Source organism: Vibrio sp. B183, assembly GCF_000740665.1.
GTDB lineage: Bacteria > Pseudomonadota > Gammaproteobacteria > Enterobacterales > Vibrionaceae > Vibrio > Vibrio coralliilyticus.
The window spans coordinates 1-57,463 of record NZ_JPQB01000002.1 but is presented as its reverse complement, the minus strand read 5'-3'; the positions used below and the strand labels follow the sequence as shown (position 1 = coordinate 57,463).

The 57,463-nt window shown below is 44.9% G+C and carries 56 protein-coding genes, 1 pseudogene, 1 riboswitch and 1 other annotated feature (1 of these 59 cut by a window edge); of the genes and pseudogenes, 37 read left to right on the top strand and 20 right to left on the bottom strand.

Features of this window, described 5'->3' with window-relative positions; all coding sequences use genetic code 11:
- The 4 genes in view from bioB to bioD are tightly spaced (each overlapping or abutting the next) and all read left to right on the top strand, a layout consistent with a single transcriptional unit that may run on beyond the window.
- Window positions 1-337, top strand: the final stretch of a protein-coding gene (gene bioB / locus IX95_RS00415) for a biotin synthase BioB (protein ID WP_021455031.1). It extends 716 nt beyond the left edge of the window; only the last 337 of its 1,053 coding nucleotides appear in the window; the start codon falls outside the window, past its left edge; it ends in the stop codon at window positions 335-337.
- The gene (locus IX95_RS00410; protein WP_038155953.1) at window positions 324-1,469 is read left to right on the top strand and encodes an 8-amino-7-oxononanoate synthase; all 1,146 of its coding nucleotides are present in this window, start codon (window positions 324-326) and stop codon (window positions 1,467-1,469) included. The genes bioB and IX95_RS00410 overlap by 14 nt, the downstream gene beginning before the upstream one ends.
- A complete protein-coding gene (gene bioC, locus IX95_RS00405) occupies window positions 1,469-2,272 on the top strand; it encodes a malonyl-ACP O-methyltransferase BioC (protein ID WP_038155951.1) in 804 nt (267 codons plus the stop codon). Before IX95_RS00410 ends, bioC begins: the two co-directional genes overlap by 1 nt.
- Window positions 2,269-2,952 carry a dethiobiotin synthase gene (bioD, locus tag IX95_RS00400; protein WP_006962803.1) on the top strand — a complete coding sequence of 228 codons (684 nt, stop codon included), beginning with the start codon at window positions 2,269-2,271 and terminating at the stop codon, window positions 2,950-2,952. Before bioC ends, bioD begins: the two co-directional genes overlap by 4 nt.
- 68 nt (window positions 2,953-3,020) lie before the next feature.
- Here the strand turns inward: bioD and IX95_RS26590 are convergent, their stop codons facing one another.
- Complete coding sequence (locus IX95_RS26590; RefSeq protein WP_006962802.1) at window positions 3,021-3,188, bottom strand: hypothetical protein; 168 nt, start codon at window positions 3,186-3,188, stop codon at window positions 3,021-3,023.
- Window positions 3,189-3,496: 308 nt separating this feature from the next.
- On the opposite strand from IX95_RS26590, the gene htpX reads away from it, so the two are divergent.
- From htpX to IX95_RS00355, 9 genes are all read left to right on the top strand, one after another.
- On the top strand, window positions 3,497-4,357 hold the full coding sequence (gene htpX, locus IX95_RS00395) for a protease HtpX (protein ID WP_038155950.1): 861 nt from the start codon (window positions 3,497-3,499) through the stop codon (window positions 4,355-4,357).
- Between the two features lie 185 nt (window positions 4,358-4,542).
- A complete protein-coding gene (locus IX95_RS00390) occupies window positions 4,543-4,962 on the top strand; it encodes a nuclear transport factor 2 family protein (RefSeq protein ID WP_038155948.1) in 420 nt (139 codons plus the stop codon).
- Window positions 4,959-5,684: an SDR family NAD(P)-dependent oxidoreductase gene (locus tag IX95_RS00385; RefSeq protein ID WP_038155945.1), complete on the top strand. Its 726-nt coding sequence runs from the start codon at window positions 4,959-4,961 to the stop codon at window positions 5,682-5,684. The genes IX95_RS00390 and IX95_RS00385 overlap by 4 nt, the downstream gene beginning before the upstream one ends.
- 12 nt (window positions 5,685-5,696) lie before the next feature.
- Window positions 5,697-6,977 (top strand): NAD(P)/FAD-dependent oxidoreductase, encoded by a 1,281-nt coding sequence (locus tag IX95_RS00380; RefSeq protein WP_038155943.1) that lies wholly within the window; start codon window positions 5,697-5,699, stop codon window positions 6,975-6,977.
- Window positions 6,977-7,774: a DUF1365 domain-containing protein gene (locus IX95_RS00375; RefSeq protein ID WP_038155941.1), complete on the top strand. Its 798-nt coding sequence runs from the start codon at window positions 6,977-6,979 to the stop codon at window positions 7,772-7,774. Before IX95_RS00380 ends, IX95_RS00375 begins: the two co-directional genes overlap by 1 nt.
- Entirely contained in the window at window positions 7,771-9,009 is a 1,239-nt protein-coding gene (locus IX95_RS00370; protein WP_038155939.1) for an SAM-dependent methyltransferase, read from the top strand. The genes IX95_RS00375 and IX95_RS00370 overlap by 4 nt, the downstream gene beginning before the upstream one ends.
- Before the next feature lie 2 nt (window positions 9,010-9,011).
- Window positions 9,012-9,536, top strand: coding sequence for a DUF2878 domain-containing protein (locus IX95_RS00365; protein WP_038155937.1), 525 nt, complete (start codon window positions 9,012-9,014; stop codon window positions 9,534-9,536).
- Complete coding sequence (locus IX95_RS00360; protein WP_235202546.1) at window positions 9,493-10,041, top strand: chalcone isomerase family protein; 549 nt, start codon at window positions 9,493-9,495, stop codon at window positions 10,039-10,041. The genes IX95_RS00365 and IX95_RS00360 overlap by 44 nt, the downstream gene beginning before the upstream one ends.
- Window position 10,042: 1 nt before the next feature.
- Window positions 10,043-10,576, top strand: a complete 534-nt coding sequence (locus tag IX95_RS00355; RefSeq protein WP_038155933.1) for a DUF3833 domain-containing protein — start codon at window positions 10,043-10,045, stop codon at window positions 10,574-10,576.
- Window positions 10,577-10,659: 83 nt separating this feature from the next.
- Here IX95_RS00355 and purB read toward each other — a convergent pair whose 3' ends face one another.
- The 3 genes from purB to mnmA all read right to left on the bottom strand — a co-directional run bounded on the left by purB (window position 10,660) and on the right by mnmA (window position 13,947).
- The gene (purB, locus tag IX95_RS00350; protein WP_038155930.1) at window positions 10,660-12,030 is read right to left on the bottom strand and encodes an adenylosuccinate lyase; all 1,371 of its coding nucleotides are present in this window, start codon (window positions 12,028-12,030) and stop codon (window positions 10,660-10,662) included.
- 149 nt (window positions 12,031-12,179) lie between these two features.
- Window positions 12,180-12,797, bottom strand: coding sequence for a high frequency lysogenization protein HflD (hflD, locus tag IX95_RS00345; protein WP_006962785.1), 618 nt, complete (start codon window positions 12,795-12,797; stop codon window positions 12,180-12,182).
- A gap of 28 nt (window positions 12,798-12,825) precedes the next feature.
- Window positions 12,826-13,947, bottom strand: a complete 1,122-nt coding sequence (mnmA, locus tag IX95_RS00340) for a tRNA 2-thiouridine(34) synthase MnmA (RefSeq protein WP_038155929.1) — start codon at window positions 13,945-13,947, stop codon at window positions 12,826-12,828.
- Between the two features lie 194 nt (window positions 13,948-14,141).
- On the opposite strand from mnmA, the gene IX95_RS00335 reads away from it, so the two are divergent.
- Together IX95_RS00335 and IX95_RS00330 are read left to right on the top strand one after the other, a co-directional pair.
- On the top strand, window positions 14,142-14,411 hold the full coding sequence (locus tag IX95_RS00335) for a hypothetical protein (protein ID WP_006962783.1): 270 nt from the start codon (window positions 14,142-14,144) through the stop codon (window positions 14,409-14,411).
- Between the two features lie 243 nt (window positions 14,412-14,654).
- Complete coding sequence (locus IX95_RS00330) at window positions 14,655-15,959, top strand: inosine/guanosine kinase (RefSeq protein ID WP_019275705.1); 1,305 nt, start codon at window positions 14,655-14,657, stop codon at window positions 15,957-15,959.
- Between the two features lie 92 nt (window positions 15,960-16,051).
- On the opposite strand, the gene IX95_RS00325 is transcribed toward IX95_RS00330, so the two are convergent.
- The gene (locus tag IX95_RS00325; protein WP_006962781.1) at window positions 16,052-16,459 is read right to left on the bottom strand and encodes an H-NS family histone-like protein; all 408 of its coding nucleotides are present in this window, start codon (window positions 16,457-16,459) and stop codon (window positions 16,052-16,054) included.
- Between the two features lie 610 nt (window positions 16,460-17,069).
- Window positions 17,070-17,252, top strand: a riboswitch (Lysine riboswitch).
- A 113-nt stretch (window positions 17,253-17,365) separates the two neighbouring features.
- Between IX95_RS00325 and IX95_RS00320 the strand changes: the two genes are divergently transcribed.
- The 10 genes from IX95_RS00320 to IX95_RS00275 all read left to right on the top strand — a co-directional run bounded on the left by IX95_RS00320 (window position 17,366) and on the right by IX95_RS00275 (window position 27,316).
- Window positions 17,366-18,967 carry a Na+/H+ antiporter NhaC family protein gene (locus IX95_RS00320; protein ID WP_038155926.1) on the top strand — a complete coding sequence of 534 codons (1,602 nt, stop codon included), beginning with the start codon at window positions 17,366-17,368 and terminating at the stop codon, window positions 18,965-18,967.
- Between the two features lie 174 nt (window positions 18,968-19,141).
- Window positions 19,142-19,278 (top strand) — a sequence feature (His leader region).
- A 40-nt stretch (window positions 19,279-19,318) separates the two neighbouring features.
- A complete protein-coding gene (gene hisG / locus IX95_RS00315) occupies window positions 19,319-20,215 on the top strand; it encodes an ATP phosphoribosyltransferase (protein WP_038155924.1) in 897 nt (298 codons plus the stop codon).
- 5 nt (window positions 20,216-20,220) lie between these two features.
- Window positions 20,221-21,513, top strand: a complete 1,293-nt coding sequence (hisD, locus tag IX95_RS00310; RefSeq protein ID WP_038155921.1) for a histidinol dehydrogenase — start codon at window positions 20,221-20,223, stop codon at window positions 21,511-21,513.
- Window positions 21,514-21,525: 12 nt separating this feature from the next.
- On the top strand, window positions 21,526-22,566 hold the full coding sequence (gene hisC / locus IX95_RS00305; RefSeq protein WP_038155919.1) for a histidinol-phosphate transaminase: 1,041 nt from the start codon (window positions 21,526-21,528) through the stop codon (window positions 22,564-22,566).
- Between the two features lie 68 nt (window positions 22,567-22,634).
- Window positions 22,635-23,708, top strand: a complete 1,074-nt coding sequence (gene hisB, locus IX95_RS00300) for a bifunctional histidinol-phosphatase/imidazoleglycerol-phosphate dehydratase HisB (RefSeq protein ID WP_038155917.1) — start codon at window positions 22,635-22,637, stop codon at window positions 23,706-23,708.
- Between the two features lie 26 nt (window positions 23,709-23,734).
- On the top strand, window positions 23,735-24,349 hold the full coding sequence (gene hisH, locus IX95_RS00295; RefSeq protein WP_038155915.1) for an imidazole glycerol phosphate synthase subunit HisH: 615 nt from the start codon (window positions 23,735-23,737) through the stop codon (window positions 24,347-24,349).
- A 12-nt stretch (window positions 24,350-24,361) separates the two neighbouring features.
- Window positions 24,362-25,099, top strand: a complete 738-nt coding sequence (hisA, locus tag IX95_RS00290; protein WP_038155910.1) for a 1-(5-phosphoribosyl)-5-[(5-phosphoribosylamino)methylideneamino]imidazole-4-carboxamide isomerase — start codon at window positions 24,362-24,364, stop codon at window positions 25,097-25,099.
- Window positions 25,081-25,854, top strand: coding sequence for an imidazole glycerol phosphate synthase subunit HisF (gene hisF / locus IX95_RS00285; protein WP_038155908.1), 774 nt, complete (start codon window positions 25,081-25,083; stop codon window positions 25,852-25,854). Before hisA ends, hisF begins: the two co-directional genes overlap by 19 nt.
- Window positions 25,851-26,486 (top strand): bifunctional phosphoribosyl-AMP cyclohydrolase/phosphoribosyl-ATP diphosphatase HisIE, encoded by a 636-nt coding sequence (gene hisIE / locus IX95_RS00280; protein ID WP_006962772.1) that lies wholly within the window; start codon window positions 25,851-25,853, stop codon window positions 26,484-26,486. Before hisF ends, hisIE begins: the two co-directional genes overlap by 4 nt.
- An 86-nt stretch (window positions 26,487-26,572) precedes the next feature.
- Window positions 26,573-27,316, top strand: coding sequence for a YebC/PmpR family DNA-binding transcriptional regulator (locus IX95_RS00275; protein ID WP_006962771.1), 744 nt, complete (start codon window positions 26,573-26,575; stop codon window positions 27,314-27,316).
- Window positions 27,317-27,382: 66 nt separating this feature from the next.
- Here IX95_RS00275 and IX95_RS00270 read toward each other — a convergent pair whose 3' ends face one another.
- Window positions 27,383-28,597 (bottom strand): putative manganese transporter, encoded by a 1,215-nt coding sequence (locus tag IX95_RS00270; RefSeq protein WP_038155906.1) that lies wholly within the window; start codon window positions 28,595-28,597, stop codon window positions 27,383-27,385.
- Window positions 28,598-28,781: 184 nt separating this feature from the next.
- Between IX95_RS00270 and IX95_RS00265 the strand changes: the two genes are divergently transcribed.
- Together IX95_RS00265 and IX95_RS00260 are read left to right on the top strand one after the other, a co-directional pair.
- Window positions 28,782-29,687, top strand: a complete 906-nt coding sequence (locus IX95_RS00265; RefSeq protein ID WP_019277079.1) for a manganese-dependent inorganic pyrophosphatase — start codon at window positions 28,782-28,784, stop codon at window positions 29,685-29,687.
- 70 nt (window positions 29,688-29,757) lie between these two features.
- Window positions 29,758-30,147: a DUF2750 domain-containing protein gene (locus IX95_RS00260; protein WP_038155901.1), complete on the top strand. Its 390-nt coding sequence runs from the start codon at window positions 29,758-29,760 to the stop codon at window positions 30,145-30,147.
- A gap of 9 nt (window positions 30,148-30,156) precedes the next feature.
- Here the strand turns inward: IX95_RS00260 and IX95_RS00255 are convergent, their stop codons facing one another.
- The 7 genes from IX95_RS00255 to pspF form a co-directional block, all read right to left on the bottom strand.
- Window positions 30,157-30,942 (bottom strand): DUF2927 domain-containing protein, encoded by a 786-nt coding sequence (locus IX95_RS00255; protein ID WP_038155899.1) that lies wholly within the window; start codon window positions 30,940-30,942, stop codon window positions 30,157-30,159.
- Window positions 30,943-30,970: 28 nt separating this feature from the next.
- The gene (locus IX95_RS00250) at window positions 30,971-31,756 is read right to left on the bottom strand and encodes a peptide ABC transporter ATP-binding protein (protein ID WP_006962766.1); all 786 of its coding nucleotides are present in this window, start codon (window positions 31,754-31,756) and stop codon (window positions 30,971-30,973) included.
- Complete coding sequence (locus IX95_RS00245) at window positions 31,753-32,751, bottom strand: peptide ABC transporter ATP-binding protein (RefSeq protein WP_006962765.1); 999 nt, start codon at window positions 32,749-32,751, stop codon at window positions 31,753-31,755. Before IX95_RS00245 ends, IX95_RS00250 begins: the two co-directional genes overlap by 4 nt.
- Window positions 32,751-33,638: a putrescine export ABC transporter permease SapC gene (gene sapC / locus IX95_RS00240; RefSeq protein WP_038155897.1), complete on the bottom strand. Its 888-nt coding sequence runs from the start codon at window positions 33,636-33,638 to the stop codon at window positions 32,751-32,753. Before sapC ends, IX95_RS00245 begins: the two co-directional genes overlap by 1 nt.
- Window positions 33,625-34,587 (bottom strand): ABC transporter permease, encoded by a 963-nt coding sequence (locus IX95_RS00235; protein WP_038155895.1) that lies wholly within the window; start codon window positions 34,585-34,587, stop codon window positions 33,625-33,627. The genes sapC and IX95_RS00235 overlap by 14 nt, the downstream gene beginning before the upstream one ends.
- Window positions 34,587-36,206 (bottom strand): ABC transporter substrate-binding protein, encoded by a 1,620-nt coding sequence (locus tag IX95_RS00230; protein ID WP_038155892.1) that lies wholly within the window; start codon window positions 36,204-36,206, stop codon window positions 34,587-34,589. Before IX95_RS00230 ends, IX95_RS00235 begins: the two co-directional genes overlap by 1 nt.
- 109 nt (window positions 36,207-36,315) lie before the next feature.
- Complete coding sequence (gene pspF / locus IX95_RS00225; RefSeq protein ID WP_038155890.1) at window positions 36,316-37,314, bottom strand: phage shock protein operon transcriptional activator; 999 nt, start codon at window positions 37,312-37,314, stop codon at window positions 36,316-36,318.
- Window positions 37,315-37,529: 215 nt separating this feature from the next.
- Between pspF and pspA the strand changes: the two genes are divergently transcribed.
- The 7 genes from pspA (at window position 37,530) to IX95_RS00190 (ending at window position 44,966) form a co-directional block, all read left to right on the top strand.
- The gene (pspA, locus tag IX95_RS00220) at window positions 37,530-38,198 is read left to right on the top strand and encodes a phage shock protein PspA (protein ID WP_006962760.1); all 669 of its coding nucleotides are present in this window, start codon (window positions 37,530-37,532) and stop codon (window positions 38,196-38,198) included.
- Between the two features lie 183 nt (window positions 38,199-38,381).
- Window positions 38,382-38,615 (top strand): envelope stress response membrane protein PspB, encoded by a 234-nt coding sequence (gene pspB / locus IX95_RS00215; protein WP_038155888.1) that lies wholly within the window; start codon window positions 38,382-38,384, stop codon window positions 38,613-38,615.
- The gene (gene pspC / locus IX95_RS00210) at window positions 38,608-38,997 is read left to right on the top strand and encodes an envelope stress response membrane protein PspC (RefSeq protein ID WP_038155886.1); all 390 of its coding nucleotides are present in this window, start codon (window positions 38,608-38,610) and stop codon (window positions 38,995-38,997) included. Before pspB ends, pspC begins: the two co-directional genes overlap by 8 nt.
- Window positions 38,998-39,131: 134 nt before the next feature.
- On the top strand, window positions 39,132-40,163 hold the full coding sequence (locus IX95_RS00205; RefSeq protein ID WP_038155884.1) for an efflux RND transporter periplasmic adaptor subunit: 1,032 nt from the start codon (window positions 39,132-39,134) through the stop codon (window positions 40,161-40,163).
- Between the two features lies 1 nt (window position 40,164).
- Window positions 40,165-41,250, top strand: coding sequence for an efflux RND transporter periplasmic adaptor subunit (locus IX95_RS00200; protein WP_038155882.1), 1,086 nt, complete (start codon window positions 40,165-40,167; stop codon window positions 41,248-41,250).
- Entirely contained in the window at window positions 41,243-44,344 is a 3,102-nt protein-coding gene (locus IX95_RS00195; protein ID WP_006962755.1) for an efflux RND transporter permease subunit, read from the top strand. Before IX95_RS00200 ends, IX95_RS00195 begins: the two co-directional genes overlap by 8 nt.
- Window positions 44,345-44,405: 61 nt before the next feature.
- Window positions 44,406-44,966 (top strand): DNA-3-methyladenine glycosylase I, encoded by a 561-nt coding sequence (locus IX95_RS00190; RefSeq protein ID WP_006962754.1) that lies wholly within the window; start codon window positions 44,406-44,408, stop codon window positions 44,964-44,966.
- A gap of 21 nt (window positions 44,967-44,987) precedes the next feature.
- On the opposite strand, the gene IX95_RS00185 is transcribed toward IX95_RS00190, so the two are convergent.
- From IX95_RS00185 to IX95_RS00160, 6 genes are all read right to left on the bottom strand, one after another.
- The gene (locus IX95_RS00185; RefSeq protein ID WP_038155879.1) at window positions 44,988-45,845 is read right to left on the bottom strand and encodes a lipase secretion chaperone; all 858 of its coding nucleotides are present in this window, start codon (window positions 45,843-45,845) and stop codon (window positions 44,988-44,990) included.
- Window positions 45,846-45,983: 138 nt separating this feature from the next.
- Entirely contained in the window at window positions 45,984-46,385 is a 402-nt protein-coding gene (locus IX95_RS00180) for a hypothetical protein (RefSeq protein ID WP_038155877.1), read from the bottom strand.
- Window positions 46,369-46,593, bottom strand: coding sequence for a hypothetical protein (locus tag IX95_RS00175; RefSeq protein ID WP_152561988.1), 225 nt, complete (start codon window positions 46,591-46,593; stop codon window positions 46,369-46,371). Before IX95_RS00175 ends, IX95_RS00180 begins: the two co-directional genes overlap by 17 nt.
- A 39-nt stretch (window positions 46,594-46,632) precedes the next feature.
- Window positions 46,633-48,570 carry a hypothetical protein gene (locus IX95_RS00170; protein WP_038155874.1) on the bottom strand — a complete coding sequence of 646 codons (1,938 nt, stop codon included), beginning with the start codon at window positions 48,568-48,570 and terminating at the stop codon, window positions 46,633-46,635.
- Complete coding sequence (locus IX95_RS00165) at window positions 48,567-50,240, bottom strand: hypothetical protein (RefSeq protein WP_038155872.1); 1,674 nt, start codon at window positions 50,238-50,240, stop codon at window positions 48,567-48,569. Before IX95_RS00165 ends, IX95_RS00170 begins: the two co-directional genes overlap by 4 nt.
- 347 nt (window positions 50,241-50,587) lie before the next feature.
- A complete protein-coding gene (locus tag IX95_RS00160; RefSeq protein ID WP_038155870.1) occupies window positions 50,588-50,860 on the bottom strand; it encodes a helix-turn-helix domain-containing protein in 273 nt (90 codons plus the stop codon).
- 286 nt (window positions 50,861-51,146) lie between these two features.
- Here IX95_RS00160 and IX95_RS00155 point away from each other — a divergent pair, with 286 nt between their 5' ends.
- From IX95_RS00155 to IX95_RS00145, 3 genes and pseudogenes are all read left to right on the top strand, one after another.
- A complete protein-coding gene (locus tag IX95_RS00155) occupies window positions 51,147-54,626 on the top strand; it encodes a T6SS effector BTH_I2691 family protein (protein WP_038155868.1) in 3,480 nt (1,159 codons plus the stop codon).
- 3 nt (window positions 54,627-54,629) lie between these two features.
- Window positions 54,630-55,574, top strand: coding sequence for a hypothetical protein (locus IX95_RS00150; protein ID WP_038155865.1), 945 nt, complete (start codon window positions 54,630-54,632; stop codon window positions 55,572-55,574).
- A gap of 270 nt (window positions 55,575-55,844) precedes the next feature.
- A pseudogene (locus tag IX95_RS00145) lies at window positions 55,845-56,820 on the top strand (IS5 family transposase).
- A gap of 246 nt (window positions 56,821-57,066) precedes the next feature.
- Here the strand turns inward: IX95_RS00145 and IX95_RS26195 are convergent.
- Window positions 57,067-57,318: a hypothetical protein gene (locus tag IX95_RS26195; protein WP_152561987.1), complete on the bottom strand. Its 252-nt coding sequence runs from the start codon at window positions 57,316-57,318 to the stop codon at window positions 57,067-57,069.
- Window positions 57,319-57,463: the final 145 nt, after the last annotated feature.

The following is a 57,463-nucleotide window of genomic DNA, read 5'->3' as shown; positions in this document are numbered from 1 at the left end:
GCCATTCGATTTTATTCGTCTTATAGCGATCGCACGTATTTTGATGCCTAAGTCAGCAGTACGTTTATCTGCTGGCCGTGAAGATATGAACGAGCAGATGCAGGCGCTGTGCTTTATGGCAGGTGCTAACTCAGTGTTCTACGGATGCAAATTGCTGACTACACCTAACCCTTCCGAAGACAAAGATATGCAGTTGTTTAATAAACTGGGTATCAATAGCCAAGAAGTGTCCCAGCGACCAGATGAAATTGAGGAAAATGATCTGCTTGATCGTGTGGTAGAGCGTGTTGCTGCACGTCCAGCCAAGGATGATCTGTTTTACGATGCCAGTGTTTAGTGAACGCATTGATCGAGCCCTGAACGAAAGAAAACGTCAGGGGCTTGAGCGCAGTATGCGCATGGTTGGAGCAGGTAATAGCACGACGCTAACGCATGGAGACAGTCTGTTTACCAATTTCTCCAGCAACGATTACTTAGGTCTCGCAACAGACAAAGAGCTGTCAAATGCTTGGCAAAAGGGCTTGAATCTGTATGGCAACGGAAGTGGTGCATCTCCTCTGGTTACAGGGTACTCAAAAGCGCACTCAGATCTACAAGCCGCGCTATGTGATTGGCTTGGTTTTGAGCAAGCGATATTGTTTAGCTCCGGGTTTTCTGCCAATCAGGCGTTGCTTTTTAGCTTGTTGGAAAAAGATGACCTGCTTATCCAAGACAAATTAAATCATGCCTCTTTAATGGAGGCTGGCATGCTTTCTCCTGCGACGATGAAACGCTTTCACCACAATGATGCTGAACATTTGAAGGTAATCATGAAGCAAAGCGCGTTAGTAGTGACCGAAGGAGTGTTTAGCATGGATGGTGATCTCGCACCGTTAGCCGATATTCATGCTGTCACTGAAAATAAGTCTTGGCTTGCCGTTGATGACGCGCATGGCATTGGCGTTCTGGGCAGCGACGGTCGAGGGAGTTGTGACGTAGCGAACGTTAAACCTGATGTGCTGATAGTGACGTTCGGCAAAGCTCTGGGTTTGTCAGGAGCAGCGATTATGTGTAGTAAGGCATTGGGTGAGTATTTAACGCAGTTTGCTAGACATCACGTTTACTCAACGGCTATGCCGCCTTCACAAGCTTATGCATTAACTCATGCGATCACTATGGTTCAAACTCAGCATTGGCGACGAGAAAAGCTTTCGGAGCTGCAGGGTGAATATGCCCAGCACTTTTCTTCGTTTGACGGTTATGTAGAGACCTCAACACCTATTAAACCCTTGTTGATTGGGAAAAGTGGCGCTGCAGTGGAAGTAGCGAATGACTTAAAGTGTGCGGGTTTTTGGCTAACGGCGATTCGTCCGCCGACGGTTCCTAATAACTCCGCAAGGTTAAGAGTGACGCTCTCGGCGAATCATTCGGTGATGCAAATTAAAAAACTCGCGAAAAGCATAGAAGTTTCAATGGAAAAGGTGCATTGATGGAACACGCTATTTCGATGCAGGAGTCTTGGTCTCAAGATAAAACCGCCATTGCAGAAGCGTTTGGTAAAGCAGCCAATACTTATGATTCTCATGCTGCTTTTCAAAGAATGGTAGGGGAACGGTTACTGATTCAGTTACCTGAAGATTTAAGTAATAAAACGGTCCTCGATCTTGGCTGTGGGACAGGGTATTTTTCAGAAAAACTACGCCAACGTGGTGCGTTGGTCATCTGCTGCGATCTCTCACAGCAGATGTTGAATAAGGCTGAGGAAAGGTGTGGCTCTGCAGGCATGCGCTACCAGCTTGGAGATGCTGAAGCTTTGCCGCTTCCAACTGCTTCTGTTGACTATGTATTCTCAAGTTTAGCATTGCAGTGGTGTCAAGACTTGTCACGCCCCTTGAGAGAAATGCGTAGAGTTGTTAAACCAGCGGGCCAAGTGTATTTTTCTACCTTGCTCGAGGGATCATTGGAAGAGCTGAAATGTGCTTGGCGCCAAATTGACGCATATCAACACGTCAACGACTTTATCAGCACCAATCAGGTAAAAATTGCGTTAGCTCAATCTGGTTGCCAGAGTCATCATCTAGACTTGCCTACCATGAAGGTTTGGTACGACACTGCATTTTCTTTGATGCGCGATCTGAAGGGCATTGGAGCTAATCATGTAAGCGGGCGTTCACATGGGTTAACGAGCCGTCGCACACTAATCGAGGTTGAGCGTGCATACCAAACGTTTAAAAACCATCAAGGTCTTCTACCTGCAACTTATCAGGTTTGTTTAGGGGTTATTCATCTATGATTGATGCATTTTTTATTGCTGGTACGGATACCGATGTTGGTAAAACAGTTGCTTCAAAAGCAATTCTTAACGCGCTTGCGCTAAAGGACTTAAAAACAATTGGCTACAAGCCCGTTGCAGCGGGTAGTGAGAAAACAAGCGAAGGCTACCGAAATTCAGATGCTTTGTATCTGCAAAAAGCCTCCACACTTGACGTTGACTATGATCAGGTCAATCCATACGCTTTGGAGTTGCCAGCTTCACCGCATATAGCCGCTCAGCGTGAAGGTATTGAAATTCAGTACTCCGTGTTGAGTGAAAAATTAGCGGAGCATAAAGATAAAGCGGATGTGGTTCTGGTCGAAGGGGCTGGGGGCTGGCGAGTGCCGGTCACGGAATCTAAATGCCTGTCTAGCTGGGTACAGCAAGAGAAATTGCCTGTGGTGCTAGTTGTTGGTATCAAATTGGGGTGCTTAAGCCATGCAATGTTGACTGTCGATGCGATTAAGGCGGATGGGTTGGAAGTGATTGGTTGGGTTGCAAACAGAGTCAACCCTGGCACAGAACATTACGCAGAAATCATTGAAATGCTGGAACAAAAAATTGGTGCGCCAAAGCTGGGTGAGATTCCTTACGTACCAAGCGTTAAACAAAAAGATCTAGCGAAATATATTGATGTGTCCACGCTAATTGATAGTTGATTTTTCCTCGTGACCTAAAACATAAAGGCTGCCATATGGCAGCCTTTATTGTATTTATAATCTGACACTTACTTATCTTGGTTTAGACCCATGAGCGCTTGCTGGGTATCAGAGATACGTTTTTGTGCTTGTTGCTCTGAAGAAATACCAAGTTGCTGCTTTGCTTCTTCCTCTGAAATACCAAGGTGGCAGCATAGTAGGTCAATAGCCATTTGATAGTTGTTAGTTTCAACCATGATTCTGTCCTTTTCACACATGGATATTTTAATCTGAGTACAATCTAGCACGCTTTAGTCTAGGTACAATAAGACCAAAGTCTAATGCTACTACTGTTGATTAATATATCGGACATTCTGCATTGTTGGTGTGAATTCTTACTGAAAGTTTTCACAATTTTTGCAGTTAAGAAAACAAATGTTTCAATTTGCATCTATCCCTTGTATTTAAAAGGGATAGACTATATCTATGAGTTAGATATAAAGCCTAAGTGCAAAATTCGTATTGCCAAGGCAAATAATTAAGCTTCCTGTTTCGGAGAAAAGTAATGAAGCGAGTAATGTTATTTTTGGCAACGAACTTGGCCGTTGTTCTGGTCCTAAGTGTTGTTCTAAATATTGTTTATGCTGTTACAGGTATGCAGCCTGGCAGTTTGTCTGGTCTGCTTATTATGGCGGCGGTGTTTGGTTTTGGTGGTTCATTCATTTCATTGATGATGTCGAAAGGTATGGCGCTGCGCTCTGTAGGTGGCATGGTGATCGAAAGTCCTCGTAATGAGACTGAGCACTGGTTGTTGGAAACGGTTCGTCGACAGTCAGAGCAAGTGGGTATTGGTATGCCAACTGTAGCTATTTATGACTCGGCTGACATTAACGCATTTGCAACAGGTGCCAAGCGCAATGATTCATTGGTCGCAGTCTCAACGGGTCTTTTGCACAATATGACTCGAGATGAAGCCGAAGCAGTGCTAGCTCACGAAGTGAGCCATATTGCAAATGGTGACATGGTTACTATGACGCTAATGCAAGGTGTTGTGAATACGTTCGTCATTTTCCTATCCCGCTTCATTGCGAATATCGTTTCATCTAACGATGACGAAGAAGGTGGTAGCAATATGATGGTTTACTTTGGCGTATCCATCGTTCTTGAACTCGTATTTGGCTTCCTAGCAAGCTTCATTACTATGTGGTACAGCCGTCATCGTGAATTCCACGCTGACGCAGGTGCGGCACAGCTTGTTGGTAAGCACAAAATGATTGCAGCTTTGGAGCGCTTAAAAGTCAGCCATGAATCTCAGCTTGAAGGCTCAATGATGGCATTTGGTATTAATGGTAAGCGTTCAATGACTGAATTGCTGATGAGCCATCCTCCACTAGATAAGCGTATCGCAGCCCTACGCAACTCATAAGTTTTTGATTTAACGAAAAGGCTTGATTTTATATCAAGCCTTTTTTGATCCCTTCTAATTTAACCGCCGTACAACTCTGCAAATTAAACTTTTACAAAATTTATATTTGTACAACTCATAAAAGTTGCCTAATCTTCATTATGTCTTGTACATGAAAATATTTTGTATAACTAATTGGAGAAGACATGAACGTCGAGTCGGTTGGTCACGTATATCAGCAACTAAGTAAGAACAACCTCTATCTTTTAGATGATGTTTATCATCAAGACGTTGTCTTTGAAGATTCAGCGCATCGTCTTCAAGGCTGGCAAGCTTTGCAAAGCTATTTCGATAGCCTTTACACCAATGTCAGGCGCTGTGACTTTGACATCAAAGAGCACCAGCAATCGGGCGACAGCGGGTTCTTGACTTGGTCTATGTCTTTAGAGCACCCCAAGCTACAAAAAGGTAAAACGGTTGTAGTCAACGGTGTTAGTCATCTGAAGTTTAAAGATGGCAAAGTCATATATCACAGAGATTACTTCGACCTTGGCGAAATGCTTTATGAGAATCTTCCACTGCTTGGGTCGGTTATAAAGACGATTAAGCAGAGGCTAGGCCAATGACTTGCGTTTTAATCACAGGCGCTACGTCTGGCATCGGCAAACAACTGGCCGAGGATTACGCCCGAGAAGGCTATCAAGTTATTGCTTGTGGGAGAAACAAACAAGTACTTGAAGAGCTTGTTTGTTTCTCCACCTTGATTACTTCGCTTCAGTTCGATTTAACGGACTTATCCAACACAAAACAGGTGTTAGAGAATCTAGCAGTCACACCGAATATTTGGATATTCAATGCTGGTGATTGTGAGTACATAGATGACGGCGTTGTAGACGCTCAGCTTATGAAGCGCGTGTTTGATATCAATGTCGTTGGTCTTGCCAATGCCATAGAAGCAAGCCAACACCATTTTCAAGCTGGTCACACGGTGGCTTTGGTGGGTTCTATCGCCAGCGAAGTGGCATTGCCTAGAGCAGAGGCTTATGGCGCATCTAAAGCCGCTGTGAGTTATCTGGGCAGAACGCTTCAGCTTGGTTTAGGCAGTAAAAACATTTGTGTGTCAGTAATATTTCCTGGTTTCGTGAAAACGCCTTTGACAGATAAAAACACATTTCCTATGCCGATGTTGGTAACTGTACAGCAGGCATCGCGAGCCATACGCAAGGGGCTTGCTGCTCGAAAACAATATATTTACTTCCCTCGAAGATTCACAACGCTATTGCGTTTCATCGGTGCCATGCCTTACAGCTGGCAAAAGCGAATAACCGCTAAATTGATCTCAGAGTAAGAGGATTCCAAAATGAAAATAGCCATAATCGGGACAGGTATCTCTGGGTTGACATGTGCTTACCATCTCAACAAGCAACATGATGTTACTCTTTTTGAAGCCAACGACTATATCGGTGGTCATACTGCGACGGTCAATGTTGAGGTCGAAGGCGGGAGCTATGCAGTCGATACAGGTTTCATTGTGTACAACGATAGAACTTATCCGAATTTTATTGCCATGATGGAAGATATTGGTGTGGAAGGTATACCGACTCAGATGAGCTTCAGTGTGCGTAATGATGATTGTGGATTGGAGTACAACGGCCACACGTTATCCACGCTTTTTGCGCAAAAAAGAAATTGGTTCAATCCTAGGTTTTACGCTTTCATATTCGAGATCTTACGCTTTAACAAGCAAGTAAAAAGGTTAGTTGAACAATCTCAAGAGTCAGAAAAAACGCTAGGAGACTTTTTATCAGAAGAGAAGTTTAGCGACTATTTCTGCGACAATTATATCTTACCTATGGGGGCTGCCATATGGTCTTCCACACTAGCAGACATGCGCGCTTTCCCTCTTCAGTTTTTCGCTCGTTTCTTCCTAAATCATGGATTACTAGACGTACTGAACAGACCACAGTGGTACGTAGTTAAAGGAGGATCAAATGCTTATGTTGAGCCGCTAACAAGAGATTTCGCCGATAACATAAAGCTGTCTTCACCCGTGAAGTCTGTCCGTCGAGAGCAACTTGGCGTGCGAATTGAACTCGACGATCGAACCGAACGTTTTGACCAAGTGATTTTCGCGTGTCACAGCGATCAGGCGCTAGCTCTGCTTGGCGATGCTAATTGCATTGAAAGTGAAGTCTTGGGTCAGTTGGAGTATCAAGCGAATGAGGTGACGCTTCATACTGATGAGAGCTTACTTCCTAAGAGAAAGTCAGCTTGGGCGTCTTGGAATTATTGGTTAGATGGAGCGCAAGGTGAGAGCGAACGCCCGCCAACGCTCACCTACAACATGAACATATTGCAACATATACAAGCGCCTGTGACATTCTGTGTTTCGTTAAACAGCGCACACCTGATTGAGCCGAATAAAGTGCTGAAAACGTTTACTTATCATCATCCTGTTTTTAGTGAACAATCGATGCAGGCTCAGAAACGACGCCAAGAAATAAATGGCCAGGATAAGATATGGTTCTGTGGTGCGTATTGGTACAACGGATTTCATGAAGACGGGGTCAAAAGTGCTTTAGATGTTGTGAGAGAGCTTAAACAGCTCAACAAAGTTGAGCGCCAAAGAGGTGCGGCATAATGAACTCAGAGCACAGCTGCTCATTGCTTGTTGGGGACGTAAGACATCGCCGCTTTAGTCCAGTAGAGCATCAGCTAAAATACCCAATTTTTATGCCTTGTATCGATTTAGACCAGATAAGCGCAGTGGAGAAATCTGTGTGGGGTTTCGGGCAAAAGTGGTGGCATTGGGCGAGATTCAAACGGGATGATTATCTAGGAGAGGGAGATTTAAAACACGCGGTATTTGACAAGATAAAAGAGCTGACAGGAGAGAAAATAGACGGTCGTGTTGAGGCAGTCATCCATCTTAGATATCTCGGGATCTATTTCAGTCCGGTAAACTTCTACTATGTTTATAACAAGGATGGAGATTGGCGTTATCTGTTGGCTGAGGTAAGTAATACTCCCTGGAATCAAAGGCATTACTATGCTGTTCCTGCTTTTGATGAAACTTTGTGGCGACACAGCAAAGCGTTTCACGTGTCACCCTTTAACCCTATAGAACAAGAATATGTTTGGCGGTTAAAACCCTTAGGGAAAAAGCTTTCAATTCATCTTGAGTGCCATCGGGATCAAAAGGAATTTGATGCCACGCTCAGCATGAGTAAGCAAGCGCTTACATCAAGGATACTCCTAAAACAACTGATTAGGACACCGCTAATGGCAGCTAAAATGTTGGTTGGTATCTACTGGCATGCGTTTAAGCTCTGGTGTAAAGGTGCTCCGTTTTACTCTCATCCTAAATACAAAATAAAGTCAGAAGTATCTTCTGAAAAACAGAAATCGAGAGAACAGGTTAAGGAGCATAGGACATGATGAACTCCCAAACTTTAGGTTACTCATCGTCACTAAGCACAGGACAAAAAACAGCGCGTAGTTTGGCAATGTCATTCCTAAAAAAAATTACATCAGGTTTACTAACTGTGATTGAGTCTTTCTCACAGTCAGAAAACAGGACCACTTTTGGTGCACCACAGACGTCTTGCATACACGCGGTAATTGAAGTCAAAAATCCGGGCTTTTACGCTAGATTGCTAAAAGGTGGGAGTATTGCAGCGGGTGAGGCTTATATGGAAGGCTGGTGGGATAGCCCAGATTTAACCAAGCTTATGGAGCTAATGGCCTTAAATTTAAAAACACTCGACTCTATTGAAGGACAGAGTAGCTTTATTTCTCGAATATCTTACCAGCTTGGGCATTGGTTCAATCGAAATACTGAGAAGAATGCGGCTAAAAATATTAGTGCTCATTATGATTTGAGTAACGAGCTTTACCAAACGTTCCTTGACCAAGAAATGTTGTACTCCGCTGCAGTGTTTAGCTCGGCTGCTGATAGTTTAGAGCAGGCTCAGATCAACAAAATGGAAAGGTTGTGTCAGCAGCTTGAACTGACCTCTAGCGACCGAGTTATTGAGATTGGCACAGGTTGGGGTGGTATGGCGATATACATGGCGGAGACATATGGTTGTCACGTTACAACCACAACGATTTCCGAGCAGCAGTATCAGTACGCTCAGCAGCAAATAGTTGAAAAGGGACTAGAGCATAAGATAACACTGCTAAAAAAGGACTACAGGCAGCTAAAGGGGCATTACGACAAGCTGGTATCCATTGAAATGATCGAAGCAGTAGGGAAGGAGTATTTGGGCTCATACATTGAAAAGTGTCAGTCTCTTTTAAGGCCAAAAGGACTGATGGCAATCCAAGCCATTACCATTGCTGACCAAAGATACGACTACTACAGTAATAACGTAGACTTTATCCAGAAGTATATTTTTCCGGGTGGCTTCCTGCCTTCGATTACTGCTTTAACTCAAGCAACAACTGCACACAGCGACTTAGTCTTGAAGAACTTGTTCGATATAGGCTTAGATTATGCGCAGACGTTGAAAGAATGGCACACAAGATTTATGGCAGCCGAAAGCCATGTCAGGAAATTAGGCTTTGATGACACGTTTATCCGTATGTGGAAATATTATTTCTGTTACTGCGAAGGTGGATTTCGAGCGAAAAGTATAAGCACTGTCCACATGACTTTTCAAAAGGCGTGAATATGACGACGAAGAGGCTAATTTTCTATTCTCTCTGGTTTCAAATTGTCTGGATCATCGCAGTATTTGGTCAGGAGAAACTGCAGTGGTTAGCAGTTAGCCTTGTCGTTGGTACCTATGTATACATCCAATTAGTTGCACCGATTAAGCTTGAGCGAGTGTTTTTGATGGCGTTATTCGGTGTCATGGTCGATTACGCCAATATGGCGCTTGGCATTTTTCGTTTTGAATTCAATGAATTCCCTATTTGGCTTATGGCACTTTGGTTTATTTTTGTTTGGTATGCATATTTTCTTGTGCCAATAGTGAGCCGATTTTCTATCTTGCTCGTATCTATTTCCGGGGGAGTTGGAGGAACGCTCAGTTATTTAGCAGGAGAAAAATTGGGCGCGGTCTATTTTCCTTTACCAACGACAACCACACTTCTTGTATTAATGGTGGAATGGCTGCTGATTGCGGCAGTCATAATAAAGGTTTATGGAAATGCATCGGATAAGATGGGGTATGCTGGCAGGGTTGATCGCTAGCTCTTTGATTGTTAGTGCAAGTGTAAAAGCAAATACTGCTAGCGATGAACAATGGCAGGAATGGCGTAAAGTGGGGAGCGCACAGCTCACTTATTTCATTTTTGACGTATACAAATCTCAGCTTCTTACACCCTCTGGAGATTACGCACAGGGTAAAGATGTTTCACCACATCCACTCGCGTTATCCATTGAGTATCAAAGAGATATTAGTCAAAAACAGTTGGTCGATGCCACTATCGAGCAATGGGAAAAACTGGGTTATTCCGACACTAGCTCTTGGGTGACTCAGCTCGAAGACATTTTTCCAGACATTAAAGATGGCCAACAACTGACCTATGTCTCCGATGGAGATATAGGCAGATTCTTTTTTTCCTCTCACAGCGAAAAAAATCAGTTGATAGGTTCTATTACCGATCCTCAGTTAAATGATGCGTTTTTAGCGATCTGGCTGTCTCCACAGACACAGTACCCAAAACTCAGACGAGAGCTGATAGGAGCTAAATAGAATGCGAAAGATTAAAATGCTAATTGTTGCTAGCCTATTCGTCTTACTAACAGGGTGTTCGGCAGATATCTCTGAATATAAAGGCAGCACACCTGCTTTCAATCTATTCGAGTACTTTGACGGCAAGGTGACCGCATGGGGAATGGTTCAGGATTATACCAACAAGCAGCAACGTCGTTTTAAGGTCGATATTGTAGGCTCAATCGATGGAGATACTTTAACACTTGTTGAAGATTTCGTATTTGATGATGGCGAACTTGACCAGAGAGTCTGGAAGATTAAGCGATTGAGCGATAGTACCTACGAAGGAGAAGCTGGAGACATACTAGGTACGGCGAAAGGTAACGAAGTGGGTAATGCGCTCCACTGGGTATATGACTTTGAGCTTGTCGTGGATGGTTCAAAGGTAACTGTCGCTTTTGACGATTGGTTATTCAGGCAAGACGAGCGACATGTCTTCAATATTACGAGCATCCGAAAGTTAGGTATTGAAGTAGGCAAAATTACTTTGTTCTTTCAAAAGTTAGATGTGTAGTTAATGTGATAACCATCTACGAGTAGGTATAAAAAAGGGTTGACGCTTTTACGTCAACCCTTAAATTTTATTGGTGCTTAATCTTACAGCTTGTCAGTTAATTCGATCGCCTGACCAATATAGTTAGCTGGCGTCATCTCTTTCAGACGTGCTTTCTCGTGATCTGGAAGCTCAAGACCGTCGATAAAGTTACGCATTGCTTCACCATCTACACGTTTACCACGAGTTAGCTCTTTGAGCTTCTCGTATGGCTTCTCGATGCCGTAGCGACGCATAACAGTCTGCACAGGTTCAGCAAGAACTTCCCAGTTTTGGTCTAGTTCAGCAAGTAGTGCTTCACGGTTAACTTCTAGCTTGCTGATACCTTTCAGCGTAGAAGTGTAAGCAATAATTGCATAGCCAACACCAACACCTAGGTTACGTAGAACGGTTGAGTCAGTTAGGTCACGTTGCCAGCGAGAGATTGGTAGTTTCTGTGCTAGGTGGCCGAATACTGCGTTAGCAAGACCTAAGTTACCTTCAGAGTTTTCAAAGTCGATTGGGTTAACTTTGTGAGGCATGGTTGAAGAACCGATTTCACCAGCGATTGTCTTCTGCTTAAAGTGACCTAGTGCGATGTAACCCCAAACGTCACGATCAAAGTCGATTAGGATAGTGTTGAAACGTGCAACCGCATCGAATAGTTCAGCAATGTAATCGTGTGGTTCGATCTGAGTTGTGTAAGGGTTCCAAGTAACGCCTAGTGACTCAGTGATGAACTCTTCAGAGAACTTGTGCCAGTCTAGTTCTGGGTAAGCCGATAGGTGAGCGTTGTAGTTACCTACAGCGCCGTTAATCTTACCTAGGATTTCTACGTTAGCGATTTGTTTGTATTGACGCTCCATACGGTACGCCACGTTCGCCATTTCTTTACCCATAGTAGATGGAGAAGCTGGCTGGCCGTGTGTACGAGATAGAAGAGGAATATCGCGGTATTCAACAGCAAGTGCTTTAATAGCGTCAATGATGTTTTTGATCTCAGGAAGAATTACTTCGTCACGAGCTTCTTTCAGCATTAGCGCGTGAGACGTGTTGTTGATGTCTTCTGACGTACATGCAAAGTGGATGAACTCGTTTACAGCGTGAAGCTCAGGAACACCAGCTACTTTCTCTTTTAGGAAGTACTCAACCGCTTTTACGTCGTGGTTCGTCGTACGCTCGATTTCTTTAATACGAGCAGCGTCTTCTTCACTGAAGTTAGCGGCAAGATCATCAAGAAACTGGTTTGCTTCTGCACTGAAAGCTGGTACTTCTTTGATTGCATCAGTTGCAGCAAGCTTCTGCAGCCAACGAATTTCAACGATAGAGCGGTACTTTAGAAGGCCAAATTCGCTAAAAATGCTGCGAAGTGCAATCGTCTTACTTCCGTAACGGCCGTCTACTGGTGAAACAGCAGTCAGTGCTGACAGTTCCATGATGTTCTCCTGAATTGAGTTTCTAAATTTTGTGTGCTTTATACCAATAACCGCATAGATTGTCACGCAGATTACGCAATCGTTTGCGTTAAGTTTGTTTTGGTAGAAAAAATCAGCTCGCGATAGGCGCGAGCTGTATTGTTAAGTCATTACATTCTGGCTAAGAGGATTTGAGCCTGTTCAACCATTTTTTTGCGTCCAAAAATGAGGTGGCGACGCTTTCCGCCGACTTGGCGCCATAGTACCGCACTGCGAATACCTGATAGTAACAAGGCTCGAACTTTATGTTGGTTACCTGTCTGTTGCAGTACAGAAGGGGTTCCAGTTACTTGAATTCTCGGTCCAATCGGGCTGATGACATCTAAATATACGCTGGCAAGGTTGCTGATCATCTGGTCGTCTAGCAGCTCAAAATGATCAAGTTGTCGCTCTATCATTTGAATACGATCAGCCAATTGAGACATTGCATCGTTACGTCCACTTAGCTTACGTTCAAGCGCCATCAGGCTAATGATATAGCGAGTTACTTCACTGCCAGAAGGCGTACTATCGATGCCTTTCACCAAGCATTCTAGGCCGAGTTTCAAATCTGATTCTCGACCATAAACACCCACGGTGTTGTTTGGGTTTGTGTTTAAGATAGCTTTGAGCGAAGTTTCAAATGCGTCAGAGTCACAGTGACCGTTTTTCGCGACCTGTTGAACCAGAGCGACAGCTTGGCAAATTCCTGCAAATGCGATGGTGCGGTCGTAAAGAGCGTTAGCCACGTAGTATTACTCCTGAAAATACATTGAATTAAATACGTTTTTCAATGATGCCGCCACCAAGGCAAACATCATCTTTATAAAATACCGCAGATTGGCCAGGGGTTACGGCTACCTGAGGGTCGTCGAAAATGACCTTAATATTTTCATCATCAATTGGGATAATGGTACAAGGGATATCCGTTTGACGGTAACGTGTTTTCACACTGCATTGAAGCGGTGCCTTAATTATCTCTCGATCAACCCAATGAAGCTGAGAAGCAATGAGTCCCTGGGATTTTAACAATGGGTGTTCAGCACCTTGTACCGCAATTAGTACGTTACGTTTAAGATCTTTGTCTGCTACGTACCACGGGTCTTCATTACCACCGCCGCCTTTCTGACCGCCGATATGCAGACCTTTACGCTGACCCAATGTGTGATACATCAAACCTTGGTGTTCACCGATGATTTTGCCTTCAGGTGTCTCAATTTTGCCTGGCTGAGCTGGCAAATAACGAGATAGGAAGTCGGTAAACTTGCGTTCACCGATGAAGCATATACCTGTCGAGTCTTTTTTCTTCGCGGTAATAAGGTCCTGCTCTTCGGCGATTCGGCGTACTTCAGGTTTTTCTAGTTCCCCCACAGGGAACAGGCTGCGAGCTATCTGATCACTGCTCAGTGTATACAGAAAGTAGCTTTGATCTTTGTTGCCATCTAGGCCACGCAGCATTTGAGGCTTCTCACCGTTATCAGGGAAAGTACGTCGAACGTAATGACCCATTGCAATGTAATCTGCATCTAGTACTTCATCTGCAAACTCAAGGAAAGCTTTGAACTTGATTTCTTTGTTACAAAGGATGTCTGGGTTCGGTGTGCGACCCGCTTTGTATTCCGCCAGAAAATACTCAAACACGTTGTCCCAGTATTCGGCAGCAAAATTAATGGTGTGAAGGTGTATTCCCAGCTTGTCACAAACCGCTTGTGCATCGGCCAAGTCTTCTGCAGCTGTACAGTATTCTTCGTTATCGTCTTCTTCCCAGTTCTTCATGAACAGACCTTCGACCTGATAGCCCTGTTGCTTTAGGAGATACGCGGAAACGGATGAGTCCACACCGCCAGACATGCCGACGATAACTTTCTTTTTACTGTTGTCAGTACAGTTCTCAGACATTACTAAACACCACACAATTTAACTGGAGGCAGATCTTAACAGAAAGCGTTTCGAGGTGACAGATCCGAGATCGAACTCACACTTCAAATTTGCCGCAATTTTACTCGTTCACTATCTTAATCTGCGAATTTTCACTATAGACAGGCTATATGTGGCATAGTTGGCAAAATTCAAGTTAGACAAGGTACAAAAACATGAGTGATGACAGTCAATTCATGGCGGAAGCAGAGCTGATTGAAATTGTTGAGAATCAGTTGGAAGATGGTGAACCGCTCAAAGTGAAAGAAACTTTGATGCGTTTGATGATGACAGGAACACCGCGAGACGAGGCTGTTGCAATGATGGCTTGTGCTGTCTCTATTGAGATCTTCGACGTAATGAAAAACGAAGGTGAGTTTAATCTCAAACGTTACTCCGAGCACCTTGACCGCTTGCCGGACATTAGTTTTATGGAAGGCGAATAAGTTGTCATCATGCGCCAACTGGTAGTCAGTTGGCTTTTGTTATTAATGGGTATGGTGCAGAGAAACTCTTCGCGTTAATTGCTTAAGATCTTCCTTTCTCTTTAACACTTCTTATTTATTACCTCTCGATAGGTAGAATTTAATTTTTATCGCAATCGTTTGCTATAATTCCGGTTATTGCCGCGTCAGGTAGTGCGCGGTAGAATCCGGCATCCTTTGACCCCTTACTCAGAATATTTTGTTATGAAGTTTCCAGGCCAACGAAAGTCCAAGCACTATTTTCCCGTCCATGCGCGTGACCCTTTAGTGAGTCAATCTCAAGAAAGCAAGAAAATGTCCAGCACGCACATTATCGGTATTGACCAAACTTTGGTGGATATCGAAGCGAAGGTAAGTTCGGAACTCATTGAGAAGTATCAATTGAGTAAAGGTCACTCACTGGTTATTGACGATGTGACTGCGGAAGCGCTCTATAATGAGCTAAAGGAAAATGGACTGATTACCAATGAATACGCTGGTGGCACGATTGGTAACACTCTTCATAACTATTCTGTTCTAGCTGATGACCGCTCAACACTTTTGGGTGTCATGAGTCAGGATATTAAGATCGGTAGCTATGGTTTCCGCTATTTGTGCAACACTTCCAGTCGAATGGATCTTAATTATTTACAAGGTGTTGATGGTGCAATTGGTCGCTGTTTTGCTTTGATCTCTGATGATGGTGAGCGTACGTTTGCCATCAGTGAAGGTCAGATGAACCAGCTTCACCCAAATAGTATTCCGGAACATATTTTTGAAAATGCTTCTGCTCTAGTGCTCACGGCTTATTTGGTTCGTTGTAAAGAAGGTGACCCAATGCCAGATGCTACGATGAAAGCGATCGAATATGCGAAGAAATATAACGTTCCTGTTGTACTGACACTTGGAACGAAATTCGTTATTCAAGATGATCCAGTATTTTGGCAAAACTTTTTACGTGACCACGTCAGTGTTGTTGCAATGAATGAAGATGAAGCAGAAGCGCTAACGGGCGAATCTGATCCACTAGCCGCATCAGATAAAACGCTTGAATGGGTGGACTTGGTGCTTTGTACCGCAGGCCCTGTAGGTTTATTTATGGCGGGTTATACGGAAGAAGCGGCTAAACGTCAGACTTCTCTGCCATTACTCCCTGGTAGTATTGCTGAATTTAACCGATATGAGTTCAGCCGCCCTGCTGCAAAATGGGCGTGTGACAACCCAATCAAAGTGTATTCACATATATCTCCTTACATGGGTGGCCCGGAGAAAATTAAAAACACCAACGGTGCTGGAGATGCAGCATTATCTGCACTGTTACATGATATGGCTGCGAATAAATACCATAAAGAAAATGTGCCTAATTCGAGTAAGCATGCCCACACTTACCTGACATATTCTTCTTTCTCTCAGGTATGTAAATATTCAAATCGTGCCAGTTACGAAGTATTAGTACAACATTCTCCGCGCTTGTCTCGAGGTTTGCCTGAGCGTGAAGATAGTTTGGAAGAAGCATACTGGGAACGCTAATTAGCAACATATAATTACAAAAAAGCCTCGCATTGCGAGGCTTCTCTTTTGTTTTATAAAAGTGTTGAGTCACAACACTTCTATAAATTCAATTAGATAAGGAAATCGTCTAGTGATTTACCTGCGTCTAGTTGCTCTTGGATTGCTGAAGGCGTGCGGCCTTGACCTGTCCACGTCTTTTCTTCACCAGTGTTATCTAGGTATTTGTATTTTGCTGGGCGAGGAGCACGTTTAGATTTTGGCTTACCTGCTGCTTCACCTGCAAGTGCAGAAATAACCATGTCTTTATCTAGACCTAGTTGCTTAATTTGTTCTGCGATATCGGCTAATTTAGCTTCTTGTGCCGCTTGAGCTTCACGTTCAGCTTCTTCAGCTTCTTTACGTTCAGCTACAACAGTTGATAATTTGTCTAGAGCTTCTTCTAGTTGTTCCAGAGTTAGCTCACGCGCAAATGCGCGTAGACTGCGAATGTTTAATAGAGTTTTTGTTAGTTCCGACATGTAAATTCCCACTTATTTAAGGAGCCGATAAAATAAATATTAAACCCGTATTATTAGCAATACAATATTTTCTGGTTAAATTGTTATAAAAATTTATTAATTAATCGCTAGTTCATTTGAATAATGAGACCTTTCAATTTAATCAACAAGTTTTTGTTGCATAAAATATCGGTGGTTTTGTGATTTTGACAATACTTATAGCGGATAAGTTTCATACGTTGAGCGATATTTATTTTATAACGTCAAAATTATTTGGATTATCCTTTTGTCAGCTATTTATCAAGATAGTAACAAATCTTCATCAATTCACGAATTTTTCACTCTAATTTTCGTTGTCAGAGCTTAATACCTAGTTTCAGACGTATAATTCCGCATTGGCGACTCAAATTCTGAATAATTAGATTCATATTGAGTAGCCTGAATATGATATTGGTTGATGGCTATGCAATTGTTGAGAAACCTTACGCACTGTTGCGTTAACAATTAGAGTAAGTAAATTTGGCATGATGTATTGAAATGGTGCTTTAGATGAGTACAATGGGCGCCACCTAATGCGATGTGTTGGTTAAATTGTTGTTAAAAACTATTTTTGACAGTTTAAAATATCAACACTCGCGGTAGAGGCGCGAAATAAATCAGTAGTGTTTGTTGGGGTGATGCCAATGAACAAATACGAAAGGTTGTTTCGCCGAAGTGAGTATTCAAATCAAAGATGCTTGCTGGGGTTACACTCGAAAGGGGTAACACTGCCATAGTCTATAATTTTGTAAAACTATGGAGCGCTACTGTAGGGCAGGGTGAAGTTTTCGCTTCCCTTTCGCTTAGTTCAACTTAATTGCTTGGAAATTTTTCCTTCAATTTGTCTGCAGTAGATCTCTAACCATTTATTACTGGTTTTTGAAGATCATGAATTTAATTGATTTTGCATCATCCCCTATTTCTTTGTTACCTCCTTTGGTAGCTCTGAGTTTGGCAATTATTACTCGTCGTGTATTGGTGTCTTTAGGTGTTGGTATTGCTCTTGGAGCCATACTTCTTAATGACTATTCGGTGGGTGATACTATAAGCTACGTTGGTTCTACAGTATCAAGCGTCTTCATCGAAGATGGCGGTATCAATACTTGGAACATGAGTATTGTCGGTTTCTTGCTATTGCTTGGTATGATGACAGCGTTATTGACGTTGTCTGGTGGTACTCGCGCTTTTGCAGAGTGGGCGCAATCTCGCGTTAAAAGTAAACGTGGTTCTAAGTTACTGGCGGCTTTTCTAGGCGTATTCATTTTTGTTGATGACTATTTTAACAGCCTAGCCGTTGGTGCGATTTCTCGACCTGTTACGGACCGCTTTTATGTATCCCGCGCTAAGCTGGCCTACATCTTAGATTCAACTGCAGCTCCTATGTGTGTGATCATGCCAGCGTCTAGTTGGGGTGCTTACATTATGACGATCATTGGTGGCATTCTTGTCTCTCATGGCATCACTGAGTATTCTGCCCTTGGTGCTTATGTACGCCTTATTCCAATGAACTTTTACGCTGTTTTCGCTTTGCTAATGGTATTTGCAGTGGCTTGGTTTGGTCTTGATATTGGCAAGATGCGTAACCATGAAATCGCAGCATCTCAGGGGCACGGCTTTGAAAAAGAACAAGCTGATGACTCTCAAGAAGCTCATGATATTAATGAAGAATTGGATATTCAGGAAAGTGAAGGCGGTAAAGTTTCCGACTTAGTTCTACCGATTGTATTCCTGATTGTTGCAACGATTGCCTCAATGCTATATACGGGCGGACAGGCATTAACTGCAGATGACAAAGCCTTTAATGTTCTGGGCGCTTTTGAGAACACAGATGTAGGTACTTCGTTGATCTACGGTGGTCTTGTCGGGTTGGCTGTAGCTCTGTTTACAGTGCTTAAGCAAGGTATCGCATTTAGCGAAATATCTCGCACGCTTTGGATCGGTGCGAAATCGATGTTTGGTGCGATTCTGATCCTAATATTTGCTTGGACTATTGGCTCTGTGATCGGTGATATGAACACTGGTAAATACCTATCGACACTAGCACAAGGTAATATCAACCCCCATTGGTTGCCAGTTATCCTTTTCTTGCTATCTGGTCTGATGGCGTTCTCTACCGGCACATCATGGGGTACGTTTGGTATCATGCTACCAATTGCTGGCGATATGGCAGGTGCAACGGATCTTGCTCTGATGCTGCCTATGCTAAGTGCTGTATTGGCAGGCTCGGTATTTGGAGACCATTGTTCACCAATTTCAGATACGACGATTCTCTCTTCAACGGGCGCACGTTGTAACCATATTGATCACGTAGCCACTCAGCTGCCGTATGCACTATCTGTCGCTGCTGTCTCTTGTATTGGTTTCATCACGTTGGGTATGACTGCATCTGTAGGCATCTCATTCGCTGTATCCGCAGTTGCTTTTGTTGGCGTCTGTGTCTTGCTATCGATTCTTTCAAAAGCGAAGATGGCAAGCTGTCAAAACGTTTAATGATTTGAACGATAAAAGAATTTTAAAGGGAGCTTTCGCTCCCTTTTTATTTGTCTTATACAAATTGAAAAAATCTTTAATTTTTAGTTGAAAAATGGTTTTGCCTTGGTTAGTGTGGTTACCAAGCAAGCGAACTGAAGAGCTTATAAGTATGCGTAATTTTGTAATGAACATTCATCACCATCATCACCCAGTCTAGTCTTTCGGGAGATGCACGCATACCCGGGGGACAGGAAACTCCCGGAGGCAGAAATCGCAAACTACAAGATTCAGAACCCTCGGGAGACCAACTCTTCCGAGGGTTTTTTAGTTTTAACGATTTAAAAATTAATTTGCACAGGGATAAAAGCAATGCAAACACAACGCCTAAGAATCGCAATCCAAAAGAAAGGTCGCCTAAGCAAAGAATGCCAAGAACTGCTTAAAAAGTGTGGCGTAAAATTCAACATCATGGGTGAGCGTTTAGTAGTTCACTCGCTGAACATGCCTATCGATCTACTGTTAGTTCGTGATGACGACATCCCAGGTCTAATTATGGATGGTGTTGTTGACCTTGGTTTCATCGGTGAAAACGAGCTTGAAGAAGTCCGTCTTGATCGTATCGCTTTGGGTGAACCAAGCGAGTTTGTGCCACTTCGTCGTCTTGATTTCGGTGGTTGCCGCTTGTCTATCGCTATCGATAAAGATGAAGAGTACAACGGCCCTCAAGATCTGGCAGGGAAGCGAATTGCAACCACCTACCCACAACTGCTTAAAGCGTACATGGATGAACAAGGTGTACCGTTCTCAACGTGTATGCTCACTGGTTCTGTTGAAGTTGCGCCTCGTGCTGGTCTTGCTGACGCCATCGCTGACTTAGTTTCTACTGGTGCAACATTGGAAGCTAACGGCCTAAAAGAAGCGGAAATCATCTTCAAATCAAAAGCAACATTGATTCAACGTACAGGTGAATTCGATGCGGACAAAGTGGCGCTAATCGAAAAACTGTTGACTCGAATGCAGGGTGTACAGCAAGCGAAAGAGTCGAAGTACATCATGCTACACGCTCCAACGGATAAGTTAGATCAAATCAAGTCATTGCTACCTGGTGCGGAAGATCCAACTGTATTACCTCTCTCTGCGGACCAACAGAAAGTGGCAGTTCATTTGGTCAGTACTGAAAACCTGTTCTGGGAAACCATGGAACAACTGAAAGAACTGGGCGCGAGTTCAATTCTGGTACTACCAATTGAGAAAATGATGGAGTAATCGCCATGAGAACCGTCGTATGGCAATCGCTAAGTGAAACGCAGCAAGATTCTATTTTAGAGCGTCCGGCAATTACTGAAGGTGCGAACATCACGGCTGCAGTTTCTGAAGTAATCGCGAAAGTTCGTAGCGAGGGCGATGCGGCCTTGCTTGAATTGACTGAGAAGTTTGACCGCGTGAAGCCGGAATCCATTCGAGTGTCGGCTCAAGAGATTGAGGAAGCGTCAGCGCGTCTTTCAGAAAAGATGAAGAACGCACTTGAGCAAGCTTATGCCAACATCTCTAAGTTTCACAAAGCACAGAAGCCACAACCTATCAAAGTAGAAACTCAACCGGGTGTACTTTGTGAGCAGGTAACGCGGCCAATTCAAAAAGTGGGCTTGTACATTCCGGGTGGCAGCGCGCCATTGCCATCGACTGTTTTGATGCTTGGCGTCCCTGCGAAGATTGCGGGCTGTCGCAAAGTGGTGTTGTGTTCTCCACCACCAATCGCAGACGAAATTTTGTATGTTGCTCAGCTGTGCGGCATTGATGAAGTATACAACGTCGGTGGTGGCCAAGCCGTTGCTGCGATGGCTTATGGCACAGAAACGGTATCCAAAGTTGATAAGATTTTTGGTCCGGGTAACGCTTACGTGACTGAAGCAAAACGTCAAGTGAGCAATGATTTTCGCGGCGCAACGATTGACATGCCAGCGGGTCCTTCAGAAGTACTGGTTTTGGCCGATGAAACTGCGGACCCTGATTTTATTGCTGCCGATTTGCTAAGCCAAGCAGAGCACGGCCCTGACTCTCAAGTAGTGCTTGTGACGCCTTCACCTGTGATTGCGGACCAAGTCACTGACGCAGTTCAGCGCCAACTCAAAGAGCTATCTCGTGCGGATATTGCTGAGAAGGCACTCGCTTCAAGTTTGGTTATCATCGCGGAGTCGTTGACTCAGGCGGTTTCAATCTCAAATTACTACGGCCCTGAGCACTTGATTGTTCAGACCAAGAACCCTCGCGAGCTTTTGCCTTTACTCGATAATGCAGGTTCCATCTTCCTAGGGGATTGGTCACCAGAATCGGCGGGTGATTACGCATCGGGCACTAACCACGTTCTCCCTACTTACGGTTACACGCGTACGTATTCGAGCTTAGGTTTAGCGGATTTCTCTAAGCGGATGACAGTTCAAGAGTTGTCTGCTGATGGTCTAAAAAACCTTGCTCCAACGGTGGTGACCATGGCTGAAGCAGAAGGTTTGGATGCACACAAACGTGCCGTGACTATTCGTGTAGAAAAACTGGCAGTTAAGTAAGAGGGCAATGAGATGGAAAAGCTAGCGCGTAAACAGATCCAAAAACTGACCCCTTATTTATCGGCTCGTCGTATCGGTGGTACAGGTGATGTTTGGCTGAACGCCAACGAATCGCCATTCAATAATGAATACAAAACAGACTTCGCTCGTCTTAATCGTTATAGCGAATGTCAGCCTAAAGAACTGATTTCTGCATACGCTGCGTATGCAGGGGTGAACCCAGAACAAACGTTGACTTCTCGCGGTGCAGATGAAGGCATCGAGTTACTGATTCGTGCTTTCTGTGAGCCAGGTGAAGATGCGATTCTTTACTGCCCACCGACTTACGGTATGTACTCCATCAGCGCTGAAACCATTGGTGTAGAGCGCAAAACCGTGCCGCTAACATCAGATTGGCAACTAGACCTTGCTGGCATCGAAGCTAATTTGGATAACGTTAAACTGGTTTTCGTATGTTCACCAAATAACCCTACGGGTAACCTGGTTAAGCGTGAAGATATTGTCTCTCTGCTTGAAATGACAAAAGACCGCGCAATCGTGGTGATGGACGAAGCGTACATTGATTTCTGCCCAGAAGCGTCAACGGTAGATTTACTGGCGCAATACCCGAATCTTGCAATTCTGCGTACTCTGTCGAAAGCTTTTGCCCTTGCGGGTTTGCGTTGTGGATTTACGCTTGCGAACGAAGAGCTGATTAATGTACTTCTGAAAGTCATCGCACCATACCCAGTCCCAGTTCCTGTTGCAGAAATTGCCACTCAAGCGCTTTCTGAAGCAGGCCTAGCGAGAGCGAAGTTCCAAGTTCTCGATTTGAACGCGAACCGTGCTTATTTGCAGGTGGGCTTGTCGATGATTCCGGGCTTGGAAGTCTTTGAAGGATGGGGTAACTACCTATTGGTTAAATTCCCAGATGGTGATGACCTTTTCAAAGCTGCTTGGGAAACAGGCATTATCTTGCGTAACTCGCCAATTGAAAACTGTGTACGTATCAGTGTAGGTAACCGCGACGAGTGTGAAAAAACGCTCGGATTTATTAGAAACTACTACGCATAAGTAGAGAAAAAATTAATTGCTTTCGCTGGCAAGCGGGGGCGCCAAAGATTAGCAATAAGGAAGTTCGAGTGAGCAAACAACAAAAAATCCTTTTTATTGACCGTGATGGCACCTTAATTGTTGAGCCGCCGGTTGATTTTCAAGTAGACCGTTTAGATAAACTAAAACTAGAGCCATTTGTTATTCCGAGCCTGCTGTCGTTGCAGGATGCAGGATACCGTCTAGTGATGGTCACTAACCAAGACGGTTTGGGTACAGACAGCTACCCACAAGCAGATTTTGATGCACCGCACGATATGATGATGGAAATTTTCGAATCTCAAGGTGTGAAGTTTGATGATGTGCTGATCTGCCCTCACTTTGAAGAAGATAACTGCTCATGCCGAAAGCCTAAATTAGGCATGGTGAAAGAGTACCTTCAAGGTGGCAAAGTGGACTTCCAAAACTCTGTTGTGATTGGCGATCGTCAAACCGATCTCCAACTTGCAGAAAATATGGCAATTCGTGGCATTCAATACAACCCGGAAACCATGGGTTGGAAACAGATCCTGAAAGATCTGACGGTGAAAGCTCGCGTCGCTGAAGTGGTCCGTACTACGAAAGAAACTGATATTAAAGTCGCGGTCAATCTTGATGACCAAGGCGGTAATGATATTTCTACTGGTCTAGGCTTTTTTGACCACATGTTGGATCAAATCGCAACACATGGTGGATTTAAGATGGTGTGTAAAGTGGAGGGCGACCTACACATTGACGATCACCACTCAGTGGAAGACACGGCACTTGCGTTGGGCCAAGCGCTAAAAGAAGCGCTAGGTGATAAGCGTGGTATTGGCCGATTTGGCTTTAGCCTGCCAATGGATGAGTGTTTGGCGCAATGTGCTCTAGACCTGTCAGGGCGTCCTTACCTTAAGTTCGACGCGAAGTTCAGCCGTGAGCAAGTCGGTGACCTTTCAACCGAGATGGTGGTTCACTTCTTCCGCTCTCTAACTGACACCCTAGCGTGTACGCTGCACCTTTCTTCTGATGGCGACAATGATCACCACATCATTGAGAGTCTATTTAAAGCGTTTGGTCGTACTCTGCGCCAAGCAATCAAAGTAGAAGGCACTGAGCTACCAAGTAGTAAAGGCGTGCTGTAAGGCTAACGCTAGCAAGGAGAAAAACAGTGACAGAGCAGAAAGTTGTCATTATCGATACTGGCTGTGCCAACGTTTCTTCGGTGAAGTTTGCCATTGAACGCCTAGGCTATGACGTAACGATTTCAAAAGACCCACAAGTTGTATTGTCGGCAGATAAGCTATTCCTACCGGGTGTAGGAACCGCAAGTGAAGCAATGAAAAACCTAGCTGAGCGTGATCTTATCAGCTTGGTAAAACAGGTAGAGAAGCCGCTGTTAGGTATCTGTTTAGGCATGCAACTGTTAGGTAAAGTGTCTCAAGAGAAAGGACAGAAAGCGGACGAGTTGGTTGAGTGTCTTGGACTTTGCAATGGCGAAGTGAAGCTACTACAAACTGGTGATTTACCGCTGCCGCATATGGGCTGGAACACAGTCTCTGCAAAATCAGGCAACCCGTTGTTCAAAGGCATTGAAGAAGGCGAGTACTTCTACTTTGTACACAGTTTTGCCATGCCAGTAGGGGACTACACCATTGCAGAATGTGAATACGGAAATCCGTTCACTGCAGCGGTGCAAAGCGGTAATTACTACGGCGTGCAATTCCACCCTGAGCGTTCTTCAAAAGCGGGCGCGAAGCTTATTCAAAACTTCTTAGAATTATAAAAGGGATTTAGTGTGATTATTCCAGCTCTTGATTTAATTGAAGGACAGGTGGTTCGCCTTTATCAAGGTGATTACGGCCAAGTTACCGAATACAAAGTTGATCCAGCAGAGCAGTTTAACTTGTACCACCAAGCGGGTGCTAACTGGCTTCACTTAGTCGATCTAACGGGCGCAAAAGACACCACAGCGCGCCAACTGGACTTGATTGCAAAGCTATTAGCAAGTACGCCAGCGAATATCCAAATCGGTGGTGGCGTGCGTACAGAGCAAGACGTGATTGATCTGCTAGAGGCAGGCGCACAGCGCGTTGTAGTAGGTTCTACAGCAGTCAAACAGCCAGAGCTAGTGAAAGGTTGGATGGAAAAGTATGGTGCAGAGAAAATTGTTCTTGCACTCGACATCAATATCGACCAAGACGGCACGCGTAAAGTGGCAATCTCCGGCTGGCAAGAAGACTCAGGCGTGACGATTGAAGCTCTAATCGATGACTACCTAACGGTAGGTCTGCAACACGTGCTTTGTACTGACATTTCTCGTGACGGTACGCTAGAAGGCTCAAACGTAGAGCTTTATGTTGACCTATGTAAACAGTACCCACAAGTGCAGTTCCAATCTTCAGGCGGTATCGGATCGCTAGCAGATATCGAAGCACTAAAAGGCAGTGGTGTGGCAGGCGTGATTGTTGGTCGTGCATTGTTAGATGGTAAGTTCACAGCAGAGGAGGCGTTTGCATGTTGGCAAAGCGAATAATTCCATGTCTTGATGTTCGTGATGGACAAGTGGTAAAGGGAGTTCAGTTCCGTAACCATGAAATCATTGGCGACATCGTTCCTCTGGCACAGCGTTATGCGGAAGAGGGCGCAGACGAGCTTGTGTTCTACGATATTACTGCTTCAAGTGATGGTCGTGTCGTCGATAAAAGTTGGGTCGCTCGCGTTGCTGAAGTGATTGATATTCCTTTCTGTGTCGCTGGTGGTATTAAATCAGCGGAAGACGCAGCGCGCATTCTTGAGTTTGGTGCAGACAAAGTGTCTATCAACTCTCCTGCATTGGCGAACCCGCAACTGATTACTGACCTTGCTGATAAGTTTGGTGTGCAATGTATCGTCGTTGGTATCGATTCTTACTACGATAAAGAGACAGGTAAGTATCAGGTTTACCAGTTTACTGGCGATGAAGAACGCACTAAAGCGACCCAATGGGAAACGCGTGATTGGGTGCAAGAAGTGCAAAAGCGTGGCGCTGGTGAAATCGTATTGAACATGATGAACCAAGATGGTGTGCGTAACGGTTACGATATCGAGCAGCTAAACATGGTGCGTGAAGTGTGTAACGTACCGCTGATTGCATCAGGTGGTGCAGGTGCCATGGAGCACTTTGCAGAAGCTTACCATAAAGCAAATGTGGATGGTGCGCTTGCTGCATCGGTATTCCACAAACAGGTCATCAACATTGGTGAACTAAAGCAGTATTTGAAACAACAAGGTATTGAGGTGCGACTATGAGTTTGAACACCACCGAAGTCAGCTCTCTAGCTGAGCGCATCAACTGGGACAAGGTGGATGGTTTAGTGCCTGCCATCGTACAAGATTTCCAATCAAGCCAAGTGCTGATGATGGGTTACATGAACCAAGATGCGTTGGCAAAAACGGGTGAAACGGGTCAAGTGACGTTTTTCTCTCGTACCAAACAGCGTCTTTGGACCAAAGGTGAGACCTCAGGCAACGTGTTGCAATTGGTGAACATGCAGTTAGATTGCGATAACGATACGTTGCTGGTGAAAGTGAATCCCATTGGTCCTACGTGTCACTTGGGCAACACCACTTGCTGGGACGTCGATCCACAAGAGGAGTCGCAAATGGTGTGGCTTCATCAACTTGAGCAGTTATTGGCTGCCCGCAAGAGTGCCGACCCTGATTCCTCTTATACTGCCAACCTTTATTCCCGTGGCACCAAGCGTATTTCGCAGAAAGTGGGCGAAGAAGGCGTTGAAGTCGCGCTTGCGGCGACGTCGGGTGACAAGGCGGAGTTAGTGTGTGAGTCAGCGGATTTGATTTATCACTTACTGGTTCTACTTCAGGATCAAGGTTTATCAATGAACGACGTGGTTAATAAGCTGAAAGAGCGTCACAAGTAAAGCTGTCTGCATTGTGATAAACTGAAGAAAATTCAAAGCCGTAAGCATCACTTACGGCTTTTCTTTTTGTTAGGGAGTATTCATTTATGGCTGGTCATAGTAAATGGGCTAACATCCGTCACCGCAAAGCAGCACAAGATGCAAAGCGCGGTAAGATTTTCACTAAACTGATCCGAGAAATCGTAGTTGCAGCTAAAGAAGGTGGCGGTGAGCCAGAGAATAACCCACGCCTTCGCGCTGCTATCGACAAAGCTCTTTCCAATAACATGACGCGTGATACGGTGAATCGCGCAGTGTCTCGTGGTGCTGGTGGTGAAGGGGACGATGGCATGGAAACCGTCATCTACGAAGGATATGGGCCTGGTGGTACCGCGGTAATGGTTGAGTGTATGACAGACAATCGTAATCGAACTGTGTCTGGTGTCCGTCATGCATTTTCTAAGGCAGGCGGAAACCTAGGTACGGATGGCAGCGTAAACTATCTGTTCGATAAGAAAGGCGTGATCTCTTATGCTCCCGGATTAGACGAAGATGAAGTGATGGAAGTGGCACTCGACAGTGGCGCAGATGATATTGAGACAGCAGAAAATGGCGCCATTGATGTCTTTACCGAGCCTCATGATTTTGGTGCCGTAAAAGATGCACTCGATGCTGCTGGGTTCGAAGCGGCAAACGCTGAAGTATCACTGATTCCATCGACTAAAGCTGAGTTAGACGCTGATACCGCGCCGAAGTTACTTCGTTTGATCGATGCATTGGAAGACTTAGATGATGTTCAGGAGGTCTACCATAATGGCGACATTTCTGACGAGGTAGCAGCAACGCTATAACGTAGGTTGATCAAAAACGCCCTCAATTGAGGGCGTTTTCGTATTTACGTATTAGCCAACACGTTATTATATCTCGAATAAGAAATAGTAGCCGTAGCCGACGAACAGCGCAGGAATAGCGGAATAGATCGTCGCCACCAGTGCAGCCCTTGGTGCCAGAGCGATAGCTGGGAATAGTGCATCGCCATCGTTTGAAATCGCGTTGGCTAATTGAGCTGACAGTGGCGCGGCGCCTGAAATATATAAGCTGGTTACCAGAATTTGAGGCCCACACCCAGGCAGCATACCAACCGCTAGCCCCATCAGTGGCATCCACACTCCCCAACCGGAAAAGGTAGCGGCTAAATCGATGTGACCAAAGAAAGCAATCAGCTCGAATGCCATAAAGGCCAGAATAACCCATGCGGTAACGAAGTTTGTATCCTGAGCCGCTTTCTGTAGAGGATGTGATGAAACGGTCTTCTTATCTTCTGATACTGTTGACTCGTAATCTTTGATTTCTTTAGTCAGCGACCAAAGCAGCATACTCAAAATGATCAGCCCTGCACCGAGCCACTCAATGCTCATAGCAGGCAGAGAAAGAAGCTCATTGATATCGACCTGGAATGAACCCAATACTGCTACCACAGTCGCAGGAACGATGAGCCACTTCCAGAAGGCTCCTTGCAGGTTGATGGCTTTCTTTTCAAGACCAGAAGGATCGCTTGCTTCTGAACGACAACAAAATTTGTCCGCAAGCACCGACTTAACGGTCGGCCTTAGGAAATCATCTTGGTGAATAGCGTTGACGACCCATCCAGACACCGAGCCTACCACAACACCCAGTGCAACAACGGCCAAACCAATATCAGGTTTACTGGCCAACAGTAGAAAGGCAGCATCACCCATAGTGGACGTTAATACTGCGACAATCGCGCCAAAGCCAACCCGTCCGCTGACAAATTGAGTCGTTACTATAATGGCACCGCCACACCCAGGCAGGGCGCCCAGTAAGGCAGCAAAGAAAACCTGATAGCTACGAGAGCTCTGGTATAGGTTAACCAGCTTGCTCTCCTTGTTCATCCACAGGGAAACGTAGTGATAGATGACCAGAGTAAAAGCAACGTAGGCAGACACTGCCCAGAAGGCATCAGACAGAGTAGAAACGGTGACTTCACGTGTCGTTTCACTCAGTACCAGTGCCAGTAGAGCCACAGGCAGGAGAAGGCGTTTATAGGCAGGCCGAAACTGGGAAAAAGACAGCCAACCTGGCAGTGTTTGAGAAAGTCTTATCGAGTCCATTGAGCTTTAAATGCAAATACGAATAATTCTCAATATATGTTAATGAGAATTATTTGCAACTAAAAGTTGTGATTTACACTTTTCTTTTTGCTAACTCATGACAAATTTCAAAATTCAGGTAAAGTATCGGCCTTTGTGAGTAATTGCCCAATACGGGCCTATTTAAGTCGTAATAGGAAAAAAGATGATTCTAGTTGTAGGTCACAAGAACCCTGATAGTGATAGCATCTGTAGTGCATTGGTAGCAACTGAGCTGCTAAAAGCTCGTGGCGTTGAAGCAATGCCAATTCGCCAAGGCGAAATCAACCGTGAAACACAGCACATTCTTGAAGTCGCAGGCGCGGAAGTACCTGAACTTCGCACCTCTGTTGCTGGTGAGAAAATTTGGTTGGTTGACTACTCAGATCTAGCACAAGCACCGGATGACGTGGCTGAAGCAGAAATCTTAGGTATTGTTGACCACCACCGCCTAGGTGATGTTATGACTGTAAACCCAATGGAAGCGTGGATTTGGCCTGTTGGTTGTACGAACACAGTACTTTTCAACATGTTCAAAATTGAAGGTCATGAAATCTCACCGCAAATCGCTAAGCTAATGATGTCTGCTATCCTGTCTGACACCGTCGGCTTTGCTTCTCCAACTTGCACACAGAAAGATAAAGATGCTGTTGAAGAGCTAGCGAAAATTGCAGACGTATGTGATGTTGACGCTTTCATCAAAGATCTTCTTATCGCAAAAACAAACATCGAAGGTCTTTCTGCAGCTGAACTTGTAGAAAAAGATCTGAAAGGCTATCCATTTAACGGCCGTGATGTTGTTGTCGGTCAGGTTGAACTTGCGACTCTAGAGCAAGTAGACGGCATGATTGAAGCGCTGGAATCTGATCTAGAACGCCGCTGTGCTGAAGAAAGCCTAGCCTTTGCTGCAGTAATGCTAACTGACATCACTACAGCTCAAACTCGTCTACTATACAAAGGTGAGTGGGCAGAGAAACTGACTCAGCACGAGCAAGACGGCATGCTGATGATGGAAAACACGCTAAGCCGTAAGAAGCAAGGTTGGCCTTGGCTTCAGACTGAACTGGCTTAATTTCGCCGGTTCATTAACAAAATTCGACGCCCACGGACTTCCGTGGGCGTTTTATTTGAGGAGTAAGGAAATGTCAGAACCACTTTCACCGCAGCAGATTGCATCCGTGCTTAAAATGCGTGAAGACGAGCGCCTGAAGTACACAGTCAAAGAAATCGCGAAGCATAGAAAAGTTTGGATTCTTACTGATGAACACGGCTGTGTCATGCTCAACACTGAAGATGAGGATTGTGTCCCTGTTTGGCCTCACGAAGAGTTTGCCAATCAGTGGGCAACGGGTGATTGGGAACACTGTAAAGCAGAGTCGATCTCGACGGCAAAATGGTTTAGCCGATGGACTTACGGCCTTGAAGACGATGAATTGGCAATCGTAGTCTTCCCAAACCAAAATGAAGAAGGTTTAGTGCTCTATCCGGATGAGTTCGAGTTTGAGCTGAAAAAGCAGGAAAACAAGCGCTAATCGAGCTGGTTAATACCCTGCGATCTGGAACAACTCACCCGACTTGGACACAGCAACGGCGTCATTCAGCACTCCTTGGCGTTGATACTGATCCAATATCTTCTTAGCGAGCTTTTTCACTTGAGCTCGCTCCATCCCTGGCTCTAACGTTGGGTCATAAAGCATTTTCAATAGAATAACATCTAACGGTGAAAGCAGATCCTCGGGCGTTTCATCATTGAAAATGGATGGATAGGCTGACTCGGCATCATTGGGCAGTCCCATCACCTGAGTGATTTCTTCTACGATACAAGCCAACAACTTTCCATGCTCTCTTGCTTGGTCGACCGGAATAATGACAGTTGCAGAATCAATTTCACTCGTGACCTGGTTTACCCGATACCCCGCTTTGCAAAGGGCGCCATGAATGTTTTTGAGAGCACTTGGGCCGATTTCTTTTTCGATATCTTTTCGCCAGTCTGATTCTCGGGTATAGATCCAGATGATATTGGCCTGTTCTCTTCTGGATACACGTTCGATTGGGTGGCGAGTTATCGACGAGAGATCTCTAAGTTGAGCATTGGTTAGCTCATCATGGAGATCTTGGTCAGCTACTTTGTGTTCAACCCAAACCTTGATCGGTTTTTTCCATTTAACCAGAGGTTTATTGCCCTCTGAGTATTCGTTCTTTAACGCGACATCTAGAAATGCCTGATTGACAAAGCCAGGATCTAACCAAGTTTTGGTGGTGGTGTAAGCTAGTGCGGGGCTGAATAGAAGCAAACCAAATACGAACCCAATCGCTATCCTTAGCATGTGGGACTCCTGTCAATCTTCAAACAGATTACTTAAAACAGGTCGCTTTATTGAAGTGGCTTTCCACCATACGTTGAGTGATGATGTTGTCTGGGCAGCTTAGAATCTGCTGAGTTTCTCCTGCTTCGACCACTTCACCATTATGCATGACCATCACCTTGTCTGTGATGTGTTTCACGACCCCCAGATGCTGCGATACGTAGATAAACGACACACCCATCTCTTCCTGTAATTCTAAGAATAGGTTAATAATCTGGGAACGCATGGCCATATCAAGACCATTCAGGGCTTCATCGGCAACAATAATCGAAGGTTGTAGAATCAAAGCACGTGCTAAGCATATACGCTGTTTCTGTCCTGCTGCTAACATCTGCGGATAAAAGTAGGCGTGTTCAGGAAGTAGGCCGACTCTAAGCAAAACATCTTTGACTCGCTTCATACGCGCTTCAGGCGTCATATTGGTGTTTCGTTTTAAAGGGCCTTCAAGAATTCGACCAATTTGAATGCGTGGGTTGAGCGAGGTATTTGGGTCCTGAAAGATCATCCGAATCAACTTACAGCGAGTAGAGTAATCTTTGTGTTCTAAAAGCTCGCCATTGACTCGAATTTCGCCGGCTGTGGGCTCGACCATACCTGCTAACATGCGCGCTAACGTCGACTTTCCAGAACCATTTTGGCCGATGAAACCAAGGGTTTGGCCGGCTTCAAGCGTAAAACTGACAGGCTTCACTGCTTGATGGACCTTTTTACGAAATAAGCCTGAACGAGTGACGAATTCTTTGCTCAGGCCATTAACTTCTAGCAGCGCACTCATACTTTTTTCTTCTCCATATTCAGTGGGAAGTGGCAGGCGAACTTGTGGTTCTTAACTCGTCGTGTCATTGGCATCTCAACACACTGGCGCTGTGCATAAGGACAACGTGGTCCGAGTCGGCAGCCAATCGGTAAGTGCTGCAATGGAGGGATGGTACCGGGTAGAGATTGTAGCTTCTCTTTGTGAGGGATCCACTCACTGAAGTCCGGCATCGCTTTGAGTAAAGCTACCGTGTACGGATGTTTTGGCTTCTCTAAAATCTTTTTGGTGTCTGCGGATTCAACGGACTGGCCACAGTACATTACCGTAATCCTGGTCGCCCATTGAGTAATGGTTGTCAGATCGTGGCCGATCAGCATGATCGACGTGTTGTTGACCTGATTCATGCGACTTAGCAGACGAAGGATCTGCGACTGAGTGATTGGGTCGAGGTCATTGGTTGGCTCGTCGGCAATCAGAAGCTTAGGTTTTGCTGCGATAGCCATGGCAATCATGATTTTCTGACATTCACCGTCAGTCAGCTCATACGGGTAGCTAGACATGATCTGCTCGTGGTTTTTGATCCCAACCTTGTGCAATAGAGTGACTGCCTGTTTTTTACGCCACTTAAAGCGTTCCCACCATTTGCCATCAAAAGAATGCGCGGGAATCGATTCGATCAGCTGGCTGCCCACTTCTTCCGAAGGATCAAGACAGGTTGATGGTTCCTGAAAGATCATCGCGATATCGCGTGCGATTACGCGGCGACGTTCTTTTGGGGTCAGTTGGAGTAAATCAACATTGCCCAGACGCATTCGGTCTGCCGTCACTTTCCAGTTTTCTTTACATACGCCAACAATCGCTTTAGCAACTAGGCTTTTTCCTGAGCCAGACTCGCCCACCAAACCTCGAATTTCCCCTTCGTTCATGGTGAGGCTCATACGATCTACGGCTTTCATCAGCCCTTGAGGTGTTTCAATCTCAATCGTCAGGTGGCGAATATCTAGTAATGGCATTATTCGATCCCCGCGTTGAGTGCCTGACGAACCCCTTCGCCGACTAAGTTGATGACTATCACGATAAACATGATGGCGAGGCCCGGCAATGTCACAGTCCAAGGTGCTAAGTAGATTAACTCTACCGAATCACCAAGAATGGCTCCCCATTCCGTGCTAGGCGCTTGTGCGCCTAAGCCAAGAAAACCAAGGGCGGTGATATCAAGAATGGCGATCGATAAGGCGAGTGTGACTTCAGAAGCAATCACCACCAAAATATTGGGCAGGATTGAGTTCCAAAGCAGATAGAAGTCGTTTGCTCCATCAAGGCGTGCCGCCATGATGTAATCTTTTTCCACTTCTGTGTGCACGGCAATGTAAACCGAGCGAACGAATCTAGGTATCAACGCAAGGCATATAGCGAGGAGAATATTGAATTCGCCGAAACCCAGAAAGGCGACAAATATGATCGCGAGTAGCAGCGAGGGAATCGACATAACCGTGTCTAGTAGGTGGTTAAGCGTACTCGAGATGAGTCCTTTGGTCATTCCGGCTAAAATACCAATCAAGCAGCCAACTACGGTTGCGATGAGGGTAATGATGACTGCAGCACCAAACGTCAGTTGAGAGCCAACAATGAGACGAGACAGAATATCTCTGCCCAAATCATCTGTGCCAAGGAAGTATTCAACAGTACCTGCGGGATTCCATGATGGCGGAACCAGTAGCTCACCCGTTTGAGCTTGAGGATCATGCGGTGCAAGCCAAGGAGAGGCGAGGGTCACTATGATGATTAAGCCAAGGCACCAGAGCCCAAACATTGCCAGGCCATTAGCTCGATAGCTGCGCCAGAATCGCTCGAACTGGGTTGGGATCTGTTCTTCCTGATATACGTTATCGGTTAGCATACCACTCTTTCCTTACTAACGGATTGACCATAGCACCGATCAAATCTGAAAGAATATTAGCAGTCAGAACTAACGTTGCGACCACAATAACACCTGCTTGAATCGAGACGTAATCTTGATTAGACAACGCATCCAAAAGCCAGCGTCCGATGCCAGGCCAGTTAAAGATCGACTCGGTGATGATGGCCAGCGTTAACATACTTGAAAGCTGCACCCCAATCTTAGGAATGATTGGTGGGATAGCATTCCTCAATACGTGTTGAGTAACAATCTCATGTGTTGAAAGACCCTTGATACGCGCCGCACGGATGTAGTTTTGCCCCATGACTTCTGCTACCGAGGTGCGCATTAAACCGATGACTTGTGTTGTTGGTGCAAGCGCGAGTACCAAACAAGGCAGCATTAGGTGCTCCAGCACACTCTGCAGTGCGTGGGCGCGGTATTCACCACGAGTGAAAAAGGCATCCACAATGGCAAAGCCAGTGATGTGGTCAATTTCATAGAGTAGGTCGTAGCGGCCAGCAACGGGGAATATTTCAAAGTGCAGCGAAAACGCCATGATCATCAAGAGCGCGACCCAGAAAATCGGCGCTGAGTAGCCAGACATAGAGGTAAAGGAGATCGCGGTATCAATCCATTTACCCTGTTTCATGCCGGCCAAGGTTCCAATTGGAATGCCAACCATAAGAGAAAGGACAAAGGCGATCAAGCACAGCTCTAATGTCGCTGGAAAGACTAACGCCAGTTCGTCGGCAATAGGAACACCGCTTTTGGTGACGCCAAAGTTTAGGTGCATTAACTCGCCAATATAGGTCATCCAGCCGGGCCAGAAATCCTGAATTGCCCACGGAGAGTTAGGGTCGAGTCTAAGCAGACTAAAACCGACCATGGTCAGGATGAGCAAAGTGATGATAAACAGGTTGATACGTCGAACAGTATAGAGAAACATTATTTGACCCTCTCTACTGCATCGAAAGGTTGTGCGTTAAATGGACTCACCTTAAACCCTTGTAACGAAGCATCATAAGCTTGGAATTGCATGCCGTGACTGAGTGGGATCACAGGGAATTCTTCATTAAGAATGTTTTGCGCTTGCTTGTATAGGTTTAGACGGTAGCGTGGCTTGTCGACTTCCAAAGCAAGGTCGAGTAGGAAGTCGAAATCAGAATTACACCAGCTTGACACGTTTAGCCCCACTCTTTTTGAGTCACATGACAGTAGTGGTCGCAAGAAATTATCTGGGTCACCTGTATTGGCAATCCAGCCTGTTAGATAGAGGTCGATATTGGCGTTGCTGGCAACGTCAGTGCGATCGTAGCGATCATCGGTGAGCAGATTGAGGGTAATACCAATGTCGGCCAGATTTGCTTGGATCAGCTCAGCAGTTTTGCGTGGGCTTGGGTTGTATGCTCTTGGTTCCAGCGGTACTGACATGGTTAGCTCTAACCCTTTATCGAACCCTGCTTCTTTAATCAATGCAATGGCGTAATTTCGGTCGTAACGAATCTGGACACTGTCTTTTAGGTAAGCCCAAGAACTGGGTGGAAGAACAGAGTATGCTTGACTACCGGTACCGTAATAAACTGATTCCAGTATGTTTTGGCGGTTAATCGCGTAGTTGAGCGCTTTACGTACTCGTGGATCGTTGAGCGCTGGGTGAGTCGTATTGACGGCAATAAACGAAATGTTCATCGCGGGTTTCGCCATCAATTCAATATCATCCTGCTGCTCAATGATGGGTATTTGGCTAGAGAGCGGTGAATTTAACACATCGCACTCATTGCGCAGCAACTTAGCGAGTGTGCCGGTACCACGGTGAGAAATATCGAACACCACCTGAGCCATTTTAGGACGACCTTTCCAGTAATCATTATGGCGCTTCAAACGTACTAAATCGTTGACCTGAAAATCATCGAGGTAGAATGGGCCGGTCCCGACAGGGTGGCTATCAAGCATCGCTTTGTCATCGGTCAATTCAAGCGTGCTGGCGTATTCCGCCGAATGAATTACTGCATGGCTGGTAGCAATGTTGGATAAAAAAGTATTGTCTGGGCGGCTTAAGGTGAATCGGACTTGGTATTCAGATATGGCCTTTACATCAATCAAGAGATTTTGAAAGTCGATACCACTAAACCAAGGGTACAAGCCGCTGCCAACGTAATGATAAGGGTGTGTAGAATCGATGATCCGGCGGAAGCTGAATATGACATCTTCCGCATTCATTGGACGTTTTGGGGTAAACCACGCGGTCTTCTGAAACTTCACGCCCTTACGCAAATTAAAAGTGTATTCCGTACCTGCTTTGTTCACTGACCAACTGGTTGCAAGGTTTGGTATCGGCTTGAAGTTATTCGAGTCCAATGTCAGCAGAGTATCGAAGAGCTGCGGGCTCAATGTTTCAGATGTAATCCCGCTATCGACCAATTGAGGGTTAAAACTCGTCGGACCACCTTGACCACAGTAAACGAAGCCGTTTTGACGAATTTTGTTGTGATCAAGTTCTTCACCGCAGCCTGTAAGCAGGGTGACGCCGAAGATACTCAATGTCAGTTGAATGAATGCTTTCATAGAAAGAACAATTGCCGGAGACAAAGCATAATAGAACTCCCCATTATGCCCTAAGATCTCAGTAATTTACCATTATTAGTTTATGGTTTTTAAAATAACGTACGCACGATCAGGAGAGTGTCGAGAGGTCGTACTTTCTGATCATCCCTCTTAGCTGATGATAGCTCAGACCCAGCATATCGGCCGCTTTCCGTTGGTTAAACTTACTTTGTTCCAGCACTGCCTTTAGTAGATGGATGTCTTGATTCTCTTGCCAAGCTTTATAATCCATTGGAAAGGAAAAATTCGTGCTGGCGATTTCTGGTTCCGTTTCTTCAATGGCTTCTTCAGGCTCAGGTTGCCATTCGGTCGCAAAGGGATCGAAGATTAGGTCATGAATCGGGTGTTCTTGTTGTCCGTGTTGATAAACCGCTCGTTCGATGACATTTTTTAGCTCTCGAACGTTACCCGGCCATTGGTAATCGAGCAATGCTTGTTCTGCTTTGGGAGAGAAACCAACGAAGTAATCAAAGCTTAGCTCACGACACATTTTTATTGCATAGTATTCAGCTAACAGCAGAATGTCCTCTTTGCGCTGGCGTAGGGGCGGTAAATGAATGACATCAAACGCCAGTCTATCGAGCAAGTCTGCTCTGAATTCACCATTGGCTGCCATCTCAGGCAGATTAGCGTTGGTTGCGCAGACTAGCCGAACATTCGCATTGAGCAATTGATGTCCGCCAACACGCTCATACTGGCCGTATTCGATTACTCTGAGTAGTTTCTCTTGTACCAGCAGTGGAGCAGTAGCCAGTTCGTCCAAAAACAAGGTGCCATTCTCCGCTCGCTCAAATCGGCCTTTGTGCCGGCCTTTAGATCCTGTAAACGCGCCTTGTTCATGACCAAAGAGCTCTGAATCGATAAGGCCTTCGCTTAGTGTCGAACAATTCAGGGATATCAGCGATTGATCCCAACGTTTGGAGAGATAATGCAGGCGTTGAGCAATCAATTCTTTACCTGTTCCTCGCTCACCAATGATCAATATCGGTCGTTCAATGGCGGCCAGTTTCGACACTTTATCAAGTACCGAAAGGAAAGCGGGTGACTCGCCGATGAGATTTTGTTGCATGAAACCACTCCGTTGGTGAAATTTACCTACTGTTAGTTAAATTCATCATAGATTAGATTTAATTACAATGGTTGTTTTCGTAACTTAATGTTTTATATGAATTTATAAGTTGGCACGCATCTTGGTTACTAGATAAGTAAGTGAAACCTACAATGAACATCAGATACAGCCAAGCCGTCTTAGAAGTGATGGACTGTAGAATTAAGGAGTAAACTATGGGTATTTTTTCTCGTTTTGCCGACATCGTAAATTCAAACATTAGCGCATTGCTAGACAAGGCTGAAGATCCTGAAAAAATGATTCGCCTTATTATCCAGGAAATGGAAGATACCTTGGTTGAAGTGCGTACTAACTCAGCCAAAGCGATTGCTGATAAGAAAGAGTTGGCACGTAAAGTAGAAGCGCTAGAAGATCAAATTAGCGAATGGCAAGAAAAAGCAACACTGGCTTTAACTAAGCAACGCGAAGATCTCGCTCGTGCGGCTCTGATCGAAAAGCAGAAGCTGCAAGACGTTTTGAAAGGCTTACACACCGAGCAGACATTGGTCGAAGAAACCATTGAGAAATTGACAGGTGAGATTAGTAAGCTTGAAAGCAAAATTACGGAAACCCGAGCTAAGCAACAAGCGCTGGCTATCCGCTCTCAGGCGGCGTCTAACCGACGTGATGTGCAAAAGCATCTCCATACTGCGCGTACTTCCGAAGCGATGGCAAAGTTTGAGCAGTACTCTCGTAAAGTGGACGAGTTGGAAGCGGAAGCCGATGTGTACGCCAAAACAGGTAACTCTAAGTCCTTGGAACAAGAATTTGCTGAGTTACAAGCTCAAGACGAAATCGAAAAAGAGCTAGAGAATCTTAAGCAACAGATGAACGACAAAAAGTAATTTAAGTCGCGAGCGAGAAAGCATGATAGGTCGGGCGTCTGTCGCCTGACCAGTCTCAGATTATTCTTACCGCTTTCCATTTTTATTTCGAAGTTCTTATCTTTATTTAATTGATTTTATAACATCTTACGGCAGAGTAGAGGATCTACTCACGTAAAACTGTTGTCTATTTAGGAGTCGCGTATGTCGTCTTTTCTTATTGCCGGACCTTTGATTGTATTTCTGATTTTTGTCGCACCTCTGTGGTTGATACTTCACTACCGCAGTAAGAAGAAAACAGCTGGTGGGTTGTCAGAAGATGATTTTCAAAGGCTTCAGACACTGTCTGAAAAAGCAGACAAAATGCAAAAGCGTGTGGATACACTAGAGCGTATTTTGGATGCCGAAACACCTAACTGGAGACGCCGATATGAATAAGCGAGAGCTATATCGTGATACCGCTAATGGCAAGATCTCTGGTGTTTGTGCTGGATTGGCCAATTACTTCGGCACTGAAGTTTGGTTGATTCGAATTCTGGTGATTTCGGCGGCATTACTCGGTGGCAGCTTTTTGGTCTTGCTGGCCTATATTGCAATGACGTTTATGATAGAAAAACAACCCGCGAATTACGTCGAGTCGATTAAAACGGAACAAGAACATAAGCTGAAAAGTAAACCGTGGCAGCAAGGGCAGACCCCAGGAGCGCTTTTGGATACGTTGGAGAAAGACTTTGACGGACTGGAAGGTAAAATCCGCGACCTTGAGGCATACGTCACTTCTGATACTTTTAAGGTCGACCGAGAGTTTAATAGCTTATAACTTAATAATGAGAACTTAAGCTATATTTTGTCAGCAAATTATTAATTTTCATAATAATTTACTGGTATGTCTCTGGCAGTCGCGTAATCATTCATCTATCTTTGTAACTAAAAGTGACAAATGGATGTTTGACTATGCACAAAAATCTCGTGCTTCTTGCCATTGCTGCAACACTAGGTGGCTGTGGTAAGGAGCTCCCTCCTGTCCCTGAACCCGAATCCAGACCCGCAAAACTCTTTACCGTTTCAGTTGGCAACGCTCAGTTTGAAAGACATTTTCCCGCCACATCTGAAGCTGGTGACAAAGCTGTTTTAGCTTTCCGAGTCCCAGGGCAACTTCAATCTATCGATGTGCTTTCAGGTCAGCCTGTGAGTAAAGGTGAAGTATTGGCTTCATTAAACCCAGACGAATATTCGTTGTTGGCTAAACAGGCCGAGGCGCAATATCGTTTGGCCGACGTTCAATATGAACGTTATAAAAAGCTTCGCGTTGATAAAGTCGTTTCTGAGCAAGACTTTGATCAAGCCAAAGCCAATCACAATTCAGCGAAAGCCACTTTGGAACAAGCACGTGCCAATTTGCGCTACACCAAATTGGTTGCGCCATATGATGGCACAATTTCAATCATACCAGCTGAGAACTATGAGTACATTGCGGCTAAAGAAGGCGTAATGAACATTCAGACCAACCAGTTGATGAAAGTGCAATTCCAACTACCTGATCATCTACTCAATCGTTTCGCGAGTGGTATCAACCTTACCGCTACAATGAAGTTTGATGCTTTCCCCGAGAACAGCTACGACCTCACTTTCCAAGAAGTCGATACTGAAGCAGACCCCAAAACTGGCTCATACAAAGTCACCATGGTGATGGAGCGCCCAACCGACATCGGTATTCTTCCTGGTATGGCTGGTGAAGTGCACGTCAAAGTGGATGCAACGGGGGCGACTCGAATTCCTAGCGCCGCTATTTTCGAAGAAAACGGCAAAACCTGTGTATGGCGTGTCGGGCAGACAGGCGTGGTTGAGAAAGCCACGATTGTGTTAAACGACAAACGTCAGGTGAAAAGCGGTTTGAATGATGGCGATCGAATCATCATCTCTGGTGTCAGCGGTATTGAGCCTGGCATCAAAGTGAGAGAGTGGGTCAAGGAGCGAGGGTTGTAATATGAAGCAGTGGATTAGCCTAGGTATGCTTTCTACAGCTGCAGTTCTTGCTGGCTGTGGTACTGAAAATCAATATGTGGATTTTGGGTTACCTAAAGTAAAAATTATGGAGATCGGTAGTGGAGTACAAGGTGACAATCTGTATTTCCCAGCAGTGGCCAATGCCGCAGAGCGTTCCCATCTCAGCTTCCGTGTTGCGGGAGAAATCAGTGAGCTAAATGTCAAAGAAGGTGATCAAGTCAAAAAAGGGGATGTATTAGCCAAGTTAGACCCTACAGATTATAAACTGGATGTCGATAATGCCTCGGCGAAGTATAGCGTGGTAGATAGCCAGTATAAGCGTTCTAAACCTCTAGTCGATAAAGGACTGTTGGCAAAATCTCAATTTGATGAGATTGCGGCGAATCGACAGATTGCCTTCGCCGAATTGAAACTTGCCCAGCTCAGGCTCTCTTTCACTAAATTACTTGCTCCTGTGGACGGCATTATTTCTCGCGTTAATGTTGACCAGTTTGAAAATATTCAGGTTGGACAACAGATCGTCAATATCCATAGTCTCGAAAACGTTGAAGTTCTGATTCAGTTGCCTGACCGGTTGTACGTCAATCAGCCTGATCAGGAAACCCTGTCACGCATTGAAGCATTGGTCAAAGTACCAAGTGGTAATGAGTATTCAGCTTCTATCAAAGAGTTCACTACTGAGCCAGACCCTGCTACCGGTACATTTACCGTGACTCTTTCACTTCCTATGCCAGAAGAAGAGTACATTCTTGATGGTATGGCCGTTGAAGTGACTTCGGAAGGTGATGATGTAGGCCTGAATTTGAACACTGGCGTTTTGGTTCCGATTGAAGCTGTATTTAATGCCGATGGTGACAAGATTGATCGGCTGAACAAATATGTTTGGGTGCTGAATGATGACAACACCGTTTCTAAGCAAGCAGTGACGATCGGTAAAGTCACCAAACAAGATTTGCAGATTCTGGATGGCCTCGAAAGTAAACAACAAGTGGTTGTGGCAGGAATTTCTCGCCTAAGAGAAGGAATGAAGGTGGAAGTCGTGAAGCAGGAGGCAGACAATGAGTGAGCAAAATAATCAACTGTCTCAGAAAGATGAAGATGTAACAGGCATCGCAGCGTATTTTATTCGCAATCGTGTCATCAGCTGGATGATCTCACTGATCTTCCTGATTGGTGGTGTCGCGGCGTTCTTCGGGTTAGGCCGTTTGGAAGACCCAGCCTTCACCATTAAAGATGCTATGGTCGTGACGTCCTATCCGGGGGCGACGCCTCAACAAGTTGAAGAAGAAGTCACGTACCCTATAGAAAAAGCCATTCAGCAGCTCACTTATGTTGATGAGATAAACTCGATTTCTAGTCGCGGGCTATCTCAGATCACCGTGACGATGAAGAACAACTACGGCCCGGACGATTTACCACAAATCTGGGATGAGTTGCGTCGTAAGGTGAATGACCTTAAAGGCCAGTTTCCTCCTGGCGTCAATGATCCTCAGGTGATTGACGATTTTGGTGATGTTTACGGTATTTTGCTTGCTGTGACGGGGGAAGGGTACAGCTATAAGGAGCTACTTGATTACGTCGATTATTTAAGGCGTGAATTGGAGCTGATTGATGGCGTCAGTAAGGTTTCTGTTTCTGGTCAGCAACAAGAGCAAGTCTTCATCGAAATTTCGATGAAACGTTTGAGCAGTTTGGGTTTAGCCCCCAATACCGTGTTTAACCTGCTGTCGACGCAAAACGTGGTGTCCGATGCTGGTGCGATTCGGGTCGGCGATGAGTATATTCGTATTCAGCCGACAGGTGAATTCCAGAATGTTGACCAGTTAGGAGATTTGATCATTACCGAGAGCGGCGCTCAAGGCCTGATTTATCTTCGTGACGTTGCGGAAATTAAGCGCGGATATATAGACGTACCGGACAACATTATTACCTTTAACGGTAAGTTGGCGTTGAACGTAGGCGTTTCCTTTGCGCAGGGCGTTAACGTGGTTGAAGTGGGCAAACGCTTTGATCGCCGTCTCGCAGAGCTTAAATATCAACAACCTGTTGGTGTCGGGATCTCTGAGATTTACAGCCAGCCAAAAGAAGTGGACAAGTCAGTCAGTGGTTTTGTCGTCAGCCTAGGGCAAGCTGTGGCGATCGTCATTATCGTCCTGCTGTTCTTTATGGGTCTGCGCTCAGGTTTACTTATCGGCTTGATCTTGTTGCTCACTGTATTGGGCACCTTCATCTTCATGAAGTATTTTGCCATCGACTTACAGCGTATTTCGCTTGGTGCATTGGTTATCGCTCTCGGTATGCTGGTGGATAACGCCATCGTGGTGGTTGAAGGGATACTGATAGGAACGCAAAAAGGCCGAACGCGAATGCAGGCGGCGACTGACATTGTGACTCAAACCAAGTGGCCGTTGCTGGGTGCGACAGTCATTGCGGTGACAGCGTTTGCACCTATTGGACTGTCCGAGGATGCAACGGGCGAATACTGTGGCACTCTATTTACCGTGCTCCTAATTTCTCTCATGCTCAGCTGGTTTACTGCGATTTCTCTAACGCCGTTCTTTGCCGATATCTTCTTTAAAGGGCAAAAAATTAAAGGTGGCGGAGAAGAGAGCGATCCATATAACGGCATGATATTCGTGCTGTACAAGGGCTTCCTTGAGTTTTGTATGAAGCGCGCTTGGTTGACCGTTGCTGTGATGATTGTTGGCTTGGTAGTCAGTATCTACGGCTTCACTTTCGTTAAGCAGTCATTCTTCCCATCGTCTACAACGCCAATATTTCAAGCGGACATCTGGCTTCCGGAAGGGACAGACATTCGAGCAACTAACACAAAGCTGAAAGCATTGGAGTCTTGGTTGTCCGAGCAAGATGGTGTTGAGCACATTACGACGACAGCGGGTAAAGGCTTACAACGCTTCATGCTTACTTACGCCCCAGAGAAGAGTTATTCGGCGTATGGTGAGATCACGACTCGGGTTGAGAGCTATGACCAATTAGCTAAGTTGATGTCTGATTTCCGAGCTCACGTCGAAAAAGGGTTCCCGGAAATCAATTATAAGCTTAAGCAAATTGAATTGGGCCCGGGTGGTGGTGCGAAGATAGAAGCTCGTGTGATCGGTTCAGATCCGACCGTACTGAGAACAATTGCGAAGCAAGTTGAAGACATCATGCATGCCGACCCAGGTGCGACCAACATCCGCCATGACTGGCGTGAACGTACTAAAGTGCTGGAACCACAGTTTAACGAAGGTCAGGCTCGACGTTACGGTATTACCAAGTCAGATGTGGACGAATTTCTTGCTATGTCATTCTCTGGTAAATCGGTCGGTGTGTACCGTGATGGTACGACGCTGATGCCAATAGTGGCGCGATTACCAGAAGAAGAGCGTGTGGATATTCGTAACATTGAAGGGATGAAAATTTGGAGCCCGGCGTTGAGCGAATACATCCCATTGCAGCAAGTGACACTAGGTTATGACATGCGCTGGGAAGACCCAATCATCGTGCGTAAGAACCGAAAACGCATGCTGACGGTGATGGCTGATCCAGACTTGCTTGGCGAAGAGACGGCAGCAACCTTACAGAAACGCTTGCAGCCTCAGATTGAAGCCATTGAACTTCCACCAGGTTATGCACTGGAGTGGGGGGGCGAATACGAGTCATCTGGTGATGCACAAGCGTCATTGTTCACGACCATGCCGATGGGTTACCTGTTCATGTTCTTAGTGACGGTGTTCCTGTTTAATACCGTGAAAGAGCCTCTGATCGTATGGCTAACGGTTCCGCTCGCCATTATTGGTGTGACGACTGGTTTGCTGGCATTAAACACTCCGTTTGGCTTTATGGCGCTACTCGGTTTCCTCAGCTTATCGGGTATGCTACTTAAAAACGGTATCGTACTGCTCGATCAGATAGAAATCGAAATGAAGTCAGGTAAAGACCCATATCTGGCCGTTGTGGACGCTTCTCTGAGCCGCGTACGTCCAGTTTGTATGGCTGCCATCACAACGATTCTGGGCATGATTCCGCTGCTACCGGATATATTCTTTAAACCAATGGCAGTGACCATCATGTTTGGTTTGGGATTTGCGACTGTACTGACACTTATTGTCGTGCCAGTGTTGTATCGTATCTTCCACAAAGTGAAAGTGCCAAACTGATTCAACTAAGATCGAAGACGCCCCTGACTTTGTCGGGGGCGTTTTATTTAAGGAGAAAGCAATGGATACCACTTGCGCATGGGCGATGAACCATGAGCTTGAGCGTGAATACCACGATAAAGAGTGGGGTGTTCCCGTTTATGACGATAAGGTATTGTTCGAGTTTATTACTTTAGAGGGAGCCCAAGCAGGATTGAGTTGGATCACCATCCTGAAAAAACGCGAAGGCTACCGACAAGCCTTTGAAAACTATGATCTGGATAAATTGGCAGCGTATGAGGACGAGCACGCTGAGCATATTGTTGAAAATTATGATGTGGTTAAGCACAGAGGAAAAATTAAATCTGTGTTCAGTAACGCGCGAGCCGCGAAAGCATTGATTGAAGAATACGGTAGCTTATCGCAGGCGTTATGGCAGTTTGTAGATGGCAAGCCTAAGGTCAACCAGTGGCAGGATATGAGCGAAGTGCCAGCCTCGACTGAGCAGTCAAAGGCTATGAGCAAATTCCTGAAAAAGAAAGGCTTCAAATTTGTTGGAGAGACCATCTGCTACGCGTTTATGCAGGCGGTAGGTATGGTCGACGACCATATGGTGAGTTGCCCTAAGAAACCTAAGTATTAACGGGTTAGACGCATCCTACGACTACAAATTTTGATCATGGATGCGTTCTAATGCCTCGATTCTTCGCCATTGCACAGAGTCGAAACTTTGTTCTCTCAGATATGCGATTTGAGATTGTTTGTCATCGTCCGATAAGGTGTTGTCAGATAGGATTACACTTCTTTGCTGCAAGTAGCTGTCGAGCTGAGTGTTAAATTGTTCACGTTTGGCGTCTAGTTTATCCAGCCTTTCTGCGGCTTCTTCCCCTACTAACTCGACACGTGTCAAATGTTTGTTTTGCTCATCCATCTGAGCCGATTGGTTAAGCCCGATAATGAGCTGATTATTGCGTTCTGCCTGCTGAATGTAGTCAGGTTGGTCGGCTAAGGTCTCTTCTAACCATTGCGCTTGCGACTCCACATCCAAGTTTTGATTGGCTATCGCGAGCTTATCGATCGCGAGCTGGCGTAATCGATTTTCTTCACCAAACAATGTCTGTATCTGTTCGTCAGTAAAATACTGGCTTTGCAGCGCCATAATCTGCTGATGAAGCTGCTCTAAATCGGTCAAGGTAATTTGTTGTGAGGTTATAGATTCCAGAGTTTCTAGCTCTGTTTTGTATTGTAAATAGGTCTCGAAAAGTGCTTCATCGACGACTAGCCCTTGTTGGTCTTTAGGAAGACTTTGTATCCGAGCTTTAATTTGGTCTAACTCTTGTTCACCTAAGCTGCTTAACGCGTAATCAAACAAATCTCGACTTGAGGAGGTATCTATCTGGGTATCTCGTTGAGATTGTGATTGGTTTGCAATCTCTTCACTGTCTTCTTGATTGATAAAATAGACCGCTCCAAGACTCATCGAGGCGATCATCACTGTTGTTATTAGAGCGGTCTTTTTCATCGTTAAAATATACCTTGTTACATGTAACGTGAAGTGAGTGGCTGATTTATATAGATTTTTTTATTGTTGCAGTTTTTTCTACCATATGACGCCATAATCCAAAAAAAAATAAACCTAGGCCCGTTTAAAATCAATGTATTACGTAAGTATTGAGGTGACATTACCCGTTAATCCCAATCTAGCTCTTAATTCTTTATTTTCTCTAATCAGAGTGGCATTTACTGAGGCGTTATTAGCTAACATTTCCTTCAATTCAGCAATTTCTTCGTCTCTTTCCTTGCGCTTATTTTCTTCTACTTTTAGTTTTTCACGTAAAATTTCTATTCTGTCTTTTGCTTGCTCTGAACCTGACTTACCCATCACACGCTGGTATAAATCAGGCATATCACGCTGAATTAAATTTCGACTAACCCCAGCTTCTCTCGCAACAGAAGACATTGTCATTTTCTTATTTTTAGGGTCTTTAGGCTTGCCTTTCTCAATTGCTACGATGGCTAGGCGCACTTTCTTATGACTAGGTGATTCATTTTTGCTGCTCATTCTCTAATCTCGCTTTATAGTCATCAATTAGGCTCTGAACTTCTTCTACAAGGTCAACTGGCACACGCATCACTTTGGTGTCAGGTTTTGTTTTTGGTCGTCCAGCGCCTTTACGAGCGCCACCTCGACCCTTCTTGAGCTCTACACCCTCTATGTCACCAATCGACATCTGGTTTAACTGGGTGTTATTGGATTTTTTCTTTGTCATTTTCATGCCGAATGAAAAGCGTTACGCCATTCAAAGTAATTATGATAATTGCTGGGTTGGATTGTTGTTACTTAAATCGTTTTTCATGGCTGCAACATCATAGCCCAATGCGTTGAGAACCTTTTCTGCTCGCACTAAGCCTTTTTGAGCAGACTTTCTACCAGCATCACCAATATCATTTAGGTCAACAAGATCAAGTTGTTGAATTAACATACCTTCCCAATATTCAACGTTGCGTTTATCAACGATTCCGTGGTCGCATTCATCACAACCTCCTTCCATGCACCCATCATCGTCATTGGTACACCAGCCAATGCCTGTAGAGCGAAGTGGTAACTTCATTGCCCGCGCCATTTCCTTGTGACTGCCATAGACCTTAATGTTTTCCTCGTTTGACCTGAATTCTCTGATGTTATCCGCTACTGCTCCGCCTGTAATTGGATAATCGAGAGCGAAGAAGTCCGAAAATATTTCTTCTTCGACAAACAGCTTCTCACGCAGAAGTTCTTCAAATAACTCTTGGTCTAAATCATCATTCGCAGCATAGAGGGCGGTCATCGTAATTGACCAGTGCTTAAAGTGCTCCTTCAATGCTCGTAAATCACCAAGCTCACTGTGTACAACGTAGTTTGCAAAGGTACGTCTTAGTTGGTGGGCGGCTAAGCTCCAATCCACGCCTGACATTACGCAGAGGTTTTTAAGCCTAAACTCAGTAATAGCTGTACCTGATGGTATGGTAATTGGACTGCCTTTCTTGGATCCCATTTTACCTAAAATCAGATGGTTATTTATCTCTCTTAGGCGTTCAGCTTCCTTATGGTTGCCTTGGCTCTTTGCTTCTTTCAAATCTGCTTCGAGTTTTGCTTGATAAGGCTTTGAATAGCGCTCCAATACCTTAATCGCTTCAATCGCTATTTTTGGGGCAATCCATTCCGCTTTACCTGTATGTGTCTTATCCGAGACAGATTGAATGTAGTAAAACGTTTCTTCATCTTTCGTTTCTGTGCGGTAGTTTTTGCCACCTTTCCCCCGCAGTGAACGCTTGATATTCAAGACCTCGTGGATACGCATTCCTGTGGTAAACAAAAGCCAGAAAATGCAGCTATCCCTGAGTAATAGTAAGGCGTCATTCAAATCATCAAGCTTATCAAATTCATCAGAAATACTTTGCAGGTATTGGCGTTTTTGTGTCGCTTGATTTGACGCATCCTGAGCTGTTGTCTCAAAAGCGTCAAGTTTATCGCGCAAGTTTAATAGTTTCTTGGCTCGGTCTAGGTAGCCCTTGGTGTAAGTTGCCAGCGGCTTTAGCACTTCATCGGGGATAATTAAGGTTTTGCCCTCTCCTGTGTTTCGAGGGCCTGCTTCGCCAGTCCTTCCTGCTTGCTCACAAGCACTTGAATTTATCCAAGGGTGCACCTTAACCCAATCAAACATTCTGCCATGACGGTATAGGTCTTCCAGTATTAAATACTTTGCTGTTTTTGAGGTTGGTTTTAGGGGGTGTAACCCGCCTTTGCGTTTGGTCATCAATCCATCGACATGCTTAACATATTCTTGAGCCAGGAAAGCATCAAAGTCTCGCTTAGAGCGAAGTGGTTCGGACTCCACCCACGTTAGAAATGACCGAGTAGCTTGGCAAACAGTTTGCAGAGAGCGACCTTTTAAACCCATCTGGCGTTTCGACCACATCACCCATTTCGCCAATGATTTCAGAGCATGGCTTTGGATTGAGTTGAACCTTAGGATTCGTTGACTATACTTTGCACTTTTAGTGAACTCTTCAGGTGGTAATTCCCATATATCTTCTTCAAATCGAGCGTACACAAGGAACTGACCATCGTCGAGGGTGGAGTAGGCAACAACACCTGTTAACGCTTCAATTTGTGCCTGTGTGGGGTTGTTACCCAACCTTTCTAGCATTGGGCATTTTTGTTTTTCTAGCTCTTGTGCGGATAGCGTATTCTGGGCATTGATCATTTTCCAACCCTCAACATGTCTAAGTTTTTCCAATAGGGGTGCGGTGTTGTTCTCGCCTTCTCTTTCATCGCTTGAACTTGTAGTAGTGCGTTTAATTCAATGAATCGTGGCTCTATGTGCTCATCAATCACTCTAAGAATGTCTTTAAGGTACTTCTTCCAGTTTTTGCGACCAAAGTTATCTCTATTGCGGATCACCGCCCAGTAGAAGCTATAGAGTTTCCAAAGGTCATCCAGCGTGATAACAAAGCTTTTACAGCGAAAACACCCTAAAAAATCCGCACATGTTTTTCCATTCTTGGGGGCTCTATCGCCATTCTTAGTGTCCTTGCACGTCCCCATTGGCGTTTTTTCTTCCCTCTCACTCAAGATATTGGTCACTCTGATCTCAGCGGCACGACCAAGGTTTTTCTTTGCCTCTTCTGGTGCTCGCAGGTAAAGGTTTGTTGTGCTTTGGTGCTGATGTTTTGCGGCGTATGCTGCCGCGACCAAGTCCTCACCTGACAACTCATAAATTCCATTAATGAAGGTCTTGCGGATGCGACTTGTGTTCACTGCGATTCGATTGCCATCCTCATCTTCTAGATCGTACTCCTTAATCAATAATGCAGTGTAGTAATGAAGTGTTTTTTCCGAAAGTGAGGTGGCCGTTCCAGTATTACTAGGAGCTGTTGAGGTGTAGGTGAGCAACATATCCGTATTTAACTCTTTTCTGCTCGAAGCATTGAGCTTAGTGATGGTTTCAATAAACAGCGCCACATCCAACTTAACACCCTGAATAATATCAATTTCCTCACTCTTACGTAAGTTGTGCAACTGAGTGGCGTTCCCTCGACGTTTAAACACGGTCAATAATCGCCTGTTTGCCTTTAGTGGGTGGTCAGATAAGGAACTCACCGACATTTCCAGTAGAGGTCTGGTATTAATCCCTGTCTGCATCGCAATTGCCAGCACCAATACTGTTAGCTCATACGCTGATAATGGCTCTTGTCGGTCTTTTTTTATGATAGGTTTGATGGCTTGCTTTAAGGCAATAACGAGTTGTTTTTTTTCATGCTGTGTAAAAGGGCTTGCGCCGCCACCGCCGCGTTGATTTGAGTTAGGGTAAGCGTTGGCTTTAAAACAGCCTTTCACGTACTCAGGTGAGGCATCCCAATAGCCTTTGGTTTTCATCGCATGTAAAAGCGCTTTTACGTAGCTGTAGATTTGTTTTTGAGAGCCGTATGATAAATTACCTTCGGCCTTCTTTTTCTTAAGCGTCTTTAAATGGGTACGAAAGTTATCCATTAACTCACGTGATAAATCTGCTTGAGACAAGTCATGTTCCTTATGCTGGCGATAAAGGGGTAAGTAGTCTGCTAGATAGTTAAACCCATTAATTACATACCTTTGAATGGTGGTTTGAGAGCTGTTACTCGAAATGGCAGATTCAAGCAGGGCTTTCGTCGTGTAATATGCACGATTGACTAAGTCATCAAACCCTTGCCCATAAAAGGGTTCAAAGTCAACGTTATGCCCTCCACCACCTTTCGGCCCCAAGTCTGGAAAATTCACTACGGCGTTGAGTGGGCGGAGCATATCCAGATTGCCTGTACCTTGAGTTGTGTCTTCTTTTACGTGCTGTAGTACGAACTTTTCCAGGCTGACTTTGCGGGATTTTTTCTTCGGCATTATAGTATCTTTTGAATTAAGTAACGTTAATCAAAATAGAACATTTTGAATATTGTTACAAGTTTCTTTTTGTTTTGTCAGAGAATACTAAGCTTGATCACTTTTGGGCTGTATCAAGTCACTCGCAATTTTCCTAAATACAGCTCATGTGATGATCTTGGTTTTTATGCGCTAAAAGCGGATTTTTAGATTGTAGGGATGGGCCGATCCGAGTTAATTGCTCAGTATTGAGCTGCACTATTCACAAACCTAGTGTGCCACTAACACTCGGGCATATGGGTTAACTTCTAATAGAGATTGTATTTGAAGCGAGAATGAGAAAGTCACCAACAACAGGGGGGCAATACCTATCGGCCCTGACCCCATCCAGATTCACTATTTATGATTTGGTTTAATTTTTTACTGAAGTTACCTCTGTTGATACCTAAAATCCTTGCAGCCTTTGATTGATTACCGCGCGTATGAATCATCAACTCAGTAAACAACATTTCTATCACTATAGGGGTAACCCAAGACATATCAGGGTCGGCTGATTTTGTATCAAACCATGTGGGTTCCAGCTCTTGTCGGATAAGCTTTTTAAACTGTTTTTTGTTGATTGGGGTTAGTGGGGCATTCATATTATTTTGAGTTATTGATGGACTTTGTCATTAGGGCTAATTTATCATGAAACCGTCTCAAAATCTGCAACTCATAGGATTGATGTTCCCATCACCACAGTCGCAATGTCGTAGCGATGGCCTATTCCCCAAAGAACCAAAAATTAGCAGTTTCGTACAACTTATTGGGATATCTTACAATTTTTTGTTTCTTGAACACTCTTGAGGGCCATTTATAAGGCCTGCTCGTTGGTCTAAAACTTGCTTTACAGCCGCTAGTATTCCACCTTATCGACGTTGTGAACTTATGAGCAATCCTCTCCCTCCCAAAACATCCATGTTATGGAATGACCACCCTTACACCTACGAAGAAGCCGTTGCGGCGTATGAAAAGGATGGGACCTTGTCTTCATTGACTGAAGCTTCAACCGCGCCCTCAAATGATATTGCAGGCTCACCACCTGAGAGTAGTATGTTTTGGGAAGGAGAAACCAAGAAAATAGACCCTCCATCAAAACCAGAGCCAAGAACGATTGATATGACGCAGAGAAACGAGCCAACAGAAGCTGGGCCTGCACATGTCATCCCCGTGCGTTACGCTATCGACCAACTTGACAATGAAGACACTTCACCATTTGGTTTACCCACTGAATGGCAAGGTAAAGGGCCTGCAAAGCTCAACACCATTGGCTATACACTTCGCCAAGTGCGTGATGGTTGGCTTTATGTTTATGACTCCGTTAGGAAGGTCCTTGATGAATACGAGGTGAAGGGGACACAATTTACGCTTTACAAACTTGGAGCAGCAGAAAGTCCAGACTCCGAGACGAGAGGAACACCAGAGTCCCCAAGTCCGTTTCTGACTTATACTGACAAAAGCGTGCTGTCGATTTGTTACTCTCAACACCGCTGGACATGGAACATGTTCATGCGCGTCCTTAACAACCCCAGCAGTCATATTGACCGCATGCAAACCGTGGTATTAACAGCTAACTCTCAGCAATCTCATATTGCGCCTATCGCTCAGCTCTCTGAAGTGGCCGACATCGAAGCCTCTGCTATCGATGATGGCCGTTTTGCTGATTCTGGCATCGCCACCAACGCCGATGAAGACGGCTCTGTCTATAAACCTGTTGCTGCTGAAAGTGATTTAACGGCAACGCTCCCTGAAGAGGAAGCGGCCTATTTTGTTGCAATAAAAGACTACGCCGCTGACATACAAGACATGTCGCTGCTGTTTGTGGGAGCCGCCAGTCCTTACCGTCTTTTCATCGACCAGTATTCAAACCAGTGGAACTTGATGCAAACCGCCATGCAGCTATCCATGTTTGGGGCAAGTGACGAAATAAACATGCCCGCACGTGTTAAGCGCAGCGGTAAAGAGCTGTCGTTTTATGCTGATATGGCAGAATATTACGATTCATCGACACAGCTGGATTTAGCAGAGAAAAACAAAGGAGCGATTCAATCAGGTTATCCTGCCCAATTTTCTGCGGGTGCGATTGAATCCAGCCAAAATACACAGTCTGCTATTGCTCAGTCTATTCAAGAGAAATACGGTATATCCGCCAGTCGTTTTGGCTACTATGAGCAGTGGATTGCCAGCGACCGCTGGCGCAAGCAGCTCAACTGGAAACAAATGTTGAGTGAAATGCAGGCGCTATCAGAGCAAAAAGAGACCATGCTTGCACAGGTGACTTCCGTAAAGCGTGATTTTATTTCGGTATTAGAAACTCTCACCCCTCATCATCTCGAACGTGTCTTCGACCTTTACAGCGAGGAGACGCAATATAGCCTTTATCAGCTTCACCTCGCGGCGGTGGAAGCGTTTAGCCTTGTGATTGAAGAAGAGGACCGCGTTTGGGCAGAAAGCCAATGGGAAAGACCAACCAGCTTATTACCGCTCTATACCTCTGGTTTTAGTCGAAGTGTGTACAATGAGTTGAACAAATCACTTCCCGAACCTCTATCGACATCGCCAGACGATGAAGAACAATGGTTAGACCATGTCTCTTCGGTGAGCAATAAAACGGGGATGTATGCGAAGGTCATGGACTTTGTCACAAATCCGAACACCTCTGAAACCGACATTTTGAAAGACTTGGCAAAAGGTTTTAAAGAGCTCGACACCCTATTCAAAGCCTCCATCAGCGCGGCATTGAAGGGAACGCTAGAGGTAGGTGTGAGTTTAACCTCTCAAGCGTCTATCCTATTGATGCCAACGCTGGCTAAGCCACTGACTAGAAATAGTTTTCAATGGCGAGCGACTATAGCTGAGCGTATGGCACAAACGATGCCGGTGAGTATTAACGAAAATTATGCTCAAGAATTCAAAGATTGGAAAACGCGCATTGAAGATAACCTTGCAGAGCTGAAGAAAAACAACCGCATTATTGCTGAGGTGAATCAAAACCAGCGTAAGGCGACGGCTAAGTATAAAAACGCATTAAAGAACCAGCGCCGACTCAAAAAGTCATTAGCGGTGGCAACGTTAGAATATCCACAGCGCATCATACTCCCAGACGATTTACCCAAAGCAACGGTTGAATTTAGAACAAGGATAATCAGTGAGGCGGCTGATGATTTACATAAACTGTTCGAGAACGCAGGCGGACTGGGCTTTTTAGCCCTGCTGTTTAACAGCATTGCCCTGACCGATGCCATAAGCAGTATTGCCGGTACTGGCTTGATGACTTCAGATGAATTCTTAGACATACAGCAAAAGCTGTTTTATACCGCCAGTGCGTGGACGGGTATTCGGACGGGGAAATTATGGGATAAGGTTAAGGGAAACGATAAGCTAAGATCACACTCGCTAAAAACCCTGAAAACACTAGTAGCTGATGAGGTAGATGGTTTTAAAAACTTGGTCCTTGATGACTTAAAGGTATTCAATAAATGGCTAGCGATAACAGGGGCTTTGGGGGCATTGGCTTCAGGTATTGAAGCTTACCGTTCTTGGCAGAACGCTGATGAAGTCTACGGCCTTGAAAAATATCTGCATGTAACAAATGCTCTAGTATTAACAGCAATGTCTGCTGTCGGTATGTTCCAAGCATACGGAGGGTTAACAGGACAATTTGTACTAAACTTGACCTTTGGTGGGCCTGTAACGGCAGGTTTGGCTGTCCTTACGGTTGCATACCTAGCTGTTAATTATAAGTTGAACAAGCTAAAACAAGACGATTTCCAAAAATGGTTAGATAAACTGCCTTGGGGCTATCATCCGTCTCGTACTCAGTGGAGTCAATCGGCGAGTTTACCTGAAAGAGAGAAGCATAATTCAGCATTAGTGCAGCAAGCACTGTTTGATTTACAATCCATTATTCAGCAGCCTACGGTATACCATCAGCCTATTGAAAAAGTACAAGCCTATCCAGGCTATACGCATCGTGAGTTAATTGGCTTGGAAGTGCATATTCAACTGCCACGCCGTGCTGCAACCAGTGGGATTACAGTGAGTACCAATACCAAGGCAACTGAAGAGGAATTGACATCAGGCTCTTGGCATAAGAATGCTGACTTAGTCACGCTAAAAAATCAGAACAAAGCCAGCGCTGAATCGGTGGTGTACAAGGTAACATTGCCCATTGAAGAAACAGACCAATACTTTGCTATGCAAGTGGCGTACGATGTGGAAGATGATGCTCCAGCTAAGCGTGAGTACTGGTTCCAAAACGGGGTCAAACAGAATGCAACTTATGGCGTAATTTCAGATAATAGCAAGCAAAGCACGATTAAAAAATCGCTTGCCCTTGTTGTTGGCACATTAGGTTTTCAGGAGTAACCCTTGGCATATTCACCATTTTACATCACCCCAGAAGAGTTAGCGATTTATCAAGAAGCGCAAGAGCAAGAGATTCTTACAGGGGGCAATTTAACAGCGTGGTATAAGTATGATGTAGAGGAGCCATTTCGCTACCATTACAAATTAACCGCGTTGCCATTTATGAGTTTCTTATTTGTAATTGTATTTTTGACACACACAAGTGAGACGCTTGTCGTAACCCTTTTTGGTCTTGTCTTGTCAGTGATGATGGCTGGAATCTTCTACCTTACCATCGGCCTCGATTATCGGTATGACTATATTTTTTCTGACAAAGGCTTTGTGATGAAGAAGCGTCGCAATATGCCTAAATGGGTGAATACTGTGACGCAAGCCATTGGCTGGATAGGTGCGGTGGTGTGTGTGGTGATGGTCTCGGTGGTTGGTCCGATGGCGTTAGCGGGAGCTGGCGCCCTTATTTTACTCTCATTTGGTATGTTAAAACGCCAGCCTGATGAACCAACAGAAGTGAGAGTTGGAGAGCGAGAAGATTGGCTGTTTGCCTATTACAACAAAAAGCGCAGAGTGATTCGCTTTTATCATAAGTACGATGATTGCTCTAAATGGGACCTAGTGAAAAACACCGTTTTCAGAACTCAAACTCGTGGTTATAGCTACTTATTTTTTAAAACAGTCGAAGAGCTAGACGAGGTGCTAGAGAGTCTCTCAAATAGATATGATATAGAATGTATTGAGTTTCCAAACCATAAAGAGTTTTTTGAAGGAAGATCTGAACCTCGAATCAAAGATATCCCTTCTCGCAGTCTAGAGTTTCCAGTAGCAGATACATTTGATCTTAGGGCTCAAAACGCTCCTTTACCAGAGTGGCGTCGTATTTATAACGGCAAGTGGCAAACCGAGTCTGAGATCGAACAACTTAAAGCAGAAACCCTGAGTGACAAGACCTGAGATCACCTTTATCACTCGCGCTAATGGGGTGGCTTATTTTTCATTCACAATATGCAAGAGAACTGTGCTTGAAAAACAGCGTTATTGGGTGATCTGCTGTGAGATAAGAATAAAGTGTAATACTAAGTAATAAAGATTAATACTTGGTATTAAAGTTTCATACTCGAAAGGCGGCGTTCTCCAATTGGTATGCTGCCTTTTCTAAGGAAGGTGCGAATAAACCCCTGATGTGAGATCATAGTGGTACAGTTCATTACAACGACCAACACCATGAGCCAACAATTAACCTTCGCCGATAGTGAGTTTTCCAGCAAGCGCCGCCAGACTCGTAAAGAGATTTTTTTATCCCGGATGGACAACCTGTTGCCGCGGTCTCAACTGCTCGAAGTGATTGAACCCTTTTACCCAAAAGCCGACAACGGCCGCTGCCTGTATCCACTTGAGACAATGTTCCGCATTCATTGTATGCAGCAGTGGTACAGTCTTGGTGACGAAGCCACCGAAGATGCGTTATATGAAATTGCTTCAATGCGTCAGTTTGCTCGATTATCACTGGATAAAGCGATACCAGACCACCATCATGAACTTAGGGCACTTGCTGTAAAAGCACAAACTCACGCGTCAATTATTCAACAGCGTGAACCAATGGTTGTCGGACTGTGGCGTGATGATGACGCAAGGAACTTTGGTCGATGCCACCATCATCCAAGCTCCGAGCTCCACTAAGAATAAAAACAATGAGCTTGACCCAGATATGCATCAGACCAAAAAAGGCAACGAGTGGTACTTCGGCATGAAAGCGCATATTGGCGTGGATGCCAAGAGCGGTCTCACCCATACGCTAGTCACCACTGCCGCCAACGAACATGACCTGAACCAATTGAATAATTTGCTGCACGGTGAAGAAGAATTTGTTTCCGCCGATGCTGGTTATCAAGGCGCACAGAAACGGGAAGAACTGAAAGACACGAACGTGGAATGGCTGATTGCTGAGCGCCCTAGTAAAATACGGGCACTGAAAAAGCACCCTCGCAAGAACAAGACAGTTATCAACATCGAATACTTAAAAGCCAGAATCAGAGCAAAGGCAGAACACCCGTTTCGTATTATCAAATGTCAGTTCGGCTTCATCAAAGCGCGCTACAAGGGATTGATGAAAAATGACTCACAGTTAGCCATGTTATTCACTTTGGCAAACCTGTTTAAAGTAGATCAGATGTTGCGACGACAGCCAAGATCTGTCTGAAATCCGGGAGTGGCCCGGAAAAGGGCCAAAATTCGGTCTAAAACGCCCATTAATTGACCTAAATTTGACGTTTAGCGTTTGAAATTTAGGTTGGTAAAGTAAAGTCTTGATCAAGACCTAAATTGCAGAACTTATTCGCACCTTCCCTAATATGCTTCTGCCCATCTATTGGTGTTGAGTGTTCAACTAATTGATTCTCGAAAGCATAGTTTGACTTACTCAATGCCCAGCGGTCTACTAATCAAGCTACTGTGCTTTTCTCAACGTACTGACCACCACGGTATCTTCAGAGAAGCAGTTTGGGCATGAAATACTAAGATGGACGATAGCAGGGTGAGTTAACCGGTACTTCCAACGACACCCGCAGAGTGTGCATTGGGGTTCAATGGCGATAACTCCTTGTTGTGGCGTGCCCCCACCGCCTGTAGCATTCAGTGCTTGGCTGGATAAGCGGAGAGGTAGAGGCCATAAGAGCCTAGGGTGGCCAAGATATGGCATCTTATTCAACTTTTAGTGTGGCAAGCTGTTGATTCAAATCCACTACCACAGATTGCAAATGTTCGCTGACCTCATCTACATTCCCTGCTAAGCTGAGCAGATCGTCGGCAGATTGGCGAATGCCGTTCAGATTATGGCGAATACG

Excerpts from the sequence above, each read along its gene's own strand:
- IX95_RS00410 (WP_038155953.1), top strand. The coding sequence starts at position 324 with ATGCCAGTGTTTAGTGAACGCATTGATCGAGCCCTGAACGAAAGAAAA.
- bioC (WP_038155951.1), top strand. The coding sequence starts at position 1,469 with ATGGAACACGCTATTTCGATGCAGGAGTCTTGGTCTCAAGATAAAACC.
- bioD (WP_006962803.1), top strand. The coding sequence starts at position 2,269 with ATGATTGATGCATTTTTTATTGCTGGTACGGATACCGATGTTGGTAAA.
- IX95_RS26590 (WP_006962802.1), bottom strand. The coding sequence starts at position 3,188 with ATGGTTGAAACTAACAACTATCAAATGGCTATTGACCTACTATGCTGC.
- htpX (WP_038155950.1), top strand. The coding sequence starts at position 3,497 with ATGAAGCGAGTAATGTTATTTTTGGCAACGAACTTGGCCGTTGTTCTG.
- IX95_RS00390 (WP_038155948.1), top strand. The coding sequence starts at position 4,543 with ATGAACGTCGAGTCGGTTGGTCACGTATATCAGCAACTAAGTAAGAAC.
- IX95_RS00385 (WP_038155945.1), top strand. The coding sequence starts at position 4,959 with ATGACTTGCGTTTTAATCACAGGCGCTACGTCTGGCATCGGCAAACAA.
- IX95_RS00380 (WP_038155943.1), top strand. The coding sequence starts at position 5,697 with ATGAAAATAGCCATAATCGGGACAGGTATCTCTGGGTTGACATGTGCT.
- IX95_RS00375 (WP_038155941.1), top strand. The coding sequence starts at position 6,977 with ATGAACTCAGAGCACAGCTGCTCATTGCTTGTTGGGGACGTAAGACAT.
- IX95_RS00370 (WP_038155939.1), top strand. The coding sequence starts at position 7,771 with ATGATGAACTCCCAAACTTTAGGTTACTCATCGTCACTAAGCACAGGA.
- IX95_RS00365 (WP_038155937.1), top strand. The coding sequence starts at position 9,012 with ATGACGACGAAGAGGCTAATTTTCTATTCTCTCTGGTTTCAAATTGTC.
- IX95_RS00360 (WP_235202546.1), top strand. The coding sequence starts at position 9,493 with ATGCATCGGATAAGATGGGGTATGCTGGCAGGGTTGATCGCTAGCTCT.
- IX95_RS00355 (WP_038155933.1), top strand. The coding sequence starts at position 10,043 with ATGCGAAAGATTAAAATGCTAATTGTTGCTAGCCTATTCGTCTTACTA.
- purB (WP_038155930.1), bottom strand. The coding sequence starts at position 12,030 with ATGGAACTGTCAGCACTGACTGCTGTTTCACCAGTAGACGGCCGTTAC.
- mnmA (WP_038155929.1), bottom strand. The coding sequence starts at position 13,947 with ATGTCTGAGAACTGTACTGACAACAGTAAAAAGAAAGTTATCGTCGGC.
- IX95_RS00335 (WP_006962783.1), top strand. The coding sequence starts at position 14,142 with ATGAGTGATGACAGTCAATTCATGGCGGAAGCAGAGCTGATTGAAATT.
- IX95_RS00330 (WP_019275705.1), top strand. The coding sequence starts at position 14,655 with ATGAAGTTTCCAGGCCAACGAAAGTCCAAGCACTATTTTCCCGTCCAT.
- IX95_RS00325 (WP_006962781.1), bottom strand. The coding sequence starts at position 16,459 with ATGTCGGAACTAACAAAAACTCTATTAAACATTCGCAGTCTACGCGCA.
- IX95_RS00320 (WP_038155926.1), top strand. The coding sequence starts at position 17,366 with ATGAATTTAATTGATTTTGCATCATCCCCTATTTCTTTGTTACCTCCT.
- hisG (WP_038155924.1), top strand. The coding sequence starts at position 19,319 with ATGCAAACACAACGCCTAAGAATCGCAATCCAAAAGAAAGGTCGCCTA.
- hisD (WP_038155921.1), top strand. The coding sequence starts at position 20,221 with ATGAGAACCGTCGTATGGCAATCGCTAAGTGAAACGCAGCAAGATTCT.
- hisC (WP_038155919.1), top strand. The coding sequence starts at position 21,526 with ATGGAAAAGCTAGCGCGTAAACAGATCCAAAAACTGACCCCTTATTTA.
- hisF (WP_038155908.1), top strand. The coding sequence starts at position 25,081 with ATGTTGGCAAAGCGAATAATTCCATGTCTTGATGTTCGTGATGGACAA.
- hisIE (WP_006962772.1), top strand. The coding sequence starts at position 25,851 with ATGAGTTTGAACACCACCGAAGTCAGCTCTCTAGCTGAGCGCATCAAC.
- IX95_RS00275 (WP_006962771.1), top strand. The coding sequence starts at position 26,573 with ATGGCTGGTCATAGTAAATGGGCTAACATCCGTCACCGCAAAGCAGCA.
- IX95_RS00270 (WP_038155906.1), bottom strand. The coding sequence starts at position 28,597 with ATGGACTCGATAAGACTTTCTCAAACACTGCCAGGTTGGCTGTCTTTT.
- IX95_RS00265 (WP_019277079.1), top strand. The coding sequence starts at position 28,782 with ATGATTCTAGTTGTAGGTCACAAGAACCCTGATAGTGATAGCATCTGT.
- IX95_RS00260 (WP_038155901.1), top strand. The coding sequence starts at position 29,758 with ATGTCAGAACCACTTTCACCGCAGCAGATTGCATCCGTGCTTAAAATG.
- IX95_RS00255 (WP_038155899.1), bottom strand. The coding sequence starts at position 30,942 with ATGCTAAGGATAGCGATTGGGTTCGTATTTGGTTTGCTTCTATTCAGC.
- IX95_RS00250 (WP_006962766.1), bottom strand. The coding sequence starts at position 31,756 with ATGAGTGCGCTGCTAGAAGTTAATGGCCTGAGCAAAGAATTCGTCACT.
- IX95_RS00245 (WP_006962765.1), bottom strand. The coding sequence starts at position 32,751 with ATGCCATTACTAGATATTCGCCACCTGACGATTGAGATTGAAACACCT.
- sapC (WP_038155897.1), bottom strand. The coding sequence starts at position 33,638 with ATGCTAACCGATAACGTATATCAGGAAGAACAGATCCCAACCCAGTTC.
- IX95_RS00235 (WP_038155895.1), bottom strand. The coding sequence starts at position 34,587 with ATGTTTCTCTATACTGTTCGACGTATCAACCTGTTTATCATCACTTTG.
- IX95_RS00230 (WP_038155892.1), bottom strand. The coding sequence starts at position 36,206 with ATGAAAGCATTCATTCAACTGACATTGAGTATCTTCGGCGTCACCCTG.
- pspF (WP_038155890.1), bottom strand. The coding sequence starts at position 37,314 with ATGCAACAAAATCTCATCGGCGAGTCACCCGCTTTCCTTTCGGTACTT.
- pspA (WP_006962760.1), top strand. The coding sequence starts at position 37,530 with ATGGGTATTTTTTCTCGTTTTGCCGACATCGTAAATTCAAACATTAGC.
- pspB (WP_038155888.1), top strand. The coding sequence starts at position 38,382 with ATGTCGTCTTTTCTTATTGCCGGACCTTTGATTGTATTTCTGATTTTT.
- pspC (WP_038155886.1), top strand. The coding sequence starts at position 38,608 with ATGAATAAGCGAGAGCTATATCGTGATACCGCTAATGGCAAGATCTCT.
- IX95_RS00205 (WP_038155884.1), top strand. The coding sequence starts at position 39,132 with ATGCACAAAAATCTCGTGCTTCTTGCCATTGCTGCAACACTAGGTGGC.
- IX95_RS00200 (WP_038155882.1), top strand. The coding sequence starts at position 40,165 with ATGAAGCAGTGGATTAGCCTAGGTATGCTTTCTACAGCTGCAGTTCTT.
- IX95_RS00195 (WP_006962755.1), top strand. The coding sequence starts at position 41,243 with ATGAGTGAGCAAAATAATCAACTGTCTCAGAAAGATGAAGATGTAACA.
- IX95_RS00190 (WP_006962754.1), top strand. The coding sequence starts at position 44,406 with ATGGATACCACTTGCGCATGGGCGATGAACCATGAGCTTGAGCGTGAA.
- IX95_RS00185 (WP_038155879.1), bottom strand. The coding sequence starts at position 45,845 with ATGAAAAAGACCGCTCTAATAACAACAGTGATGATCGCCTCGATGAGT.
- IX95_RS00180 (WP_038155877.1), bottom strand. The coding sequence starts at position 46,385 with ATGAGCAGCAAAAATGAATCACCTAGTCATAAGAAAGTGCGCCTAGCC.
- IX95_RS00175 (WP_152561988.1), bottom strand. The coding sequence starts at position 46,593 with ATGACAAAGAAAAAATCCAATAACACCCAGTTAAACCAGATGTCGATT.
- IX95_RS00170 (WP_038155874.1), bottom strand. The coding sequence starts at position 48,570 with ATGATCAATGCCCAGAATACGCTATCCGCACAAGAGCTAGAAAAACAA.
- IX95_RS00165 (WP_038155872.1), bottom strand. The coding sequence starts at position 50,240 with ATGCCGAAGAAAAAATCCCGCAAAGTCAGCCTGGAAAAGTTCGTACTA.
- IX95_RS00160 (WP_038155870.1), bottom strand. The coding sequence starts at position 50,860 with ATGAATGCCCCACTAACCCCAATCAACAAAAAACAGTTTAAAAAGCTT.
- IX95_RS00155 (WP_038155868.1), top strand. The coding sequence starts at position 51,147 with ATGAGCAATCCTCTCCCTCCCAAAACATCCATGTTATGGAATGACCAC.
- IX95_RS26195 (WP_152561987.1), bottom strand. The coding sequence starts at position 57,318 with ATGCCATATCTTGGCCACCCTAGGCTCTTATGGCCTCTACCTCTCCGC.